Origin of the sequence: Niabella soli DSM 19437, from assembly GCF_000243115.2 — a bacterium.
Lineage (GTDB): Bacteria > Bacteroidota > Bacteroidia > Chitinophagales > Chitinophagaceae > Niabella > Niabella soli.
On sequence record NZ_CP007035.1, the window covers coordinates 4,555,378 to 4,613,048 of the forward strand.

General features: G+C 45.6%; 52 protein-coding genes and 1 other RNA gene (2 of these 53 only partly in view). 25 read left to right on the forward strand and 28 right to left on the reverse strand.

What is annotated here, in order from left to right; all coding sequences use genetic code 11:
- The 3 genes from NIASO_RS18950 to NIASO_RS18960 form a co-directional block, all read right to left on the reverse strand.
- Positions 1 to 2,804, reverse strand: the 5' portion of a protein-coding gene (locus tag NIASO_RS18950) for a TonB-dependent receptor (RefSeq protein ID WP_008582609.1). The gene continues 709 nt to the left of window position 1, outside the view; 2,804 of the gene's 3,513 nt are visible here — the first part of the coding sequence; the start codon lies at positions 2,802 to 2,804; the stop codon falls past the left edge of the window.
- Positions 2,805 to 2,961: 157 nt separating this feature from the next.
- Positions 2,962 to 3,990, reverse strand: a complete 1,029-nt coding sequence (locus NIASO_RS18955; protein ID WP_008582608.1) for a FecR family protein — start codon at positions 3,988 to 3,990, stop codon at positions 2,962 to 2,964.
- A gap of 70 nt (positions 3,991 to 4,060) precedes the next feature.
- Positions 4,061 to 4,648: an RNA polymerase sigma-70 factor gene (locus NIASO_RS18960; RefSeq protein WP_025299152.1), complete on the reverse strand. Its 588-nt coding sequence runs from the start codon at positions 4,646 to 4,648 to the stop codon at positions 4,061 to 4,063.
- 320 nt (positions 4,649 to 4,968) lie between these two features.
- Here NIASO_RS18960 and NIASO_RS18965 point away from each other — a divergent pair, with 320 nt between their 5' ends.
- Genes NIASO_RS18965 through NIASO_RS18985 form a run of 5 tightly spaced genes read left to right on the forward strand, consistent with a single transcriptional unit; the run spans position 4,969 to position 10,995 of the window.
- The gene (locus tag NIASO_RS18965; RefSeq protein ID WP_008582606.1) at positions 4,969 to 6,780 is read left to right on the forward strand and encodes an ABC transporter ATP-binding protein; all 1,812 of its coding nucleotides are present in this window, start codon (positions 4,969 to 4,971) and stop codon (positions 6,778 to 6,780) included.
- The gene (locus NIASO_RS18970) at positions 6,777 to 7,955 is read left to right on the forward strand and encodes a glycosyltransferase family 4 protein (protein ID WP_008582605.1); all 1,179 of its coding nucleotides are present in this window, start codon (positions 6,777 to 6,779) and stop codon (positions 7,953 to 7,955) included. The genes NIASO_RS18965 and NIASO_RS18970 overlap by 4 nt, the downstream gene beginning before the upstream one ends.
- A complete protein-coding gene (locus tag NIASO_RS19830) occupies positions 7,945 to 8,925 on the forward strand; it encodes a glycosyltransferase family 2 protein (protein ID WP_008582604.1) in 981 nt (326 codons plus the stop codon). The genes NIASO_RS18970 and NIASO_RS19830 overlap by 11 nt, the downstream gene beginning before the upstream one ends.
- 8 nt (positions 8,926 to 8,933) lie before the next feature.
- A complete protein-coding gene (locus NIASO_RS18980; RefSeq protein WP_025299153.1) occupies positions 8,934 to 10,013 on the forward strand; it encodes a hypothetical protein in 1,080 nt (359 codons plus the stop codon).
- Positions 10,000 to 10,995, forward strand: a complete 996-nt coding sequence (locus NIASO_RS18985) for a UbiA family prenyltransferase (protein WP_008582592.1) — start codon at positions 10,000 to 10,002, stop codon at positions 10,993 to 10,995. Before NIASO_RS18980 ends, NIASO_RS18985 begins: the two co-directional genes overlap by 14 nt.
- Positions 10,996 to 11,005: 10 nt before the next feature.
- Here NIASO_RS18985 and NIASO_RS18990 read toward each other — a convergent pair whose 3' ends face one another.
- The 3 genes from NIASO_RS18990 to murB all read right to left on the reverse strand — a co-directional run bounded on the left by NIASO_RS18990 (position 11,006) and on the right by murB (position 13,442).
- Positions 11,006 to 11,392: a DUF3037 domain-containing protein gene (locus tag NIASO_RS18990; protein WP_008582591.1), complete on the reverse strand. Its 387-nt coding sequence runs from the start codon at positions 11,390 to 11,392 to the stop codon at positions 11,006 to 11,008.
- A complete protein-coding gene (locus tag NIASO_RS18995; protein WP_008582589.1) occupies positions 11,370 to 12,155 on the reverse strand; it encodes a HipA family kinase in 786 nt (261 codons plus the stop codon). Before NIASO_RS18995 ends, NIASO_RS18990 begins: the two co-directional genes overlap by 23 nt.
- A gap of 270 nt (positions 12,156 to 12,425) precedes the next feature.
- Entirely contained in the window at positions 12,426 to 13,442 is a 1,017-nt protein-coding gene (murB, locus tag NIASO_RS19000; protein WP_008582588.1) for a UDP-N-acetylmuramate dehydrogenase, read from the reverse strand.
- 33 nt (positions 13,443 to 13,475) lie between these two features.
- Here murB and NIASO_RS19005 point away from each other — a divergent pair, with 33 nt between their 5' ends.
- Complete coding sequence (locus NIASO_RS19005; RefSeq protein WP_008582587.1) at positions 13,476 to 14,162, forward strand: NAD(P)H-binding protein; 687 nt, start codon at positions 13,476 to 13,478, stop codon at positions 14,160 to 14,162.
- A 175-nt stretch (positions 14,163 to 14,337) separates the two neighbouring features.
- Positions 14,338 to 14,925 carry a DUF4126 domain-containing protein gene (locus NIASO_RS19010; protein ID WP_008582586.1) on the forward strand — a complete coding sequence of 196 codons (588 nt, stop codon included), beginning with the start codon at positions 14,338 to 14,340 and terminating at the stop codon, positions 14,923 to 14,925.
- A gap of 796 nt (positions 14,926 to 15,721) precedes the next feature.
- Here the strand turns inward: NIASO_RS19010 and NIASO_RS19015 are convergent.
- Positions 15,722 to 17,572, reverse strand: a complete 1,851-nt coding sequence (locus NIASO_RS19015) for an outer membrane protein assembly factor BamB family protein (RefSeq protein ID WP_008582585.1) — start codon at positions 17,570 to 17,572, stop codon at positions 15,722 to 15,724.
- 96 nt (positions 17,573 to 17,668) lie between these two features.
- Here NIASO_RS19015 and NIASO_RS19020 point away from each other — a divergent pair, with 96 nt between their 5' ends.
- On the forward strand, positions 17,669 to 18,040 hold the full coding sequence (locus NIASO_RS19020) for a hypothetical protein (protein ID WP_008582584.1): 372 nt from the start codon (positions 17,669 to 17,671) through the stop codon (positions 18,038 to 18,040).
- A gap of 52 nt (positions 18,041 to 18,092) precedes the next feature.
- On the opposite strand, the gene ssrA is transcribed toward NIASO_RS19020, so the two are convergent.
- Together ssrA and NIASO_RS19025 are read right to left on the reverse strand one after the other, a co-directional pair.
- Positions 18,093 to 18,470, reverse strand: a transfer-messenger RNA (tmRNA) gene (gene ssrA / locus NIASO_RS19990).
- Positions 18,471 to 18,580: 110 nt separating this feature from the next.
- Positions 18,581 to 19,009 carry a hotdog fold thioesterase gene (locus NIASO_RS19025; RefSeq protein WP_008582583.1) on the reverse strand — a complete coding sequence of 143 codons (429 nt, stop codon included), beginning with the start codon at positions 19,007 to 19,009 and terminating at the stop codon, positions 18,581 to 18,583.
- Between the two features lie 168 nt (positions 19,010 to 19,177).
- Here NIASO_RS19025 and mqo point away from each other — a divergent pair, with 168 nt between their 5' ends.
- From mqo to NIASO_RS19070, 9 genes are all read left to right on the forward strand, one after another.
- On the forward strand, positions 19,178 to 20,665 hold the full coding sequence (mqo, locus tag NIASO_RS19030; protein ID WP_008582582.1) for a malate dehydrogenase (quinone): 1,488 nt from the start codon (positions 19,178 to 19,180) through the stop codon (positions 20,663 to 20,665).
- Positions 20,666 to 21,231: 566 nt separating this feature from the next.
- Positions 21,232 to 21,621 carry a BlaI/MecI/CopY family transcriptional regulator gene (locus NIASO_RS19035; protein WP_008582580.1) on the forward strand — a complete coding sequence of 130 codons (390 nt, stop codon included), beginning with the start codon at positions 21,232 to 21,234 and terminating at the stop codon, positions 21,619 to 21,621.
- The gene (locus NIASO_RS19040) at positions 21,618 to 23,243 is read left to right on the forward strand and encodes a M56 family metallopeptidase (protein WP_008582579.1); all 1,626 of its coding nucleotides are present in this window, start codon (positions 21,618 to 21,620) and stop codon (positions 23,241 to 23,243) included. Before NIASO_RS19035 ends, NIASO_RS19040 begins: the two co-directional genes overlap by 4 nt.
- Positions 23,244 to 23,290: 47 nt before the next feature.
- Entirely contained in the window at positions 23,291 to 24,787 is a 1,497-nt protein-coding gene (locus NIASO_RS19045) for a M56 family metallopeptidase (RefSeq protein ID WP_008582577.1), read from the forward strand.
- A gap of 341 nt (positions 24,788 to 25,128) precedes the next feature.
- A complete protein-coding gene (locus tag NIASO_RS19050; protein ID WP_008582576.1) occupies positions 25,129 to 25,848 on the forward strand; it encodes a porin family protein in 720 nt (239 codons plus the stop codon).
- Positions 25,849 to 26,063: 215 nt separating this feature from the next.
- The gene (gene rhaT / locus NIASO_RS19055) at positions 26,064 to 27,146 is read left to right on the forward strand and encodes an L-rhamnose/proton symporter RhaT (protein WP_008582573.1); all 1,083 of its coding nucleotides are present in this window, start codon (positions 26,064 to 26,066) and stop codon (positions 27,144 to 27,146) included.
- Between the two features lie 29 nt (positions 27,147 to 27,175).
- Positions 27,176 to 29,296 carry a bifunctional rhamnulose-1-phosphate aldolase/short-chain dehydrogenase gene (locus NIASO_RS19060; RefSeq protein WP_008582571.1) on the forward strand — a complete coding sequence of 707 codons (2,121 nt, stop codon included), beginning with the start codon at positions 27,176 to 27,178 and terminating at the stop codon, positions 29,294 to 29,296.
- Positions 29,297 to 29,430: 134 nt separating this feature from the next.
- Entirely contained in the window at positions 29,431 to 30,705 is a 1,275-nt protein-coding gene (locus NIASO_RS19065; protein WP_008582563.1) for a TIM barrel protein, read from the forward strand.
- Positions 30,706 to 30,754: 49 nt separating this feature from the next.
- The gene (locus NIASO_RS19070; protein ID WP_008582561.1) at positions 30,755 to 32,089 is read left to right on the forward strand and encodes an FGGY-family carbohydrate kinase; all 1,335 of its coding nucleotides are present in this window, start codon (positions 30,755 to 30,757) and stop codon (positions 32,087 to 32,089) included.
- Between the two features lie 60 nt (positions 32,090 to 32,149).
- Here the strand turns inward: NIASO_RS19070 and NIASO_RS19075 are convergent, their stop codons facing one another.
- From NIASO_RS19075 to NIASO_RS19140, 14 genes are all read right to left on the reverse strand, one after another.
- Positions 32,150 to 32,629: a DUF6691 family protein gene (locus tag NIASO_RS19075; protein ID WP_008582559.1), complete on the reverse strand. Its 480-nt coding sequence runs from the start codon at positions 32,627 to 32,629 to the stop codon at positions 32,150 to 32,152.
- A 114-nt stretch (positions 32,630 to 32,743) separates the two neighbouring features.
- Positions 32,744 to 33,307, reverse strand: a complete 564-nt coding sequence (locus NIASO_RS19080; RefSeq protein ID WP_008582557.1) for a YeeE/YedE family protein — start codon at positions 33,305 to 33,307, stop codon at positions 32,744 to 32,746.
- Between the two features lie 30 nt (positions 33,308 to 33,337).
- On the reverse strand, positions 33,338 to 33,925 hold the full coding sequence (locus tag NIASO_RS19085; RefSeq protein WP_008582555.1) for a methyltransferase domain-containing protein: 588 nt from the start codon (positions 33,923 to 33,925) through the stop codon (positions 33,338 to 33,340).
- A 92-nt stretch (positions 33,926 to 34,017) separates the two neighbouring features.
- On the reverse strand, positions 34,018 to 34,491 hold the full coding sequence (locus NIASO_RS19090) for a hemerythrin domain-containing protein (protein ID WP_008582553.1): 474 nt from the start codon (positions 34,489 to 34,491) through the stop codon (positions 34,018 to 34,020).
- Positions 34,492 to 34,714: 223 nt separating this feature from the next.
- Positions 34,715 to 35,434: an iron-sulfur cluster repair di-iron protein gene (gene ric, locus NIASO_RS19095; protein ID WP_008582551.1), complete on the reverse strand. Its 720-nt coding sequence runs from the start codon at positions 35,432 to 35,434 to the stop codon at positions 34,715 to 34,717.
- Positions 35,435 to 35,493: 59 nt separating this feature from the next.
- Entirely contained in the window at positions 35,494 to 35,673 is a 180-nt protein-coding gene (locus NIASO_RS19100; protein WP_008582546.1) for a hypothetical protein, read from the reverse strand.
- 1 nt (position 35,674) lies between these two features.
- On the reverse strand, positions 35,675 to 36,118 hold the full coding sequence (locus NIASO_RS19105) for a hypothetical protein (protein WP_008582545.1): 444 nt from the start codon (positions 36,116 to 36,118) through the stop codon (positions 35,675 to 35,677).
- 36 nt (positions 36,119 to 36,154) lie between these two features.
- Positions 36,155 to 36,550, reverse strand: coding sequence for a group III truncated hemoglobin (locus tag NIASO_RS19110; RefSeq protein WP_008582543.1), 396 nt, complete (start codon positions 36,548 to 36,550; stop codon positions 36,155 to 36,157).
- An 11-nt stretch (positions 36,551 to 36,561) separates the two neighbouring features.
- Positions 36,562 to 36,966: a hypothetical protein gene (locus tag NIASO_RS19115; protein ID WP_008582541.1), complete on the reverse strand. Its 405-nt coding sequence runs from the start codon at positions 36,964 to 36,966 to the stop codon at positions 36,562 to 36,564.
- A 1-nt stretch (position 36,967) separates the two neighbouring features.
- Complete coding sequence (locus tag NIASO_RS19120; RefSeq protein WP_008582540.1) at positions 36,968 to 37,231, reverse strand: hypothetical protein; 264 nt, start codon at positions 37,229 to 37,231, stop codon at positions 36,968 to 36,970.
- Positions 37,228 to 38,238: a cytochrome c gene (locus tag NIASO_RS19125; RefSeq protein WP_008582538.1), complete on the reverse strand. Its 1,011-nt coding sequence runs from the start codon at positions 38,236 to 38,238 to the stop codon at positions 37,228 to 37,230. Before NIASO_RS19125 ends, NIASO_RS19120 begins: the two co-directional genes overlap by 4 nt.
- A gap of 18 nt (positions 38,239 to 38,256) precedes the next feature.
- The gene (locus tag NIASO_RS19130; RefSeq protein WP_008582537.1) at positions 38,257 to 40,392 is read right to left on the reverse strand and encodes a cbb3-type cytochrome c oxidase subunit I; all 2,136 of its coding nucleotides are present in this window, start codon (positions 40,390 to 40,392) and stop codon (positions 38,257 to 38,259) included.
- 45 nt (positions 40,393 to 40,437) lie between these two features.
- On the reverse strand, positions 40,438 to 40,872 hold the full coding sequence (locus NIASO_RS19135) for an RrF2 family transcriptional regulator (protein ID WP_008582535.1): 435 nt from the start codon (positions 40,870 to 40,872) through the stop codon (positions 40,438 to 40,440).
- A 94-nt stretch (positions 40,873 to 40,966) separates the two neighbouring features.
- On the reverse strand, positions 40,967 to 42,472 hold the full coding sequence (locus NIASO_RS19140; RefSeq protein ID WP_008582533.1) for a glycoside hydrolase family 32 protein: 1,506 nt from the start codon (positions 42,470 to 42,472) through the stop codon (positions 40,967 to 40,969).
- Between the two features lie 277 nt (positions 42,473 to 42,749).
- On the opposite strand from NIASO_RS19140, the gene NIASO_RS20270 reads away from it, so the two are divergent.
- From NIASO_RS20270 to NIASO_RS19160, 4 genes are all read left to right on the forward strand, one after another.
- The gene (locus tag NIASO_RS20270) at positions 42,750 to 42,920 is read left to right on the forward strand and encodes a lmo0937 family membrane protein (RefSeq protein ID WP_008582531.1); all 171 of its coding nucleotides are present in this window, start codon (positions 42,750 to 42,752) and stop codon (positions 42,918 to 42,920) included.
- 135 nt (positions 42,921 to 43,055) lie between these two features.
- Positions 43,056 to 44,303 (forward strand): TolC family protein, encoded by a 1,248-nt coding sequence (locus tag NIASO_RS19150; protein WP_008582530.1) that lies wholly within the window; start codon positions 43,056 to 43,058, stop codon positions 44,301 to 44,303.
- Position 44,304: 1 nt separating this feature from the next.
- Positions 44,305 to 45,243, forward strand: coding sequence for an efflux RND transporter periplasmic adaptor subunit (locus NIASO_RS19155; protein ID WP_008582528.1), 939 nt, complete (start codon positions 44,305 to 44,307; stop codon positions 45,241 to 45,243).
- Complete coding sequence (locus NIASO_RS19160) at positions 45,243 to 48,260, forward strand: efflux RND transporter permease subunit (RefSeq protein WP_008582526.1); 3,018 nt, start codon at positions 45,243 to 45,245, stop codon at positions 48,258 to 48,260. Before NIASO_RS19155 ends, NIASO_RS19160 begins: the two co-directional genes overlap by 1 nt.
- A 21-nt stretch (positions 48,261 to 48,281) precedes the next feature.
- On the opposite strand, the gene NIASO_RS19165 is transcribed toward NIASO_RS19160, so the two are convergent.
- On the reverse strand, positions 48,282 to 49,205 hold the full coding sequence (locus NIASO_RS19165; RefSeq protein WP_008582524.1) for a Dyp-type peroxidase: 924 nt from the start codon (positions 49,203 to 49,205) through the stop codon (positions 48,282 to 48,284).
- Positions 49,206 to 49,411: 206 nt separating this feature from the next.
- Between NIASO_RS19165 and NIASO_RS19170 the strand changes: the two genes are divergently transcribed.
- On the forward strand, positions 49,412 to 49,792 hold the full coding sequence (locus NIASO_RS19170) for a hypothetical protein (RefSeq protein ID WP_008582522.1): 381 nt from the start codon (positions 49,412 to 49,414) through the stop codon (positions 49,790 to 49,792).
- Between the two features lie 193 nt (positions 49,793 to 49,985).
- Here NIASO_RS19170 and NIASO_RS19175 read toward each other — a convergent pair whose 3' ends face one another.
- Complete coding sequence (locus tag NIASO_RS19175) at positions 49,986 to 50,168, reverse strand: helix-turn-helix transcriptional regulator (protein ID WP_211139873.1); 183 nt, start codon at positions 50,166 to 50,168, stop codon at positions 49,986 to 49,988.
- An 888-nt stretch (positions 50,169 to 51,056) separates the two neighbouring features.
- Between NIASO_RS19175 and NIASO_RS20275 the strand changes: the two genes are divergently transcribed.
- The 3 genes from NIASO_RS20275 (at position 51,057) to NIASO_RS19190 (ending at position 56,044) form a co-directional block, all read left to right on the forward strand.
- Positions 51,057 to 51,428 (forward strand): hypothetical protein, encoded by a 372-nt coding sequence (locus NIASO_RS20275; RefSeq protein WP_157547271.1) that lies wholly within the window; start codon positions 51,057 to 51,059, stop codon positions 51,426 to 51,428.
- A gap of 79 nt (positions 51,429 to 51,507) precedes the next feature.
- Positions 51,508 to 54,675, forward strand: coding sequence for a SusC/RagA family TonB-linked outer membrane protein (locus NIASO_RS19185; RefSeq protein ID WP_008582514.1), 3,168 nt, complete (start codon positions 51,508 to 51,510; stop codon positions 54,673 to 54,675).
- Positions 54,676 to 54,688: 13 nt separating this feature from the next.
- Positions 54,689 to 56,044: a RagB/SusD family nutrient uptake outer membrane protein gene (locus NIASO_RS19190; RefSeq protein ID WP_008582511.1), complete on the forward strand. Its 1,356-nt coding sequence runs from the start codon at positions 54,689 to 54,691 to the stop codon at positions 56,042 to 56,044.
- Positions 56,045 to 56,169: 125 nt separating this feature from the next.
- Here NIASO_RS19190 and NIASO_RS19195 read toward each other — a convergent pair whose 3' ends face one another.
- The 3 genes from NIASO_RS19195 to NIASO_RS19205 all read right to left on the reverse strand — a co-directional run.
- Positions 56,170 to 56,490, reverse strand: a complete 321-nt coding sequence (locus tag NIASO_RS19195) for a DUF6520 family protein (protein WP_008582509.1) — start codon at positions 56,488 to 56,490, stop codon at positions 56,170 to 56,172.
- 266 nt (positions 56,491 to 56,756) lie between these two features.
- The gene (locus NIASO_RS19200) at positions 56,757 to 57,422 is read right to left on the reverse strand and encodes a response regulator transcription factor (protein ID WP_008582508.1); all 666 of its coding nucleotides are present in this window, start codon (positions 57,420 to 57,422) and stop codon (positions 56,757 to 56,759) included.
- A 17-nt stretch (positions 57,423 to 57,439) separates the two neighbouring features.
- A protein-coding gene (locus tag NIASO_RS19205; RefSeq protein WP_008582506.1) for a sensor histidine kinase crosses the window boundary here: on the reverse strand, positions 57,440 to 57,671 show its end. 500 nt of this gene lie beyond the right edge of the window; only the last 232 of its 732 coding nucleotides appear in the window; its start codon lies off the right edge, out of view; the stop codon is at positions 57,440 to 57,442.

Consider the following 57,671-nt stretch of genomic DNA (forward strand, 5'->3'; position numbering starts at 1 on the left):
TCGGTCTTAAAGAACCCGCCAATTTTATAGCCCCAGATCTCCCCCAGTTCCTGTCCAACATAATAGTTGCTTAAAAGGTTTTGCGGGTTATCGAACCGGGTGATCTTTGCCTTATAATCACCCACGCCCACACTTACATTATAGCTAAGGGGTTTTCCGGCCACTAACTTATGATCGCTCCAGGCTACCATTACTTCCCAGCCTCTTGTCTGCATATCGCCGGCATTGGTTTTGGGGGATGCCTCTCCAAAAACGGAAGGCAATGTTTTACCCGCAATCAGCATGCCCAGCGTATTGCGCACATACCAGTCGCAGGTGATGCTAAGACGATTGTTGAGCAACCCCATATCCACCCCAAAGTCAACCGACTTGGAGCGCTCCCAGGTGAGATCCTGCGAAATGGGGACCGGTACCGCCAGCGACTGCGCGCGCGCGCCATTAAAAATATAGCTCAAAGTTGACCGGCGCAATGTTTGAATATAGCCGTAGGTAGCAGCTTCCTGCTGGTTACCCAGCGAACCATAGGATCCCCTCAACTTAAATTCGTTGATACCTCCTTTTAGTGCCTGCCAGAAGGGTTCCTGGCTCACCCGCCAGCCTCCGGATACGGATGGGAAAAAACCATAGCGCTTGCCGTCAGGAAAGCGGGAAGACCCATCATACCGCCCGTTGAACTCGAGTAAGTATTTTCCTCTGTAATCGTAGTTCAGCCTGGAGAAATAACCCTGTAAGGCCCATTCTTCCGCCTGCCCATCAAGCGTAGCCTGGCCCGTAGCCAGCCGGAAAGCATTCAGATCTTCGGAAAGCAAGTCCGTATTGCGTGCGCTGATCTGCTTATACGTGCGTAACTCCCGGTTGTATCCGGCCATTAATTTAAAATCATGATCTCCCAGCTTTTTGGTATAGCTGCCGTAAAGATTGGTAGCCTGATATTGTATCAAATTAACCTCTTCCGCAAGATAATCGTTCCCTACATAGCTGATCACGCCCGGATTGATAGACCAGGGCGCCCTGGTACGGCGCTGCATGGTGGAATACGGATTGAACGTGTAGGAATAGTTACCTGTGATCTCCAATCCTTTAACGGGCTTAAAAGTGGCTCCTACCAGGTTGATCAGCTCTAACCGCTTTTCATCCCCTTTTGATTTGCCGTGCAACAGGTCGGCATAGATACCATCACCGATTGAATAACTATTCAAACCGGAACTATAGGTGGCCGTTCCGTCCGGATTTACGGGAACATAGGAAGGCAACGCATGCACGGTAATAGAAACAAAGTTGGAGTTATAGCCCCAACCCGGGTAGGTATATTTGCTCGTATTAAAATAGGTGTTGGTGAATAGCTCCAGTTTAGAGGTTAAACGCGCGGTTATTTTAGCCCTGAAGTTATAGGAACTATAATTATCCTGGTTGATACGCATCATACCGTCCTTGCCATAAGCCCGGCCGGATACCAGGAAATCGATCTTTTCTGATCCTCCGGTGATCGTTAAGGAATGTTCTCTTGATGGCTGCCAGTCTCTGAACATGGTGTGCCACCAATCCGTATTGCCATAATACATATACTGATCTTTTCCGCTACGGTTGGTGATCACCACACTGGGCAATGATTTATCGGTCTGCCGTTTTTTCAGTTCTTCATAATCCTCTTCCGTATAGCGGGTGTAAGTGTTACCCGTTGCCCGTAAGAAGGCCTCATCATTTAATTTTGCGGAAGTATAACCATCTGTTATAAAATCAGTGCGCGTGGTTAACCCGGCCCAACCAAAGTTATTGCCGTAGTTCACGTTCATTTTCCCGCGTTTGGCTTTCTTGGTGGTTACCAGGATCACACCAAAGGATCCCCGCGCACCATAGATCGCTGCTGATGCGGCGTCTTTCAATACGCTGATATTCTCTACATCTCTCGGATTGATATTATTAAGGTTTCCAGGAACCCCGTCGATCAGCACCAGGGGAGCGCCTCCTCCGTTTATGGACGTGTTTCCCCTGATGTTAAAACTACCTTCAGCGCCTGGTCTGCCGCTGTTAAAATTGATATTCACGTTGGGGATCGCGCCCTGTAATGCCTGCGAAATATTGGCCACCGGCCGGTTGTCCAGCACTTCCGATCCCACCTGGGCTACCGCACCGGTAAGGTTCACTTTTTTCTGCGTTCCATAACCCACTACAATTACTTCATCCAGTTTGTTCTCTTCCTTTTTAAGAACGATGCGCTCATAGTTGTGATTTTTGACCGCAACCTCTAACGGAACGTATCCCACATTGGAAACGATCAACACCGCATTTTCTCCGGATACCTTCAGTGAAAAGTTGCCGTCCTCGCCGGTTGAAGTTCCGTTTACCGTGCCCTTTTCAACAATGCTCACACCGGCGAGCGGGGCGCCGGTTTCGTCTACTATTTTTCCTTTTATATCCATGATGGCGATGGCATCCGGCTGCCCGATGATCACTACCAGACCATCATTTATTTTTTTATAGGAATAGCCCGTTAAGCTCAACAGTTGATGCATTACAGAATCAATCGTTGCATTCTTTGCCATCAGGTCGATTTTCCGGCTACCCAACCCTAATTCATCTGTATAAAAGAAACGATACTCATACCGCGCCTGTATTTTGCTTAAAACAGACGATATGGAAGCGTTTTTAACCTCCATGGTGATCCGGCTCTGACCGGTACTATTTATGGAGAAGGCCTGGAAGGAAGTAATAAGAAGAATAAAAATACTAAGCTTCATCAGCAATAGATATTTGATAATCAAATGCCCTGGCATAAGCGTTCCAGGGCAATCATTTTTTTTCATAATTTTGTTTTTTACGATGAGATAGAAAAATGATTGCAGGTACTGCAATTATGTACTGTCTTATTATGGGGAATGTTCCAGCATTTCCCATTTTTATTATATATGTGCTATTTTATTTATTCATTTCATATGATTTAATTTTTGGTTTAAGCAATTGTTAGTAAATAATTACGATCCCTTTTTCTATTTTATATTTTATTCCGGCAGAGAGTTTTAACGATTGTAATACATCTTCAAGGGCATCATTGTCAAATGTGCCGCTAAATGTTCTTGTATTGTTCTTATTCCTGAGCACAATTTTTACGTTATACCAACGCTCCAGTTCAGGAATAATATTTTCCAGGTATTCTTTTTTAAATACGAGCTTATTATTGACCCATTGGGTTTCCGCAACCGATGAGTCGGCAGCACTGAACGGGGCCGTCAGTAATTCGATCTGGGGCTGATCCGGCAGGCCGGAGTCTTTGCCCTGTTGCGAATACGTATTTTGCACCACCAGTTTTTCATTAGGCTCCAGCATGATCTTTTTATCTTTTGCATGCTTCAGGCATACCTGTACGGAGCCTCTTATTAATGTTGTTTGGGCGCTGGAATCATCAGCATAACAGCGTACATTAAAGGCTGTTCCAAAAACCCTTACATCAATATTTCTTGTGTGCACGATAAACGGGCGGTCCGGATCATGAGTTACATCAAAAAAAGCCTCACCTGATAATTCCACTTCCCTTGTTTTCTTGCCAAATGACTGTTCGTATGTCAACCGGCTGTCGGCGTTGATCCAGACTTTTGTTCCGTCAGGCAGTACAATATTTGTTTTGTTACCTTTTTTGGTGGCCACAATATTCGGAGCAATATTTCGCACGGGCCTGTTTGAGAAATATAAAAGGCTTGCGGCAATCATTAATAACGACGCAGCAACGGCGCTTGCTATCTTCCAGTTAACCGATACGAGCCGGCTCCTTTTTTTGTTTATTTTTTTATGTACCTCCCGGATAAAACTATCTGTTTCAGTATCTGAAACAGATGCGTAGTGGGTAGTGGTGGCTATTAAATCATTAAAAAAAGCAGCATAAGCCTGTGCGGCATCCTGCTGCTGAATGAGCTGATGCAGTTCCAACTGCTCCTGCAGGGTAAGCTCCCCTGCACTTTTTTTCGTTAATAGCTCCCAAATCCGGTTGTTGTCCATTTTAATATCACGATCTGATACTAAAGTGTGTTTTTGGAACAAAGACCCCTAAATGAAAAGTCTCTTTTTTTTAAGATGACCTGGATTTTTTTATAAAGAAGTTGTTTTTATATTCCGGGAAAGCAGCTTCCAGGGTTTTGGCAAGGCTTTTTAATGCAATGGTCATTTGGGCTTCTACTGTTTTTATCGAGAGATCTAAAATACCGGCCACCTCATTGTATTTCAGTCCCTCATCTTTGATCAGCCGGAAGATCAGCCTGCATTTCGGAGGTAATTTATTTACGGCATCAGCAATGAACTTCAGGTTTTCATTGCTCAACATTTTTGAGTCGGAGTGGGTGTACGCCACCGCAAATGATTCTCCAAATTCATTATAACATACCCGCTTCTTTTTTTTCAGGTGCCCGAAACAGGCATATTTAACCGCTATATATAAATAATTAGAGAGACTATTAATGGCGGGCAATGTTTTTTTATTTTCCCATAGTTGTACAAATATATCCTGGATCACTTCTTCTGCCAGCGAACGATCGTTAAGGATAGAGTTTGCAAAGGACAATAACCCCGGGTAATAGTATCTAAGCAGTTCATTAAAAGCATTTTCATCGCTCTGTTCTGCAACCAGCCTCGTCAAATAGGGTAAATCCAATCGTTTCATGAGGCCGCTAAAGTAGAAAATGTATTTTAAATATTTGTAAATGCCTGAAAAAGGCATAAGGCATCCGGCGTAAATAAAATAGAATCCATCCCAGATAAATCCGTTTTAAACCGGTTGAACATTTTTGACAGAAGCATTTCTATAGAAATCTTATATTCGCTTTTGGATGAAACGGTAACGCCAATGAACTAACTTATTTTTACTGTTATTAAATAATGCTCCAAAATATTAAGAACGAACGCTATGAAAGTGCGTAAAAGTATATTTACAAAGCTTGAAAGATACTTGAACCGGATCAATAACCCGAAAACCAAGAGCTCTTGATTCAAATTAGCGAAAAAGTCCGCCAGCTAAGGAACAACATCAGCCTTTCTAAAATCATTTCCCTTGTAAAAAAATCATCGGGGAACAGGCTTTATGTAACCTTTCTTTTTATCCTACTGGAATCGGTGGTGTTTTTTGCTTCGCTCTACCTGCTTAAAAAACTGGTTGATGTTGTTTCCCATGCACAAAAGAGCTCGGCGGCAGCTTACCACCAGATCATTACCTATGTGGTGGCAGCCGGAGCCGTAGGAATCATCTATTTTATCATCCGCTCTTTCAGCGCTTACCTGGTAGAAGCCCAATCTACCCGGGCGGCGGAATATGTAAACGAACAGATCCACTCCAAGGCCGTTCGCATGGAGCTCGCTTTCTATGAAAGCCCTTCTTATTATGATGTGCTGAAAAGAGCCATGGACAGTGGCGGGGAACGCCCCGGCCAGGTGATAACGGCATTGATCGACATTATCAAAAATGCGGCATCCCTGGTAGCCGTGGGGTCTGTCCTCATCATCATTAACTGGATGTTGCTGCCGCTGCTGGCGCTTTTTATTTTGCCCACCTTGCTGGTTCGGCTCTATTATTCAAAAAAATTAAATAACTGGCGCATTGCGCAAACTCCGCTGGAGCGAAAATCAGCCTATTACAGCAGTCTGATCACTACTGATACGGCGGCCAAAGAAATTCGTGCATATAACCTGGGCAACTATCTGAAAGACCAGTTTAGTGTTATCCGCCGGATACTCATGAAGGAAAAACTTTCCATCAACCTCAAAAGAACAAAGCTGGAGGCGGTAACCACCGCTATGTCGAACCTGGGCGTCTTTGCCTGCATCGGCTTTATAGCGTTAAAAACCATAAGCGGCGAGGCCTCGCCTGGCGATATAACCTTATTCCTGGTTGCCTTTCCGCAGTCGTTTAGTATTCTTCAAAATATTTCGGGGGGCATTTCTATCCTGTTTCAAAACAGCATTTATGTAAACAGCGTGTTTGAATTACTGGAGCTGCCTGCGGGAGAAGCGGCGGCCGGCGTGACCAGCCCTTCTGCGCTTCAATCCGTAAAAGAATTACGTTTTCAAAATGTATCTTTTACCTATCCTTACAACACCCGGCCTACTTTAAAGAATATCAATTTGTCCATTCCCGCCGGAAAAATTATTGCCATTGCCGGGCCTAACGGCGCAGGTAAATCTACTTTAATAAAGCTGCTTTGCCGTCTGTATGATCCCACGGAAGGTTCGGTGATGTTGGATGAAACGGATTTTCGAAACTATGACCCGAAGGAATTGCGGGGGATCATGGGCGCTGTTTTTCAGGACTTTAACAAGTACAGTTTTACTGCTGCTGAAAATATTTACCTGGGCAATATTCATATACCGTTTGACGCATTGCGGGCAAAGGAAGCTGCTGAAAAATCCGGAGCGGCGCCATTTATAGACCAGTTGCCCCGGCAATATGATACGGTTATGGGGCGCCTGTTTGAGGACGGACAGGAGGTGAGCATCGGGCAATGGCAAAAGCTGGCGCTGGCGCGCTGTTTTTATTCCGATGCGCAGTTCCTGATCCTTGATGAAGCTACCAGTGCACTGGATACAGCATCCGAAGCAGCGCTCTTTAATACGCTTCGTGAAAAACTGAACAACAGAACGGCAATCATTATCAGTCACCGGCATTCTGCCCTGCAGCATGCGGACTATATCTATTTTCTTTCCAATGGCTCCATTGCAGAAGAGGGGACAGACGCGGCGTTGATACGCAATAACGGGCCTTATGCAAAACTATTTTTAAACAAAAGCAAAAAAGTAACGTGAAGCAGCATTACCACCTGTCCATTGTGTCCTGCTGCATCGATGATTGGGGCGGAAGCGAAGAGCTGTGGGCCCGGAGCATTCCCCTGTTGCAAAAAAGCAATTGCCGGTTCACGCTTTATAAGGAGAGGATCAATTCCGGTCATCCCGAAATCAAAAAGCTGGCAGCGTTGGGCGTGCACTTTACGGAACTCAATCCTCCCCGTTCTATTGTAAGCCGTGCTGCCCGCAAAATACGGGCTTCAACCGCTGCGTTGCGTAGCAGGTCCCCGGGGAATTTGATTACCAGCAGTGTGTTGCCGGTACGTTTTCGTAAACACCTTAAAGCGGAGCGCCCGGACCTCGTAATAGTGGCACAGGGCATCAACTTTGATGGACTGGAATTTGCATTTGAATGTATGCAATTAAGGATCCCTTATGTGATCATTACCCAGAAGGGCGTTGATTTTTACTGGCCTCCCCCTGCATCCCGGAGTGCCATGCGCAGCACGCTGCTGGCTGCAAAGCAATGTTATTTTGTATCCAGACATAATCAGCAACTTACAGAAGAACAGTTTAGCATAAGGCTGTCTAATGCAACGCTTGTATCTAACCCTGTAAAACTGATCAGGGAGCCGCTGCCCTTTCCTCCTGCCGATAAGACGTACCGGCTGGCTTGTGTGGGCCGCCTGTTTATAATTGACAAGGGACAGGATATCCTGTTACGGATACTGAGCAGGGAACCCTGGCGCAGCAGGAACATTGAAGTTTCTTTTATAGGAAGGGGTACAGATGAAGAAGCCATCAGGGAACTGGCTCAATTCCTCGATGTTCCGCATACTGCATTTCATGGGTATAGCGAGGACATCAGTGCCATTTGGCAAACGCATCATGCGCTTTTACTACCTTCGCGTAGTGAGGGTATGGCACTATCTGTATTGGAGGCCATGGCTGCGGGAAGAGTAGCCATTGTTACCAATGCCGGTGGGCACGGTGAAATTATTGACCACGGCACCAATGGATTTATCAGCGATGCCACGGAAACCGCCTTCGAACAGAACATGGAACAGGCCTGGCAACAACGGCACGCCTGGAAAGCTATCGGGGAAAATGCGGCTGCCTATATTCATGATCATATACCTCAATCACCAGAAACTGAATTTTCACTATCAATATTGAAACAACTCCATGACATCTAAACCTCTTGTATCGATTATAATGCCGACCTATAACAGAGCTGATTCTATTGTGCACGCGGTAAACAGTGTGTTAAAACAAACCTACCCGTCTATCGAAGTGTTGGTTGTTGACGACGGTTCCACCGACCATACCCGATCGGTTCTGGAAAATATTGAGGGCATCCGGTATATATTACAGGAACATGGCGGGCAGGCAAAAGCAAGAAATACGGGGCTGCAGCACGCTTCCGGAAAAATTATTGCCTCCCTGGACTCTGATGATATCTGGTATCCTGATTTCCTTGAAACCTGTGTTGCAAAACTGGTTGCAGGGAATTATGATTTTGTTTTTGCGAACTGGGATCAGCAATGGGAGGACGGAACCGTTACGGACTTCCTTTCCCAGGATCTTTACCTGCAGCCTTATTTTCCAAAAAACGGGGAGGATTGGGTCACATTGAATAATGAAGAAATAAGAAAGATCTATCTGCATGGCTGCCCATCGCCTTCTTCGTCACTGATCTTCAAACGCTCTTCAACAAAATCGGGGTGGAACAATGAAATCAGGGTCGGGGATGATTGGTTTATGTACCTGGATATGATCCTTACGGCGCCCCGGACTGCGGCCTTTACGCTAAAACGTTTATGGTCCAAACGGATTGATAAAAAAAATATCTACGACGGGCGCAAAAGAAACGAGGTGCTGGAAAATCTTTACGTTGCTGATTTGCATAAAATGATACAGGCTTTCAAAAGCAGGCTCTCGAAAAATGAAATAAAAGCGCTTGAGAATAAGCATATTTACAGCCTGGTGGAACTGGCAAAGCACCATTTGATCCGGGAATTTAATGTCAGAGAAACAGGGAAACTGTTGGGCCGCTCTTTTAGCATCAATGCCCTGCGCACATTTAAATCAATTCCAGAAGTGATCAGTTTCGGTTTCAACAGAAAGACGGGCCGGCATAAGACCAGCCGTAACCGCCCCCATTAACATAGTAAATGACAGAGGAAGCCATGCCTGCCGCAATAATACAGCTCGATCGCAGCATTGACAAAGGGCTCTGCTTTTTAACAGACCACCAGTTACAGAATGGGGAATTCGTCTGTTATTTCTCTGCCGATCCGCTTATGAAAGAATGGTGCGTTCCTGATTCCGTAACCTTTATAACGGCACTGGTCTGCAATTGCCTGCTTCCTTTCTCGGAACGCCCGGATGTAAAAACCGCACTGACCCGTTCCTCCAATTTTATCGAATACCAGCGTATGCGGGGCGGTGTTTGGTCCTTTTACACAAAATGGCATCCCTCTTTTCCTTATCTGCCCCCCGATATTGATGATACCTGTATGGCTTTGGAGTTCCTCAAAGGCATGGGCAACGACACCCGGCAGCATTTGCCCGTATTGTATGCAAATCGCAATTCAAAAGGATTGTTTTATACCTGGTTTACGCTGCATCCTACGTTCCCGCTGCATCGCGACAGTTGGCTGGTGCGTTTGCGCTTTTTGAAACGCCCCTTTAAAAGCTTTTTTTATTTTTTAAGAAATGAGTTCTCCGTTAACGACACCGACGCATTAGTGAACGCAAATGTTCTGTATTATCTTGGAGCATCAGACAACACCAAAGATGTGATCGCTTATTTGATCAGCTTGTTTGAAAAAGGACAGGAACTGCAAAAGGATAACTGGTATCAGAATCCCTTTATTGCCTATTATCTTTATGCCCGTTTGTTTACAAAACCGGTCCCCGGCCTCGCGCCCATCCGTGAAGTGCTACGCGACCGGTTGCTACGGCTTATTTCCACACAGGAGCAGTGGCAGGATATAGAACTTGCGGTAACGGTAGCCTCGCTGGTTTACCTGGGGTTTGCAGGCCGGCAGTTGGACGAATTGACAGCGTTGCTCCTGGAGCGACAACAGTCCAATGGTTCCTGGAGGCGTCATTTCTTTTATGTGGTGCCTTCGGGAAGTTATGGTTGGGGAAGCGAGGAGACGACAACTGCCTTTGCTGTGGAAGCGTTGAACGCTTACCGGAACTTTCTGCTTATAAAAAATGATTTGATATCGAATGAAAATCGCTGAGATCACCCGTTCTTCTGAATGGTGGGAGTATAAGCTTTCACCGTTGCTGGCCATTGGTTATGCAACGATTTTGAGCGCGGGGAAGGAGATTGGTGATTATTGGACAAGACTATTGCTCATCTTACTTTCGCTGGCCGCCGGGGCTGCTTACGTTAGCATCATAAATGATATAACAGATCTGAAAGACGATCGGATGGCGGGGAAAAAGAACCGCATGCAGAACCTGCCGGCTTATTATCGGTGGTTGCTTCCGGTTGCAGGTCTCTTATCGGGCCTTTTCTTCGAATATGTACTTTATTATCCTGATACCCGCTCCATGATCTTCTATGCCGTTCCATGGGTCTTATTCAGCCTGTATTCTTTTCCCCCCTTCCGGTTCAAGAAGCGGGGTATCCCGGGCATCCTCTGCGATGCGGGAGGTTCCCATGTTTTCACGGGTTTATTAATGATCAGCAGTACCTGCTTCGCCATGCACGAGAGGGTGCCTCCGTTGTGGATGTTTGCCATAGGCGTCTGGTCATTTTGCTATGGACTTCGGGGCATTTTATGGCATCAATATACCGACCGCGTGAACGATCAGCGTGCCGGTTTGCAAACCGTTGCGGTGCGGATCCCGCCACATAAATTCAAACGAATAGAAGCGGGCCTGTTTGTAACAGAGCTTCTGGCCACATTGGGTATTTTTTTATACCTGGGCAATCCCTGGGTTATCGGGGTCTATCTATGTTATCTGTTGCTCTGTTTTTTACGTTACCGTTTTTTGAAATTGGCGCCGGTAGTGGTATTAAGTAAACCGGATACGCCCATTCAGATCCTGCAATTGGACTATTTTCAATGTCTTTTTCCGCTAACCTTGCTGGTCTGTGCCGCTGTTCAGAATATATACAACCTGTTGCCGCTGGCTTTTCATCTGCTGCTTTTTCACGGCACCCTTCGCCGCATTTTTGCTGATCTGAAACTAATCTACAAGGTGTATGCCTGAAAGGGAACGGCTATAGCACCATTTTTTCCAATAAGGTATGAACCAGTCCTTCAGTGCTTACCGCAAGACCGGGATGTACTTTTGAACATTGAATCATCGTACTTCGCGTAGCGGTCAGCCAGCGGAACCGGGATGCGGCGTCCAGCAAGGCAATGCCCGATCCGGACTGTCGGTCGCCTGCCGCAATGGCCTGAAAGGCGCACAGGTTCTCCTCTATTCCATTCATATCTACCTCGGCGTAAAGACTAAAAATTTTTTCTTTTTTCAGTGAAACCGCACACTCAATCATTTTCCTGCTTTTGCAAAAAACGATTACGCCCACATTAACGAATTCCTCTCTTTCCACACGGGGCACTACGCGCAGCACCGCGTACTCATATACCAGCAGCTCTTGCATCTAATGCGGTTTTTAGAAAAGTAAAGGAATTTTTTAAACGCCACGACAAAAATTGAAGATACACTTCTCTTGCGGCTTCCGGGTCGCCCTGCGCTTCTTCATATTGCAACCACTCCATCGGCAACAGGTTTACGATCTCATGTAGCTTTTGCTGGGTTAACAGGCTTTTGCAAAATTCGTCTGCTTCTTTCAACAGGGAGGCTTCCTGAAGCAACACATGATCTTTTATTAAAGGGAACGCGCTTTTCATTTGCACAGGCCAGCTTTCCCAGTTATGATGAAAATATAAACAGGCCCCATGATCAATCAGCCAAAGTTCATTGTGCCACATAAGCATATTGGTGTTGCGCGCGGTGCGGTCCATATTGGTAAGAAAGGCATCCATCCATACGATTATTGATGCCATCATAGGCTCCACTTTTGTAACGGCCGGATCAAAGGTTATGGCGCCGCTTAAATAATGCAAGGCCAGGTTCAGCCCCCTGCTTGCTTTCAACAGATCCTGGATCTCTTCATCCCCTTCGGTTCTTCCAAAAGCTTCATCCAAATGGGCATACACCAATTCCGGAACTTTTAATTTCAATTCCCGGGCCACCTCACCGCCGATGAATTCGGCCACCAGGGCTTTTACCCCCTGGCCGGCCCCACGGAATTTCAAGGCGTATAAAAAGCCGTCGTCGGCTTCTGCAATAGCCGGAAGGGACCCTCCTTCCCGTAGCGGTGTTACATATCTTGTTACCTGAACTGACCGGATCTCCTGCATCGGATTAATAATAATTTGATCAAACCTACATAAATTTTTTGTCTCTTGCTAAAGTAGGGGTTTCATGCAAAGACGCCAGTGTTTCTCGCAGTGGTGCAGCGGGGCGGCGGCACAAGGGCGTGAGGTGTTTCTCGCAAAGGCGTTAAAGGTTCTCACAGATGCCACAGATTTACACAGATGCGGAGAGATTTTTGAGACCTTCTGTGATAATCCGTGTAATCTGTGAGCCATCCCTCATACGCCATTCGTTGCTTCCTCGCGTCTTCGTTGTTAAATCAGATTTACTTCCGGATGCAATGGTACCCCGTATTTATCAGACACCGTCTGCATAACAAGATCACACAATTTCAGAATATCATTTCCGGTTGCGTTGCCATAATTTACCAATACCAGGGCCTGCTTTTCATGTACCCCGGCATCGCCTTGGCGGTAACCCTTCAAACCTGCCTGTTCAATCAGCCAGCCAGCCGCCAGTTTCATGGAACCATCGGCGTTTTCATACGCAACAATGCCCGGGAAATTTGCTTTCAGCGACAGGTAGGCGTCTATTGGTACGGAAGGATTCTTGAAGAAACTGCCGGCATTGCCGATTTTCGCCGGATCCGGAAGCTTGGACGAACGGATGGCAATTACTGCCGCCGCTATCTCCCGGATAGAGAGCTCAGTAATATGCCGCTTTTCCAGCTCCTGGCGGATGGCGCCGTATGCTATATGATATACCGGTTTCTTGCGCAGGCGATAGGTTACGTCTGTAATGACGAACTGGTCTTTATAAATATTTTTAAAGACGCTTTCCCGGTAGCCAAAATTGCACTCCTTCAGACTGAATGTTCTTTTGGTGAGTTCTGTTTTGTGTAAGGCGGTGAGCTCGTGAAAAACATCTTTTATTTCTACCCCATAGGCGCCGATATTCTGCATGGGCGAAGCACCCACACAGCCGGGTATTAACGCCAGGTTTTCCACGCCGGCGTAATGATGTTCCAGGCAGTATAAAACAAAGGAATGCCATTGTTCACCTGCCTGTACTTTTATATAAATAAAATCTTCATCTTCCTTTATTTTTTCATAGCCCGATAACTCATTTTTTATAACCAGACCATCGTAATCTTTTGTCAATAAAATATTACTTCCGCCACCGATGATCAGGGGCCGCTGGTTGTTTTTTTTTGCCCAGGACAAAGCCTCCTTCAGTGCATCCGTGGAAGCAACTTTTGCAAAATGACGCGCCCGTTGTTCAATGCCAAAAGTATTAAATGACCGCAGGGAGCTATTATTCAGAATTTCCATAGCTTTAATCTATTGTTGCAAAATAACGTTTAAATGGCTACAGAGAAAAAAACAGCAGCGATAATTGGCGCTACAGGTCTTACAGGTTCCTGCGTTCAGCGGTTTCTTTTTGACGATCCGGATTACGGCTGTGTTCGCTCATTAGTGCGCTGGCCCGCAGAGCCCATCCATGCAAAGCATGAAGTAAAACTGGTCGATTTCAATGATCCGGAGTCCATTCTATTGGCGTTAACAGGCGTATCGGTTGTATTTTGTGCAATCGGCACTACCAATAAAAAAGTAAAAGGCGACCGTAATTTATACTGGCAAATAGATCACGACATCCCCGTACGCGCATGTAAAATGGCGCTGGAAGCCGGATGCCGCACATTTGTATTTGTATCCTCCGCGGGCGCTAATCCCAAAAGCAGCGCCTTTTATTTGCGATTAAAAGGTAAGGCGGAGGATGCTATTATTGCAACAGGCATGCCCGCCGTACACCTTATGCGCCCCGGCCAGCTATTGGGAAAGAGAACTGAGCATCGCCGGCTGGAATCATGGATCCAGGGGATCATGAAACCTTTGTCCGGATTGTTTTTTGGCTCATGGGCCCAATACAAGGCCATTGATGCTACGATCGTTGCAAAAGCCATGGTGGTAGCGGCTGCGAAACAGGAAACCGGGGTTTTTCGGTATACTTATAAAGAAATGATACAGATGGCAAAGGGGGAGGGGTATTGACACCTGGTTTCTGCACAGAATACCGGGATTGATGTTCAAAGTTTAAGGTTCAAGGTTTGGTCCGCATTCAGCATTGAGCGTTTGGCGTTCTGCCTTCTTTTCACCATTTTCCCTATACCAATAAGTTTATTTCAAACGCCAAATAATTTCCCGGTTTTAATTTGTAACTTACAGCATGAACTGGGAGTTTCAGGCAATTACTGCCACGGCATTAGGCATTGCATTAGCCGCCTGTTGCGGTTTCCGGGTTTTTGTGCCGCTGCTTGTTGCGGGCCTCGCCAGCCGGTTCCATTTTTTTCATTTCTCTGAAAGCTTTCTCTGGCTTTCCTCCACACCGGCACTCATCGCATTGGGTGCCGCAACCATTATTGAAATTGCAGGCTATTACATTCCTTTTGTTGACAATATCCTGGATACCATTGCCGCGCCCATGGCCACAATTGCCGGAACGGTTCTGGCCACTTCCGTAATTCCAATAGACAACGAATGGGTAAAATGGATCGCGGGCATTATTACCGGTGGCGGCAGTGCTGGTTTGATCGCATCCGGCACGGGCATTTTACGGCTTTTCAGTACAAAAACTACCTTAGGTACGGGAAATAATTTTGTGGCAACGGGTGAAAACACTGCGGCTGTTGCAGGCTCGATACTCAGCTTCATTATTCCTGTTGTGATGGCGGTAATTTTTCTTTTTTTTATTGTATGGGTGCTTAGAAAGGTTTGGAAGAAGATGAGGGGTCGCCGGCAGGTAAGGACTGTTTGACTACGCCGGTGTTATCACTCACAGGAGATCTCAAAGATTTTTACAGAAAAAGTTTGCCAATTGGTACTGGCCGGATGCGAGCCTCTTTTTGTACGTAAAATAATAAGGTAGTCAGCTTTTGCGCTACTGGCAGCCCGGTTGCGTCGCACTCTGGGGCTGCAGCACTGCTATCAGCAGTTTAAAGATGGGTCGTACGTTTGTTTTTGCTCACAGATGCCACGGATTTTCACAGAAGCCAACTATCTTTTGCGTTCATTTATAATGAACTGGTATCAAAATTATCATAATGGGTTTATCTGCTTCCCTCTCATTGCCATCAATGTGAACACAACTACAAGCAATTAAAAAAAAGTCCGGAGTTCCTGAACCAGGCGCTACTTTTAAGTTCAAATGGGTCGTGCCTATGGCACTCCATTTTCTACCTGACTCTTTAATTCGGAATAAATTCCGGATTTACCTGATGAACAAGCCGCTGGCTTTCTGTGAAATAAGGAATATTATTGTACGGAGCCGAACGCCCCACTCGTGAATTTGAAAGAGGCGTAGCCTCGGCTTAATGGGTTAACAAGGAGCTTCAGCTCCTTGTTAACCCGAGCTAAGTAATCAGAGAGCCATAGGCTCGACCTATAAATCGGCCGGACAAATAGTATTCTTTTCAATCAACAAGACAGTGGTATTTTAATAAAGTTGATACCGGATTATTACTAATCTTTTCTATCCTGTGAGAATCTGGGAATCTGTGAGAGCTCTGATATCCAGTTCTTAAAATTTCCCACTTGTCCGGAGGTACTTTTCATCATCCTTTAATCCGGAGCACAATAATCTTTCCGTCCATGGTGGTAACCACAATTTTGCGATCGTCCATAAATTGCAGATCATGTATCAGGCAATTGGCCACTTTATGTATCCATTTGGTACGGCCCGTTGCGCGGTCAAACGCGGCAATGACGCCTTTGTCGCTAAACGCATACACCACACCTTTGCGCTCTGTAATTACGGAGGGGTTCAGTTCATAATTAAATACATTATCGGTCTTCCAAACAATCGTTGCCGTATCTGCCCTGGTGGCTACCCCAATTAGTTGCCCCTGCATCGTTTTCGCAAAAACAATAGCACTGTCGTTGGATAGTCCCATTGATTCGCGTACCCAGTATTCATTCCATCTTTTTTTCCAGATCAGCTTTCCTGTTGCCGCGTCAAGAGCCGTCATATACCGGTCCGGCGCCACAATAAACACCCGGCCGTTCGTTGCAACGGGCAAACAGGAGGCGGGGGAGAACATGCGGTTGGTGTATCCATCGTTATAGACCCAATCGGCAGTTCCTGTTTTCATATTAAGCGCATACAATTCATTGCCCCAGCTTCCAAAAATCAGTTTGCCATCGTAAACCAGCGGCATTGCTTTTACAAAATTCTTCACCCGGTCATAGGTCCAGATGATCTTACCCGTGTTTAGATCCAGCGCGCGGAACAGGCCTTCCGACGAACCTGCAAATACTTTTCCCTCCCTGATGACCGGCGTTGCAACAATAGACTTTGGGGTAGCGGTGGTCCAATAGGGTTTACCTGTTGCGGCATCCAGGCAATAGATCGTGCCGTCTGTTGAGGGAACTACGAAACGATTACCTGCTATTGCCGGCGATGCATATATCTTTCCATTTGTCGCAAACCGCCATACCACTTTGTTTTTTATGGGATCCACAGCCAGAACGCGGCCGCGGCTGTCCGGCGTAATGATCAGCCCCTTATACAAGGCAAACCCGTTTCCGATATCAGAAGAATCCTGGAACCGCCCGATTTCCCGCACCTGCGGGTACTGGTCATTTATCGCATAAGAGGGCCGGGGATATTTTTTCAGTTCTTTGTCAAAATGATGATCTTGTAAGGCTACAGCCGCCCAGGGCGCTTTCGTGATGCTGCCGGGAATTCTTGTGCTGTAGGAGATGCTTCCCTTTTCGATCGTTACAATATTATACCCGCCAATACTGTCTTTTGCGCGCAGGTTCGACCGGCCCATAATACCCGGAATGCCTTCGAAATCAAAGCGCCGGTTTTGGTGCCCATGACCGCAAAGCCATGCCTCGATATTATGTTTTTTTAAACGATCTGCCACCTCGTACCAATTATTCAGGGAGGAATCCAGGGGGTAATGATCTACGAAAATGACCGGCTCCCTGCCGGGAATGGTTGCCAAAACGGAATCCAGCCAAACAATATTACCATACGGTACCTGGCCGGGGCTCATTTTCATATTAGGGCCACAGTTCGCCCCCAGGAAATGGATCCCTTCATATTCAAAAGCAAATACTTCGTTGCCAAACACCCGGTTAAAAGTATTGGTACCGCTTTCCGACCAGTTGTCATCATGATTGCCGGGAATAATATACAGTGGTTTATTGAGGGAATCCAGGATTTGTTTGGCCAGTTTTATTTCTGTATCGGCGCCAAATTCGGTAATGTCGCCGGAAGCGATCACAAACTTAAGATCGGGATTGGCGTTTATATCCCGGACGGTTCTTCTCAGATCTTCGTCGGCATTATTGGAGCCGATATGCAGATCGGAAATATGGGCAAATTGAAAACGGGCTTGTGCGCGGATCGCCTGGCAAAATAAACAAAGCAACAGCGCGGCAACTATTTTTTTCACTTGTACGTTTTTATGATCAGCTAAGATATAAAAACGGCGGGGATTTCCTGCCCGGTATAGATTTTGCTGATTATTTTATTATAAAATCGACAATAAATGAAAAGAGTATTTTTCGCCCTAATAGCGGGCCTTTTGGTAAGCAGCGCTGTTGCTGCTCAAACAGCGCCGGCAAAGCAAAAACAAAGTACAGACAAATATCAAAAAGTAGCGGGGCTTACCGCTGCCCAGCAGCAACAGTTGCAAAAAATAAAGACCGATGCCAAAATCAAAAGAGATGCCATTCAGAATAACACGGCGCTCAGCAAGGCGGATAGAAACAAACAAATACAGCAATTGAATGAACAGGAGCACCAGCAACGATTGGCGGTGCTAACGCCCGATCAGCAGCAGCAGTTAAAACAAACCCATAAAATCAAAGCGGCGAAACCGGTTGCCAAACCAGCGCCTACGCCTGCAGCGAAGCAATAGCTGTTTTTCATATAACAAAAAAGGTGATGCCGGATTATAGCATCACCTTTTTTTGTGGAGGCGACCGGACTCGAACCGGTGTCCAAACACATTCCCCAAAAGCCTTCTACATGCTTATTTCTTGTATTGATTGTCGGCGAAAAACAGGGAAAGAACAAACCGATTTTTCACTTAGCTGTATGGGTCTTTTGTTACAGGCACAGCCTAATGCAACAGCATCCTGTTTTTGTTTTATAAGTCGGCGGCGGAGCGTGGTAACAGAACAACCGGCTCAACGCGGCCCTAATGACTACTTAATCACTGATTAGGCAGCCATGGCATACTGAGTATTGCCATTTATGATTTGAGTATTCAGATTTACAGGCTAATTACACAACGCCTGACATGCTTCTGCTTTCAAAGATCTATGCTGTCAAAACCAAGCGCCCCCCGGTTCTGGAATAAAAAGCCAGCATACAAAGGTACGAAAAAAAACCTGTGAGGTTTCAAAAACCTCACAGGTTTATCGCTCTAAAAAAGTCGCTCACCGGGTTGCCGGGTCTATTCAAATGGCTGCTTCGGAATAATCGCAACCGTTAGCCGGCTGATGCAGGTAAGCTGTTCCTGTTCGTTATAGATCCTGATATCCCATACATGCGTTTTCCTGCCAAGATGCAGCGGGCTGCACACCGCTTTTACGGCGCCGGAGGTTACCGGCTTCAGATGATTGGCATTTACCTCCAGTCCTACAGCCATTGATACAGCCGGGTCCATAACCAGGGCGCTCGCATAAGATCCCACCGTTTCCGCCAGCACAACAGAAGCGCCGCCATGCAATATGCCATAGGGTTGCTTTACCTTTTGAGTGACGGGCATGGTAGCGGTGAGCGTGTTGCCCGTAACACCGGTAAATTGTATGTTGAGGAAAGTGCCCATGTACTCAGGCGCATTATTCAGACTTTCCAGGTTGACCGGTTGCCTCCAGATCATGTTTTTTGGACTAAAGTTAGCGTATTGTTACGAGGCAGTAAAAACGACTGTTCGTGTATTTCGAAAGTCATGGTTTTGCTAAAATAATATAAAAGGAATAGGATTGAGTGTGGAACTTTATTTGAATCGTTATAATTTTGCGCATCCTGAAATATAAAATAGTAAAGCGTGGCAAAGAGAAAAGAAATAAAGACAGACGTGGTATTGATCGGCGCTGGTATAATGAGCGCTACCTTAGGTGCTTTTATTAATGAGCTGGAGCCCGGGAATTCAATCCACATTTTTGAGCGGCTGGGGCGGGTAGCCGGCGAAAGCTCCGACGCCTGGAATAATGCCGGAACAGGGCATTCCGCACTTTGCGAGCTCAATTATACGCCCGAGAAAGGAGACGGTACCATCGATACACATAAAGCATTGGATATTATCGAGCAGTTTGAAGTATCCAAACAGTTCTGGTCGTACCTCGTAAAAGATCAACAGATCAATGACCCTGCAGATTTTATCCGTACCGTACCACATATGAGTTTTGTGCGTGGAAGTAAGGATGTTAAATACCTTAAAAAACGCTACACGGCCCTGCAAAAATATAAACTGTTCCAGGGGATGGAATATTCCGAAGATCCGGCGGTTATCAAAAAATGGATCCCGCTGGTAGTGGAAGGGCGCGATCCGAAAGAAAAAGTGGCTACCACTTATGCTGCGTGGGGTACGGATGTTGATTATGGGGCATTAACAAGAATTTTGATTGATAATATGGTTGCCCGGGGCAATGCCCATTTACATCTCTTGCATGAAGTGTATGACCTCATCAGGCAGGACGACGGAAGATGGAAAGTGAAAGTGAAGAATATGGCAACGGGCGAGAAAACCATCATTTACAGCCGTTTTGTTTTTATTGGCGCCGGGGGCGGATCCTTAGCGTTATTACAGGATAGTGATATTCCCGAAAGCAAGCTGTATGGCGGGTTTCCCGTAGGCGGACAATGGCTGGTGTGCAACAACCCGGCAGTGGTAAAAAAGCATGAAGCCAAGGTTTACGGGCAGGCCTCGGTAGGGGCGCCACCTATGAGCGTACCGCACCTGGATACCCGGGTGATGGGGGATGAGAAATCTATCCTGTTTGGTCCCTTTGCATCCTTTTCCACAAAATTTTTGAAGGAAGGATCCTATTGGGATCTTTTTGAATCGATCAAATACTGGAATATTTTTTCGATGATGAAAGTAGGATTGAAAAATTATGACCTGGAAAAATACCTGGTACAGCAACTGAGCCTTTCTTTTGAGGATCGGATTGAAGCATTGAAAGTGTTTTACCCCAACGCAAAAGCAAAAGACTGGAAGCTGGAAGATGCAGGGCAACGGGTGCAGATTATTTTTAAAGACCCTGAAAAAGGAGCGAGCCTGCAATTCGGGACAGAGATAGTAGCCAGCGAGGACGGAACTATTGGCGCTTTATTAGGCGCTTCTCCCGGCGCGTCCACCGCTGTTTCGATCATGCTGACGTTATTGGAAAAATGTTTTCCTGACCGTTTCCAGGGCAAGTGGAAGAAAAAATTAAGAATGATGATCCCTTCCCTGGGGCAGCGCCTGGAAGAAAATGAAGAATTGTGCAATAAAATAAGGACCGAGACCACCGCGTTGTTGCGACTGCAGTAATGTGAATCAATTTAAAAGCTGCCACGAATCCTCCAGAAGCGGACACTGTTCCATCATTCTGTGTTGCAGTATGATTTAAGGATACAACGAAACTGATCCCTGCAGATCAGCGGGTCAAAAGGCCTCCCGCATTCCGATTTATCGGAAGCAGACTATCTCAGATGAATGAAGTGTAATCCGCGCCGTTGGCGCTCCCGATAGCCATCGGGATGCGTAAATCTGCGGGCCAAAAAAATTAGCTTGAACGGTTTTGTTGTACAGAATGCACGAATGAGTTGTCTGGTGTTTCAACTTCAAAAAAATAGACAGGAACCTAAATGCGTCAACAACGTATATGGATTCGTGCATTCATGGCATTCGGGATTAGCATAAAAAGCCTTTTGTTTAAATAATTACTCCCTTAATGTGGGCAATGGAGTGTCCTTACCAACCCATTACACCAGCATTTTGATAAAACTAATTTCAGCTCATTAATTAGGGCCTCCATAAACGGAGGCTTTTTTATAAAAAATTTTTTGGTTTCAATTTTATCTCTACATTTGTAGAAACAAATCTATAATTGTAGAATGGTTAAGTTGTCAAAATCAGAGGAACAGTTGATGGAATATATCTGGAAAGCCGGGCGCGCCTTTATGAAGGACCTGATCGATAGCTTTCCCGACCCGAAACCCGCAAACACAACGGTGGCAACACTTTTAAAGCGGATGACAGAAAAAGGGGTGATCAGTTATACCCAATACGGGAACTCCCGCGAATATTACCCGCTGATCAAAAAGGCCGATTATTTTTCAAAACACGTCAACAGTATGATCCGAAATTATTTTGATGACTCTGTTTTGCAGTTTGCTTCTTTTTTTACCAAAGAGACCAATTTAAGCAAAGAGCAGTTGGAAGAACTGAAGCAAATCGTAGACCACCAGATAGAATCCCTTGGGAAACGAAAAAAGAAAAAATGATTATCTATCTTTTAAAAATGATCGCCTGCAGCGGCTTGTTGTACGCCTTTTATTTCTTTTTTCTCCGGAAAGAAAAGATGCTGGTGTTTAACCGGTTTTATTTGCTGGGGAGCATTATTCTCTCTTTTTTAATCCCGTTGTGTCGTTTTGAAACGAAGATGTCCGATAAGATCGGGTTGCCCGATAAGCCGTTTATTGAAATGTATTCAGTGACTAAGGAACCGTTGTTCTCTGAAAAGGCCGTTATTAACCTATTGCCAAAAAAGACAACAGTTGCCGCCGGCACCATTGTATATATTGTTTTTATCAGCGTTTCGCTGCTGTTGTTTTTTCGCTTTGTTATAAATCTGTTCCATTACCGGAGGTTGATAAAAAATAATCCGAAAATTAAAAAGGGACGCTTTTCAATCATCCTGTTAGAACAGGATATATTGCCCCATTCCTTTATAAACAGTATATTTTTGAGCCGCAGTACTTATGAAGGAGGGCTTATTGACCAGGAGATTCTGCTCCATGAAGAGGCCCATATAACACAGCGCCATTCTTTTGACATACTGTTTGTGGAGGCGGTAATGATTGTGTTCTGGTTTAATCCTTTTTTACTGCTGTTCAGAAAGTATATCAGGATCAATCACGAGTTTCTGGCGGATACTTGTGTCGTTCAAAATACCGGGGATAGAAGCCGTTATGCCGAAGCAATGCTTAAAATGGCTTGCCCCGTTTGTAAAAATTCACTTGCCAGTAATTTCTATTTTATTACAAAAAAACGATTAATGATGCTTTACAAAGAAACTTCAGTAAAAGTTAAACTGACACGAGGCCTGATCACCCTGTTTGTTTTTGTGTCCCTGATACTTATTTTTTCAGACAGGCTGAATGGAACGGGTCAGAAAATGAATCTTCCGGGCGACGCCGGAAAGGATGCATCTGGTTTAATAAATCCAGGCAATCGGCATGTGGGGTATACTGCAATTCAGAAGGATGTTCCGGAAGAAGGTAATAGGGAAAAAGCCGGGATCGAACAAGGAGCCGCAATTTTGAAAGCGGACGGGATAAAAGACCTGCCGGTTAATAATGAAGGTGCTCCCGTTGCAAAACCGGAAGGGACAACTATCCCCGGGGCTGCATTATCGATAGAAAAAGATTCTTTGGATATTCCCTATAAATCATACCCCGTTAATAAGGGATTGTCAGAAGAAAAAATGACTGAGTTTAATAAGTTTATTGAAAAATATGTAATGGAGGTGAATGGTGAAAAAGTTTTTTGGTATAAACAAATGTTGCGGCCTGCCCTCGATCTGTATTTTGGCATGACCGATCAGCAACGTTCCGGTGTAAATAAAAACCTTCCCCAACTATTTCTTGCAGCCGGTAATAATGAGTTAGTACGGCTAAATGGAGCCTATAGAAATAATAGGGGCAAGCTATTCGCAGTTTACCCGGATGGAAAAACCGTGAGTGCAACCATAACCAACAGTGAGGAGAAAAAGCATTTTATAGAGAATTTTACATTGGACATAAACAGGTATCCCAATCAGGATTGTGCCTTTAGAACGTATTTATATAAGGGGAAAAGTGTAGCTATGTTCGTAATGTTTTATTCAGTAAAGAAAGAGGGCTGAAATGATTCGATAAGGTAAAAATATTTTTATTACCAAAATCAGGAAAAATGTTTGTCTATCTTTTAAAAATGATCGCCTGCAGCGGCTTGTTGTACGCCTTTTATTTCTTTTTGCTTCAGAAAGAAAAGATGCTGGTATTTAACCGGTTTTATCTGTTGGGAGCAGTGGCAGTTTCTTTCCTTATCCCGTTGACCCTGTTCCGGATAACCATTGAAACGACAGTTTTGCAACAGCCAGCTTTTGTTCCGTCGGGCACAGCTTCATCGCCGGTAACGGCAAAACATTTGCCTTTTATCGATTGGTTAGCTGTGTTGGTTTATGGCATGATACTGCTGGTAAGCCTGGTATTGCTCCTTCGGTTTGCTTATCGCCTCTGGACGGTAAAACGCATCATCCGGAAGCAGGTATGTCAATCTTTTTATGAGGCCCGTATTGTATTATCAGTTGAAGACTGCCTGCCCCATTCGTTTTTGAAATATATTTTTTTAAACAGGGCGCAATTTGAACGGGGCGATATTGATACCGCTATTTTACAACATGAGCTGGCGCATGTGCGGCAAAAACATTCTTTGGATATCCTGCTTATTGAATTAATACAGATCATGTGCTGGTTTAATCCCTTTATCTGGTTTTATAAAAAATCCATTCAGTTGAATCATGAATTCCTCGCAGATCATGCAGTCGTTAAAAGAACCGGCAACACGCAGGGCTATCAACGGCTGTTGCTAAAAAATGTTTACGTAAACAATTCCATACCACTTGCAAGCAGCTTTTATTTTTTCACCACAAAAAAACGTTTACTTATGCTACAACTTCATCAATCAAAGTTTGCGGTTTTAAAAGGGCTGCTGCTGCTCCCTTTGCTGGGAGCGCTTATCGGCATTTTTTCAGAGAAAGTCTATTCGCAACAGGAAGTAAAACGGTTCAGCCCACCCAGGATTGTGAAGGACTTGTCCGAAAATGATATTCTTGAGTATAAAACAATTATGGCGCGTGATTACAGTAAGACCGCTAAGGGCTATAAGATGGATAAGGATGATTATAATCGCGCAAAATATTTGTATGATCATATGACTGCAGAAGACGCTAAAACTGTTGTTAATTTTAAAAAGGCAAAAATTTTTGTACGTCCAACCGTTATCAGGGATGCCCGGGTTGAACAGCCGGAGCACCCGGGAGCAACAGCAGAAGAAATGGTGGAATACAAAAAAGTTGAAAACAGCTTAAGAGTTCCCGGCAAACCAGGAAGCTATCGGGGAGCAGATTGGGCCGCCTCTGAACGGGCCGCCGATCTTTATTCCAATAAAATGACAGAAGAGCAACGGGCTACTGTGCGCAAAATGCCTCCTCCTCCGCCTCTGCCCGGCAGGGATCAATCAGCACCAGTGCCACCACCACCGGCAGCGCCCAAAAATGGAAAGCAGCTTGCCCCGCCCAGGATTGTAAGGGACAAAAAGAACCGTGCATTTACGCCACCGAAAATTATAAACGATGAAAGAACCAGGTTCACCCCGCCGAAGATTGTAAAAGATACGGCGAAGTGATGAACGCGATGAACCGATTGAGGAATTTAGTAATGGCAGGCAATTAATGGCTGCCATTTTTTTTACATTTATTTAACACTGGAAATACGATCCGCTTTATTGCAAAAAATAGCCTCAACCAATTGCAAAAAAAATGATAAAATCGATCCAAACGGATTACCTAGTAAACTTTTTGCAGTCTAATAATCGTCTGAGTTATATAGAGAAATGGGAATGATCCTATTTAACCCAAATCTTTATTTTAGCAAAGGAGCCATAGGAGTCCAGCATACAGCAATGCAATGATTATTTTGGCGATTCCGGTAGCTATCTGATAAATTAAAAACAAAAAAATCAAACAGATGAAACAAAACAAATCCTATCTGAAACTATTAATTTTAGCGGTAACCGTAACTATTGCAGGTACTGCCATGGCGCAGGTAGACCTGGGTATTAAAGCCGGTTTGAATCTTTCCAGTTTGCATATCCAGGATCAGAACGGAAACCGGATCACCGGCGCCCAACTGACACCCGGGGCCAACTTGGGCCTTACTTTTGATATTCCTGTGGGCTATGAGTTTTTTATACAGCCAGCAGCCTTGTTTAGCATGAAAGGCGCTAAAATGACTTACGATGCCAACGATTATATGTGGCAGGACGGCAGTACTTCTCAAAATGGGGACTACACCCGTATCAATACATATAACGTGGAAGTTCCGATCAATTTCCTTTATAAGCCGCAGGCAGGTAGTGGCCACTTCATGATCGGTGTAGGCCCTTATTTTGCCTATGCCGCCGGAGGTAATTATAGAAGTGTACTTAACGGAAATACAACAACCGGTAAAATGGAATTCATTAATGACTACGCTAAAGAAGATGGAAATAATAACACATTAGTGTTGGGAAAACCTTTTGATGTGGGTGGTAATATCCTGATCGGCTATGAATTTTATAACCGCGTTTCGGTGCAATTGAACGGGCAAACCAGTTTTTCCAACCTGGAGCCGAAAGATCATGGCAACCGGAATGGGGCCGTGCTCCGGAACGGAGGCCTGGGGATTTCAGTGGGATACCGGTTTTAAGAGTGAATAGTCAATAGTTAGAAGTGAAGGGACGTTTTCCTGATCACTATCATCAAAAAATAATAAAAGCCGCTTTCTGTTCAGGAAGGCGGCTTTTTTTATTTAAACGTATAAGATGGGGCCCGGAGCATGACAGTGCATGACAGTTAGCTTTTTTTTATTGAATATTTTTGATCGGTAACAGATTGCTTAATGATATTGAATAAATAGAGTTCATGAATGCATTATTAGGGGTTATTTTCCATTTTATTGGCGGTTTTGCTTCCGGAAGTTTTTACATTCCCTATAAGAAAGTAAAGGGGTGGTCCTGGGAATCTTACTGGCTGGTGGGCGGCATTTTTTCGTGGTTAATTGTTCCACCACTGGCGGCATGGTTGACCATTCCCAATTTTTGGGAGATCATTAAAACGAGCGGAGCCGGTACGCTGGGCTATGCTTATTTATTTGGTTTATTGTGGGGGATCGGCGGACTTACCTATGGATTAGGCGTTCGCTATCTGGGGGTATCATTGGGCAGCAGCATTATCCTCGGACTTTGCATGGTTTTTGGCGCATTGATACCAGCGTTGTATTACCAGGTAAATCCTGCGGAAGGAAAAGATACCATCGGTATGTTGTTTGGTACCGGCTGGGGCAAGGTCATCATGCTGGGTTTATTGGTTTGTATTATTGGTATTATCATTTCCGGCAGGGCCGGCGTGCGCAAAGAAAAAGAACTGGCGGGCCAGGAACATGATCATTTATCAGGAAAAGATGAATATAAGTTTGGATTGGGATTGCTGGTAGCCATTATTTCCGGCGTATTAAGCGCCTGTTTTAATTTTGGGATTGAAGCGGGAAAGCCGATGGCCGATACGGCAAACGCCTTATGGAAAGCTGCACACCCGGGGCAGGGAGAGTTTCTCTTCCAGAATAATGTGTCGTATGTTGTGATCCTTTGGGGCGGACTGACGACTAACCTGATCTGGTGCTTGATCTTAAATGCGCGCAACAAAACCTTTGGCGATTATACCAATGCAAAAACACCCCGGTTATCCAATATTATTTTTTGTGCCCTAGCGGGAACCACTTGGTTCTTACAGTTCTTCTTTTATGGCATGGGAGAAAGCAAGCTGGGGAATGGTCCCAGTTCCTGGATTCTGCATATGGCGTTTATTATTCTTATTGCCAATGTATGGGGATTAGTGTTAAAAGAATGGAAAGGTGTTAGCAAGAAAACACTGACCACCGTGGTGTTAGGGATCATCATAATATTAGTGTCCGTATTGCTGGTGGGATACGGCAATTCATTAAGATAGTTCATTAAAATAATTAAGAATAAAGAAATATGAGTGCTCAAGCAAAAACGTTTCAATACGTAAGTTATTTGTGGGATGATGCTAAAGCTGCTGAACTGGCAGGAGATGAAGTGGCATTACTGATCTACCGTTCCAACTTATTGGGAGCCGACCTGCGGCTGACCAATTATGGCGGCGGCAATACTTCCTGTAAAGTAATGGCTAAGGATCCGCTGACCAATGAAGAAAAAGAGATCATGTACGTAAAAGGCAGTGGAGGAGACCTGGGTACCCTGAAAAAGAGTGGCCTTGCAGCTTTATATGTAGACCGCCTGCGCAGCCTGAAAGCGATTTATCGCGGAATCGAACATGAAGATGAAATGGTAGAACTGTTCAATCATTGTATTTATGACCTGAACTCAAAAGCGCCTTCTATCGACACCCCGTTGCACGGATTTCTCCCTTTTAAACATATAGACCATTTGCATCCAGATGCGGCCATCGCAATAGCGGCGGCAAAAGATGGTAAAAAAATTACCGAAGAACTTTTTGGAGGAACGATCGGTTGGGTACCCTGGCAGAAACCGGGATTTGACCTGGGCCTGCAGCTAAAGCAATGCCTGGATGAAAACCCGGGAATCCGCGGTATTATGCTGGGTTCGCACGGATTATTTACCTGGGGCGATACGGCCTATGACAGCTATATCAATACGCTGGAGGTGATTGAAAAATGCGCGGCGTATATTGAAGAACATACCGGCAAGAACGGCCCTGTTTTCGGTGGCGAAAAAGTAAAGGCCCTCCCGGCAGCAGCGCGGCAGCAAAGAGCCGCAGCCCTGGCCCCGGTATTAAGAGGGTTCTGTTCTTCGAATATAAAGATGGTAGGTCATTTTACCGATAATGAAAAAGTATTAGAATTTATTGATTCAAATGACCTGGACCGTTTGGCGCCATTGGGTACTTCCTGTCCGGATCACTTTTTGCGTACCAAGATCAGCCCGCTGGTATTAAATCTGTCTACAGACGAGAACCTGGAGGACGTAAAAGTGGTAAAAGAAAAGATAGCGCCGCTGTTTGAAGCGTACCGGAAAATGTATGCAGAGTATTATGATACCTGCAAACATCCCAACAGTCCGGCTATGCGTGATCCGAACCCGGTTGTGATCATTTATCCCGGTGTGGGGATGTTTACCTTTTCAAAGGATAAACAGACCGCCAGAGTTGCGGCGGAATTTTACACCAATGCCATCAACGTGATGCGTGGCGCGGAAGCTATTTCATCCTACACTTCACTGCCCCGGCAGGAAGCGTTCAATATTGAATACTGGTTGCTGGAAGAGGCAAAGCTGCAACGGATGCCCAAACCCAAGCCGTTGAGCGGCCGTGTAGCGCTGATTACCGGAAGCGGTGGCGGCATCGGCAAAGCCATTGCCAAAAAATTTGCCCGCGAAGGCGCCTGCGTGATCATTAACGATATTAACCAGGAGCGTATTGATGAAACAACAGCCGAATTTCAAAAGGAATTTGGTAAGGATGCAGCGGCCCCGGTTGTATTGGACGTAACCAATGAGGAGTCTATAAAAGTGGCCATAGATAAAGCAGTACTGTCTTTTGGCGGGCTGGATATCATTGTGAACAATGCGGGGATCAGTATTTCAAAGTCGATCACAGATCACTCCATTGAAGAGTGGGACCGGTTGTATGATATTTTGGTGAAAGGACAGTTCATGGTCTCCAAACAAGGCGTAGCGGTGATGCGGAAACAGGAAATGGGAGGCGATATTATTAACATCGTGTCTAAAAACTCTGTCGTTTCAGGCCCCAATAATGCGGGCTACGGTTCCGCAAAAGCGGCACAGGCCCACCTTTCGCGCCTGCTGGCAGCGGAGCTGGGCGGGGATAAGATCCGCGTGAACAGCGTGAACCCGGATGCGGTGATTGCCAATTCCAATATCTGGGCAGGCGGCTGGGCCGAAGGACGTGCAAAGGCTTACGGCATTACCGTGGAGGAATTGCCGGCTTATTATGCCAAACGCACCCTGATGAATGAAATGATCCTTCCGGAAGATATTGCCGATGCCTGTTTTGTATTTGTAAGCGGCTTGCTAAACAAATCCACCGGAAATGTGCTCAATGTAGATGGAGGAGTGGCTGCGGCTTTTTTAAGATAAGAATGTCTTCATATAACAAGCAATACAAGAGTTGATGATTTTCTAATCGGTCAACTCGTTTTTTTAAATTGCGCAAAACTGGTTTTAGTATATTTATCAAAACCTTTTTAATCACTCGTTGCTAAAATAATTTTATGCTACTGACAAAATCACAAATAGATCAACATAATGACGCCTTGCTGCAACAGCATCAGCGGGGACTGGAATATGTATCCGGCAACGTTCCGGATGCTGCTGCTATTATAAATAAACTGGCCGCTTTCCAGGTAGCGATCCCTTCCTGGGCCCTGGGAAACGGCGGCACGCGCTTTGGCCGCTTTGCCGGAAAAGGAGAGCCGTCCACGCTGGAGCAAAAACTGGAGGATGTAGGCTTATTACATCAGCTTAACCGGTCCAGCGGAGCCATCTCCCTGCATATTCCCTGGGATATTCCAAAAAATGTGAGTGCCTTAAAGCAACTGGCGACACAGTTGGATCTGAAATTTGATGCGATGAATTCCAATACCTTCCAGGATCAGCCGGATCAGCAACACAGTTACAAATACGGCTCGCTGCAGCATGTTGATAAAGCGGTGCGTCAGCAGGCGATCGATCACAACATCGAAGTAATTAAATATGGGCAGGAACTGGGATCACAATCGCTGACCGTTTGGTTGGCCGACGGATCCTGTTTCCCCGGGCAATTGAATTTCCGCGGTGCTTTTAATAATACGCTGGAAAGCCTGGGCGAGATCTACAACGCCTTACCTGACGACTGGAAAGTATTTGTGGAGTATAAGGCTTTTGAACCTAATTTTTATTCAACTACGGTTGGCGACTGGGGACAGTCTTATTTATATGCAAGTAAACTGGGCGCGAAAGCCTATACCCTGGTAGACCTGGGGCATCATCTGCCCAATGCCAATATTGAGCAGATCGTGGCGCTGTTATTGAACGAGAAAAAACTCGGGGGCTTTCATTTTAACGACAGCAAATACGGTGATGATGATCTTACGGTAGGAAGTATCAAACCCTATCAGTTGTTTCTTATTTTTAAAGAACTGGTGGAAGGGATGGATGCCCGCGGAATGGATCATACAAAAGACCTGGGCTGGATGATTGATGCCAGTCATAACGTTAAGGATTCCCTGGAAGATTTATTACAAAGTGTAGAGGCAATTAATATTGCCTATGCACAGGCCTTATTGGTAGATAACACGAAACTGTTGGCCGCGCAGCAAAATAATGATGTGGCGCAGGCCCAGGAAATTTTGCAGGACGCCTATCGTACTGATGTGCGTCCACTGGTTGCCGAGGCAAGGCTGAAAGCCGGGGCAGCACTGGATCCTATAGGATTGTTCCGCCAGTTAAAAGTGCGCGACCAGTTGGTAAAAGAGCGTGGTGCAAACACAGTTGCAACCGGATTGTAGTTTTGTCCTGTTTTACATTTACTATTCGATATTTTAAATTTCATCTTCCGTGTCTGCAATTCCCGGGATAGCTGTTTTTGATATAGGGAAAACCAATAAAAAGTTTTTCTTCTTCGATGAGGATTACCAGATCGTGGAAGAGACCTCTCAGGCTTTTGACGAAACGGTTGATGAGGACGGTTTTCCCTGTGATGATATCCGCCGGCTGACCGAATGGATGAAAGATACGCTGGATGTCAAATTAAAAGATCCTCGATTCCTGGTAAAGGCGATCAATTTCTCTACCTACGGTGCCAGTTTTGTTCATTTAAATGGATCCGGCGCAGTTCTTACTCCTTTATACAACTATTTGAAACCTTTTCCAAAAGAACTGGCAGCCAATTTTTATCCGAAGTATGGAGGGGCAGAATTGTTTGCGACAGAGACGGCTTCACCGGTTTTGGGTAACCTGAATTCGGGGTTGCAGCTCTACCGGATAAAGGAACAACAGCCGGAGTTATTTGACCAGATAAAGACCTCACTGCATCTGCCGCAGTACATGGGCTATTTGGTTCATGGCGAATTGTTTTCGGATATTACGAGTATTGGCTGTCATACGGCGCTTTGGAATTTTAATAATAACCACTATCACCGCTGGGTGGCAGCAGAAGGCATTGGCCGGAAGCTGGCTCCGGTTTTCTCGTCAAAAGATACGATTACCGCAACCGTTAATGGCGTACAATTGAGGTGTGGCGTGGGTTTGCACGATAGTTCCGCTGCGTTCATCCCTTATATGCAGGTGATCAAAGAATCCTTTATTTTATTGTCGACCGGTACCTGGTGCATTTCCATGAACCCGTTTAACCGGCATTCCCTAACGGCGAGGGAATTGGCACAGGACTGTTTGGCTTATCTTACTTATAACGGAAGCGCTGTAAAGTCGTCAAGATTGTTTTCGGGGAACGAGCATGAGCAGGAGGTGAAAAAGCTGGCGGAACATTTTAATGTTGCGCCCCGCTATTTTCATAGTATCCCATATGACCCGCAGTTGGTGGATGGCAACCCGGATGATGCGATCGTTGAGGTTTTTCAGTTTTCAGGATCGGGGACGGCTGAAAAAGCTTACCATGATCTAATGCTGCACCTGATTAAAAAACAAAAACGATCCACACAATTGGTGTTGGAGGATGCCCCGGTAAAACAGCTATATGTGGATGGAGGCTTTGCGCGTAATGCTATCTTTATGAACCTGCTGGCGAAAGCCTTCCCGCAACTGGAAGTGTACGCAGCTTCTGTGTCTCAGGCCACTGCTGTGGGAGCGGCACTTGCTATTCATTCCTCCTGGAATGCGAAAGATAAGATCGATCATTTGGTGGAAGTGAAACGGTACCGGGCTGGGGCTTGATACTGGATTCTGGATACGCGTTGCATCGAGTATCCAGTGACTAGCAACCAGCATCCGTTATCAATGGGGCAACCGTTCCCTTAACAGTCCGTACACCCAGGTTCCGGCAATAGCGCTTAGTAAAGTAACGCTTACAACAGTAGCCCCGGTGCCGATCTGGGCAAATAAGGGGCCGGGGCAGGCGCCGGTTAGGGCCCATCCCGCACCAAAGATCAGACCGCCGATGATCTGTCCCTTATCGAATTTTTTAGAAGGTATTTTGATGGGCTCGCCAGAGAGGGTTTTAATATTAAAACGTTTAATCAGCGCTACCGATATAGCTCCGACCAGCACGGCACTGCCGATGACGCCATACATATGGAACGATTGCAAACGAAACATTTCCTGGATGCGAAACCAACTGATCACCTCTGCCTTGGTCAGTACGATGCCAAAAATAATACCTGCCACCAGGAATTTAATATTGGCACCCCATTGCACCGATGTTTCGGGACTATCTGATTCGATAAATTCATCTTGTGTATCTGTTGTATGCTTCATTTTTTCTTTGATTATTGTGTTTTGTTTTCGAACGGTATGCTACGCGCTGTGGAAAGCTACAGCGGCACTGAAGCACAGCTATTTTTCAGTGTCTCTGTGCTTCAGTGGCAAGGGCTATAACGAAAGCACCCAGGGTAACACAAGATTGGCCACCACAAAGCCTCCGGCCATGAAACAGATCGTAGCTATTAAAGAGGGGATCTGAAGGTTAGAAAGGCCCATGATGGAATGCCCGCTGGTACAGCCACCGGCGTACCGGGTACCAAAGCCCACCAGAAACCCTCCAACAACCGTTAGGATGAATCCCCGGGGAGTGAGCAGTGCCGGCCAATTGATAAGGTCTTTGGGGACAAGACTGCTATAATCGTGTACGCCATATTTAGCCAGGTCGGTAGCCAACTGTGGCGCTACTTTTACCGGTTCCGGCCCGGTAAGGAAATGTGCTGTCAACGCACCACCAGCCAGGACCCCGAGCACAAAAAACAGGTTCCATATTTCTTTCTTCCAGTTGTACCTGAAAAAAGAAATATTGGAAGGAACACATGCGGCACAGATATGTCTTAAGGACGAGCTGATGCCCAACGCTTTGTTGTCCAGGAGCAGGAGCGCAGGCACCATAAGCCCTATGAGCGGCCCGGCTATATACCAGGGCCAGGGTTGTTGTAAAAGAGCGGTCATTATAATTGTTTGAGCTACTAAGCTATTAAATTATTTTCTGATGCATTCAATAAATAATTCATTGCCGGTGCGCTGCGGGATACTATTATAACAGACCTCCAAATGCTGTATTTTAAAACCAGGTTGAAACAATTGCCGGTATTCCTGCGCTGTTCCGCCAAAGGGTGGCCCGGGATTGGGGAATTCATTCGCAAATAACAATCCTGCCAGGATCCCCCCGGGATTTAAAAGGGCATGCATCTTTTCTACATACTTTTTTCTTAGCGACGGATCCAATGCGCAGAAGAATGTTTGCTCCAGGATGATCTCATAATGTCCGTTATGTTCAAAAAAATCAGCGCATACGCAATTGATCGTGTTGGTAAACTTTACGGCAAGACGCTCTACGGCAACAGGGGAAATGTCTACCAGCGTAATATGGTGAAACCCCAGTTCCAGAAGCATTTCCGCTTCGTAGGCATTTCCACAGCCGGGAATAAGGATAGCTGCGTCCCTGTTCCGGGTTTCCATGTATGCCCTGATCGCAGGGGCCGCATACCCAATATCCCAGCGGGTTTCATTGTTTTGCCAGCGACTATCCCAGTATTCTTTGTTAAGTGCAGGTGCGGAAGTGCTCATGTTTCAGCTATTTTGATAAACAAGATAGCAACAAAAAATAAAATACTATGCGGGTAGCAGGGAACATTTATCGGGCTGATGCTGATAGTAAACTAGCTTTTCCCCACGGCTATCCAGAAGGTATCGGCGTGTGTATCGGCGGGTGTGTTTGCATGTAATTGTTGCAAGGTGTCGCCAATGCCGGCCAGTTGTGTTGCTGTTAATGTTTCTTCCAGGTGGGGGAAAAGAACGCGTTCTTCAAAGCGGATGTGCGCGTCTGTAAGATCGGCTAATGATAACAGTGCGGGGGCGTCTGCGTCCCCTTCTGTAATTTCCCGGATGCGCCCGGCTATTTCCCGGTGCTCATTGATCGCCCTTTGGCACAAGGGGTCGGCACTGGCAACAAAAAGGATGGTTTCCTCCTCCTGGAAATGAGGCTGCAAATGCGTTTCATAAAAATAACGGATGTACGCTAGAATCCGCTCAGCGGCAATATTCAATGCGATCCCCTGCCGTATCTTCCAGCAAAATAACAGTCCGTGATGATGGTCGCGCGATAGCGCTACCAGGTGGATATTTCTTTTCATATTTTTTATACGCTCACAGATTGCGCAGATTTACACAGATTTTGGAAACTTTCTGAGACAATCCGTGAAATTTCCTGTAAGCAAATTTTTCAGTGGCTTACGGAAATGATATCAACTCTTTTTGGTCTCACCGATACCATATATTTTAAAAAAACTTCTGCGATAATCCGTGAACCCTTTGTTGCTTTGAAAGCGATCGCTGCGAGAAATTTTTAAATCTTCTTCAGGAAAGTGATGCTTCTATTGTGATCGCTTTTGGAAAAAGAATGTTGTTTTCCAGGTGAATATGCAGGTGGAGGTCTTCCTGGAACTCCTTCAATGCCTGGTAGGCCGCCTTATAGGTATTGCAGCCATCATCCGGAACGGTATAACGATTTGTGAGCGATTCTATGGTACCAAAACGATCTCCTTCTATGCTATGCTCCTGCAGCATGGCGTGGATCGGATGCTCGACCGAGTCGAAAGGGCCCGAAGGTTTCCTGGTTCCGGATAATTGTGCAGTCACCAGTTTTTTTATGAAAGGAAATAACATTAATTCTTCCTTCTTCATATGCATCGTCAACTCCCCGGCGCATTCATAAAAGAGTTCCTTTACGCCCAATAGTTCCGGGTGTTTTGCGCCGTGCACATTCGCTATCTTATGGAGCAGGCCCTGTAGTACCGGTATTTGGGCGGATACATACCGGTGATGTTTTTTTTCGATATAATCGGCCAGGAGGTCCACCGGCCAGGCATTGTAGTCCAGGGAAGCTTTGACGCTATTGTCGATTTCATTTAATGCGGTTAACACTTTATTGATGTCGACGGCCGCAACGGTGCAGGCCTCCTCCAGGCTGCGATCGCCGTTACAACAAAAGTCCAGTCCAAACTTTTCAAATACACTTCCGCTGCGCAGATCTTCGGCAACAATTTTTCCGATGTTATCTTCTTTTGAAATATTCATGATTTTGATTTTATTTTTTACAAATGAGCAGGTTCGCGTTCATATGCCTGTTGTATTTTTTAAAGACAGCGCGCATTTGCATGACCCGGTGCAGATTCCGTGATGTGATCCTCCTCCGTTATATTCAGGGTTGCTGTCAGTGTCTGCGTAAGCTTTCTTCTTCCGGAGCGCAATACTCTTTTTCCCATCTTTGCCAGTCCCCGGTGCCCGGAAACTTTAGAAATATTGTTTGTATTCATATCAGGAATGTATTTGTTTGAATAATGAAATTCCAAAGGCCGAAAGGCTGATCACTTTTATGACTTCCGCGGCGACAAAATAAAAATGGAGGTTAGAAGAGGGCGCGGGGATGTCCTGTAGCAGCAGGTTGGCCCGTGCATCCAACGCCGGCAGGAGCCAGATGGTTTGCAGTAAAAGAATGATAAAGGGCAAAACAAAAAGCAGATGGCTCCTGCTCCCTACCGCAGCACCGTCTACTATCAAATGCAACCCGATGGCGATGGCAAATACCCATTCTGCTTTATTCAGCGCGCCAAATACGAGCTTGCCGATGCCTAATCCTACGGGCACCGTTACACCCGGGGCTTTGAACTTTAGCCAGGCTTCCATAAAGCTGATGGCACATACAAACCCGACCCAGAGAAAGACCAGTATAACGATAAGCGGATATTTGACAGTGATCATTGTAATATACTGTTACTTTTAAAAAAGATGAGGAACCTACACCAGCGGCGTAGTGGCGCTGCCGCGGTAATATTCTATTTTTGACAGGAACATGGCGGCCATTTTATTACTGCGCCATTTGGCTTCGTCTGCTATATCCCCGCTAAAGAACTCATCGATAGTTTCGTGCCATAGCCGTAGCCAAATGGTAAAATGCTCCTGATCTATGGGAAGCCGGGCGTGCGGTGGAAAAGGGCTGCCGAAATAAGTGTGTGTTTCCAGCAATACCGTTTGCCAGAACCGGTACATTTTTTCCAGGTGCTCCGGCCAACGGTCTTTAATAACCCCATCAAAAATGGGACCTATCAATTCGTTGACTCTTACTTTTGCGTAAAAATTATCTACCAACTGGCGGATATCTTCTATTGTGGTAATGTCTTTTTTCTCTTTCATAATTAAAGGGATCAGGTCATTGAAAAATACCTTGCCAGGTAAAACAGCGCCCAGCCGGTAAAGCTGATGATGAGGATCCAGACCCAGGAGGGAATGCTTTGCGGGGTTTCACTGCCTTCTATTAAAAAGGATTTCTGATCGCCCTTGCCATAAGCATTTACCATTAAGGGAATGATCCCATCAACAATGGCATTTTCTCTAATGCCCTCAACAGCAATAGCGGGGCCATTGCGAACGATGAAGGGGATCTTCCGGATGCCTTCTTTCCCCGTGGGGTCCTTGCTTACAATTTTTAATACATGCTCGCCATCGGTCAGTTTGCGGGTGTCCAGCTCAAAACTTACGGGCGTTGCTACGGCTGCTATGGGCTGCAGTTCCTCATCAATAAAAATGTAAACCGTACTTTTTTCTTGCATCTTATGGATTATTTAAAATGGATCTTTTAATATGGTTGCCGGATTGCTCACCGGGGCGGATCAGCCATTTTATGGAAAGGAACAGCGTAGCCAGTACTATGACAACGGCTGTCCATACAATCAGGTAATCCCACCGGCTATTGGGGCCGGCGCCATGCGTGATCCCTTTCAGCACCCGGGGCTGATTGCGCTCGCATACCGCACAGGCAATAGCAGCCATGTGCAGCAAGAGGAGCAGGAGTAAGGATGTTATTTTTCTTTTCATTGTTGTGGTACTTTGGATTTTACCAGGTCTATAATTTTTTTTATTTCTTCGGGGGTTACTTTTTTAGCATTGTTTCCCCAACTGGTGCGCTCATGGTTTATGATGGCGGCTACTTCGTTCTCTGTAAAGTTCATATTCTTTCCTACAGAGGGCATAACGCCATAACCCGGCAGTCCGTCATAGCCGTTCATAATGATGCCTACATATTTCTCCAGGTCATCACCCAATACCGTCTGGCTGCCTTTAAGTGGTGGAAAGGCTCCGGGAAGTCCTTCTCCGTTTTCCTGGTGGCAAGCCTGGCAATTAGCGGCAAACAAGGCTTTCCCATCCAGCTCCGGCGCAGCAGCGGCACCGCCCGCAGCAGCTTTTTTTTCTGATTTATATAAGAACGCGGGAGCGACACTACCCTCAGGAAGCGGTGTTTGTTTTAAAGACTGTAAATAGGCAATGAGGTAAAGCGCATCTTTGGTTGCTATGATTTTTCCATCAATTCCTTTGGTGAAAGCTGCGGGTACATTCACTACCACCTCATTTTTTGCCGGTTCTTTTTTGACCGTAAACAGCCAGGGGTAAGCGGGCATCACGGATTCTTTTACAACCGCCCTGGGATTATACAGGTGTACCAGATTCCAGTCCTTGCTGGGCTGGCGGTTACCCACATCGGTAAGGTCGGGGCCGGTACGTTCGGTGCCCATCAGGGTTGCCGTGTTGCGCCAGAAATCCGTACGGTGAATGGCAGCATAGTCTGCTGCCATGCTGGGCCGTTTTCCCCAAACTTTGTCCATATCCACATTCCGCACCTGTTGGGTATGACAGGCCACGCAGCCGTTTGATATAAAGAGTGCCTTTCCTTTTTTGGCGTCCGCACTCAGGGCAATCGCGTTGGGTAACGGTGCATTGTTTTGCTGATTGTTGATCGCCGGTATTACTGCAACCAGAATGGTCAGGCCTATAAAAAACAGGGCCGCGGTTCCAAAAAGTTTTTTATGATTATTAAAGAAATCCATTGTAACGATTGATGAAGATTAAGCGATTGGTTTCAAAATAGTGGGATTGTCCTTGTCGAGCTTATCAACAGCCGCTTCATTTACGTCCACTATATAATTCGGGGAAAGCATCTTATACATATTGTAGGCGAAGAACAGGTGCGATAACCACATCAGGCTGCCGCCGATCGCCCGCCACAGCCAATAAGGTGCCATCAGTACAACGCCGTCGATAAAAGGCTTCCCTTCCTTCCATAGCAATCCTTTTAAAGTACTGCCATACATCAAAGGAATCGTATAAAACAGCATCCCGATCAGCGCCATCCAGAAATGGGCCCCAATGGTTATTTGCGGTGCTTCCTTACCGGTAAGCCGGGGTATCACTGCATAGATAGCCGCCCACAGGAAAAAGCAAATAATGCCATACATGGTCAGGTGCGAGTGCGCTACGGTAAAATCGGTAAAGTGCCAGATCAGGTTGGTTTCACGAAAGGCTTCTGCCGTTCCCTGCATGGAACCGGTGAAATAAAATATGATGCCCACCAGGAAGAAAGGAAGGGTATAACTGTCCTTTATCTTATACATGGAGCCTTTAAACGTCATCAGGAAATTGGTAGTGCCCGCAATAACCGGTATTGCCATGCCTGCGCTGCCTACAATGGCAATGGTTTGCAGCCACCAGGGAATGGCGCTGAATACAAAATGGTGGGTACCGATCAGTGTATAAAATAAGATCTGCGTCCAGAAGGCGAGGATTCCCAGGCTGTAGGAATAGATGGGCTTATTCAGTTGTTGCGGCAGAAAATAATACACGATGCCCAATGTGAACAGCATAAACCACATACCTACCCCTTGGTGCATGTAGTAACCCTGCGCTATTGTTTCACCCAACCCGTTCTGCCAGTAAGGGATGTAGGCAACCAATGCAATAACAATGGTGAAAATAATGGAGGAAACAATGTACCAGTTGGAGATATAGATCTCTTTGGTGGTGCGCCGGGCGATCGTATTCAGGAAATTGATCAGCGTTGCTACCAGCCCTATCGCAAATAACAGCATCACCGGCCAGATGTATTCGCGGTATTCACCGCCGCCGTTATTAATACCCGCCATCAGGCAGATCGTGCCCAGTATTACGGAGGCATTGATCAGGTACAGGGTGTACCAGCCCCATTTCATGCTGGCTAACTTTGTGTTGCATACCCGCGGCACAATATAGTAGGCCAGTCCAATCATCCCCAGCGATGCCCAGCCCCAAAAAACCGAGTTAGTATGCACCGGCCGCAGCCTGCCGAAGCTCAGCCAACTGATATGATCCGCATCGGGAGCCACGAATTTAATACCAATATATTCGCCAACCGTGGTGCCAAACAATAACCAGAAAGTAGCACAGCCCAGGTACCAGAGCACCAGCTTTGATAATTCCGGATCAATATTGGGACGCTGCTGCGCTTTTTTCTTAACGGCCACTATCGGCAGCCCGGGCGCACCGTTTATTTGCAACAATCCTTTTTTGTCCTCGGCCAATTGATCACCGGAAAGTTCCTGGTGCGACAGCCGGTAATCCAAAGCTTTTTGTCTTTTGGTGAGCGCCGCCGCTTCGTCTTCCGGCAAATTGCTGAGGTAGTTTGCCAGTTGATCCGCTTTTTCTGTATTCAGTTTGTTTTGAAGCTGGGTGAACACTTTCTTTAACTTTACGATCAGCAACAGAACGGCCAGCAGGATGGGAACCAGCAGCAGTACAATGGTGATGATAATACCCGCCTGACTTAATAAAGGCCCGGGCGCGCCTCCCTGTTCCTGGGCCAATAGTTTCGACGATGGCAAAAGCATTCCTGCTAGCAACAGGCTTAACGCCGCTTTTTTTGAACGCCGGCCCCGCAATACCTTTTTTATTTGCGGACTATTCAAACTGCCGGCATGTTCCTTTAAAAAAGAAGGATTTTCTTTTTTTGTTTCCCGGAAATTGTTCCGGATCCTGCGCGCCTTCGACAGCAAAATCAATGCAACCAACAGCAGGAGGAATGCCAGAATGAACAGGAAGTACAGCGGGCCATACCCCGAATCGAATGAAAAAGAATAAGGGGTCATTGTTTGTGCCTGCAAAACCGTGGCGCCCGCAAAAAGGGCGCTGATAATAGCAATTGTTTTTTTTAAAATGCCTGAAATATACATATATGAGATATTAATACCTTTTTGTCCTTTATTTATCCAAAAAAACTATTTCCGCTTAAGGAAGGTTATATTTTTTTCCAGTTCCTCGCTAAACGTGCCTACTTTGGCTTTCTCCAAAAGGGTGATCAATTTTTTCCTGACTTCTTTATATTCATGATGAATAGGACAGGGACGCAGCTCTGAGCATTGCTTAAGCCCCAGTCCGCAACCGGAAAAGATCTTGTCTCCGTCTACCGCCTTTACGATATCTGCCAAAGAATGTTTTCTGCAGGAGTCATCGAGGTAAAATCCACCGGAAGGCCCTTTTTGTGATTGCACCAGGCCCTGTTTGCCAAGGTTTTGGAGGATCTTGGCCACGAAATATTCAGGAGAATCGATCCCCCTGGCAATATCTTTAATGCCTACTTTATCCCCATTTTCTGATTTATGGGCGATGAATAAAATAGCTCTTATCGCGTACTCACAAGTTTTTGAAAACATTTACTTCTTTTACGGCACAAAGATAAATGGGAATTTAATAAAAGACAAAAATATCTTTTATTTTATAAAAAGGAATGCACCGGATTCATGGTGGCTAATGAATAGCGCTAAGCTTCAGTTGTTTAATTAATAATGCGTTTTCCGATTGAATGCGGATGTTCCGGAGGGGCTCCCTTGGGAAGAAGATACTGGTCATTACCGTAAGCCCGTTATCTGCAAAAAGCTCTGCTGAGGCTACATCAACCGCCAATTTCAGGTTAACAGACCGGCTGGTGGAAAGACGGGGTGCCACATGTTTTCCGGCAAATACCTGGCTGAAATCCGTGGCGCCCGCATGGGTCCGGTCAATAAAATATCGGTTGGCTTTTTTATCAAACCCTATTTCCAGTTTATCGCCTTTGGTGTTGGATAATTCAATGGTGAAATCAACCGGAGGCAATCCTCCCAGGTCCAATTGGAAAGTGCCCTTAGCCACTTGCGCCAGGTCCAGGTTATTCTTAATCATTACGTTTGACAGTTGTTGGATGGGCTGGAGGGTTTTCTCAAATTCTTTTACCGGTAAAGAAGTTATGCGGTACTGATCCTTTATCTTTTTTATTGAGAGCTCCCTGGGCAGGGTCATGGCGCTGCGCCAGTTTTTGGTAGGAACGCTGTTGGCATATTGCCAGTTGCTCATCCAGCCTAAAAATATTTTCCGGTCGCTCGTACCAGACCAGGTAATGCCGGCATATTCATCGGGCCCATAATCCAGCCATTTAATGTGGGTGTCGTCGGGGGTAAAGTGGTGCCCGTCAAAGCTACCGGTGAAGTACTGCGTAGCGGAGCCCCCGTTCGGCCCGCCCGGGTTAAGGTTTACGATCAATACCCATACTTCCTCCCCATTATCTTTCAATGGGAAAAGATCGGGGCATTCCCAAACCCCGCCATGCGCGCCAAGATTTTTGCCAAACCGGCTTTCTTCTTTCCAATGCTTCAGATCCGGCGAAGCATAAAAAGTGATATGATCCAATGTGGCCAATGTCAGGATCCATTTTTTACCGGGTTGGTACCAAAATACTTTGGGGTCGCGGTAATCGCGGATACCTGGGTTTAGCAGTATCGGGTTGTCCTTATATTTGGTCCAAGAGCTCCCTGCATCCAAACTATAAGCAATGCTTTGATTCTGGAATTTATCGGAGCCGGTTTTTTCAAGCGCTGTATTGTGATTGGTATAAATAGCTACCATCGCGTTTTTCCCGAACCCTGCAGTATTAGCGCTATCCACAACGGCGCTGCCGGAAAAAATAGTGCCCAATGAATCGGGGTATAGTGCAATGGGAAGTTCCTTCCACCGCACCAGGTCTTTGCTCACTGCATGGCCCCAGTGCATTGGCCCCCACACGGTACTATCCGGATTATGCTGGAAAAACAGGTGGTAGCTGCCGTTGAAATATACCATCCCGTTAGGGTCATTCATCCACCCCTTGTGCGGGGTGAAATGAAACTGAGGGCGGTACGCTTCCGTGTGGGCAGGCAATTCCTGCGCATTTGGCAGCAAAGGCAGGAATAGCAATGCTGCAATAACAGGCCTCAGACTTTTAAAGAAAGCGCGCTTGTTCATAACGCTGATAAATTTGCGCAAAACAGGGTTGAAAAAAAGCGATCGTTTTACAAAAACTAAGATAAAATAAAATTACAACAGACTTCAGCCTTGCCTCAATTAGTTTTTTGGGCCATGGCTATTCACTTCAGGAAAAAATTACACAGGTTGTACAATAAAAGGCTGCAAAACAGGAAAAAGCGGGTGGTTGATATTTGGCATGATTCTTTTGCCTGTAATAATAGATTTTCTTCCGGAGCTTTTTGTAAGTCAATTTTTAACCAATAAATCATTTAGCATGAGAAATTTATTATGGCTGATAGCCGTTATATGCATCATTGTATGGGTTTTAGGATTGATTGGGATTGGAGGAGGCATGGGGCTGGGCCACTTAATACATATACTGCTGGTGCTGGCAATTATTATTGTATTGTACAATATCATTTCCGGGCGTAAGCCGGTTGATTAGTTACCTGCTGCCCTTTAGCTGTTCAGCTATTGAAAAGCGCTTAAAAAAATCAATAGACTGCCTTTTTAATCCGGGAACCAGTAAAATTCAGTTTTTCTACAAAAGTTCTTTTTACTTTGTGCAAAACAATACTTTATGAACGGTTATTTCAAAACCGTCCTTTTTATCGTTTTGCTGATTCCCCTGGCTTCGCAGGCCCAGGACGCGAAAACACTGGGGTATTACCTGGAAACTGCAACGGTCAATAGCCCGGTGTTGCATGATTACCAAAACCAGCGGGATGCGGTGCGTATTGATAGTTTAAAGTTCCGGGCAGATTATGGAGTGAAGGTAAACGGGCAGGGTGATGCGCTATATGCGCCGGTATTCAGAGGCTGGGGATATGATGCCGCCATCTCTAACGGGCAAAGCGTTGATTTGCTGATCCGCGCCAGTCGCGATTTTTTAAGCCGGAAAAACAAGGACACCCGGTTGGCCGGTTATTCGCTCAGCATTGACCAACTGCAAAACCAAAGTAGCATTACCCGGCTCACCCTGGAGCGCGCCATTACCGAGCAATATATTATTACTTATGGCAGCCAACGGCAATACGAAGTGGTGGAGGAAGTGCTTCGCTTATTGAACGAAGAAGATATTATTTTAAAGAAGCTGACGCAAAACGCCGTATTTAAACAAACAGACTATTTAAGCTTTAAAGTAACCCTGCAGCAAAATCTGCTTTCCCTGCAACAGCACAAAACGGACTGGCGTAATGATTATGCTGTATTAAATTATTTGTCGGGGGTGGTAGATACTTCATTGCAAAAACTGGCGCCCCCGGATATACCGGACACCGTACCGCAGGGTTTTGAAGAGAGCATTTACGCCGAAAGCTATCGCACGGACAGTCTTAAACTGGACAATGAGGCGCGGGTCATTCATTATGATTACCGGCCCAAAATTTCCGCTTTTGCCGACGGGGGCTATTCCTCTTCACTGACTACTACGCCGTATAAAAATTTTGGAACCAGCGCCGGTGTTGCCGTTACGCTGCCTATTTACGATGGGCATAAACGTAATCTGTCCTTACGGCAAAACCAACTCTCCATGGAGACCCGTGCTACTTACAATGCGTTTGCAAAAAAGCAGTACCAGCAGCAATTGCAGCAACTGACCGCCCAGATCCAACAATACCGCCAGTTGACCGTTACGGCTACGGAACAAATGAAGTATGCGCAAACGCTTATAGAGGCCAATATGAAGCAACTGCCCACGGGCGATGTACGGGTGGCCGATTTTATTTTGTCGATCAGCAATTATATCAACCTTAAGTCTGGCCTGGTGCAATATGAAACCACTTTGTATAATCTCTATAATCATCTTCATCATTTAATTCTTCAATGAAATGAATTCTTGCCGCTATACGTTCTTTCTTTGTTTGCTTTTGCTGGCACTGGCTGCCTGTCATAATAAGACGGAAGAGCCGGCGGAGGACGCTGCCGTTCGGGATCTTCATATACCGGTAACGGTGGCCCATCCCACCGATACGGTGCATCTTACAGACGCCATTACTTTAAATGCCATTTCCACCTACCTGTTACGGTCCGATGTAAAAGCGAATACCACTGGTTATGTAACAAAAGTGCGCGTCAAACTTTCAGACTTTGTACACCGGGGACAGGCGCTTTTTGGGCTGGAAACAAAAGAAGCACGGGCATTAGGCAATACGATCAATCACCTGGATCCTTCTTTCCGGTTTTCAGGAACTACAACAGTGGTAAGCCCCGCAACGGGATATATTGCCATGCTTAATCACCAGGCGGGCGACTATGTGCAGGATGGCGAGGTGCTGGCAACTGTTACTGATGCCGGTAGTTTTGGGTTTGTAATGAATGTACCTTACGAATACAACCAGTTGGTGCATACCGGCGGTAGTTTCCTGGTCAATCTTCCCGACGGGCGTATGCTTAACGGGCAGGTTGCTAAAATTATGCCTTCGGTTGATTCGCTGACCCAAACACAAAAAGTGCTGATAAAAGTAAAGGAGGGGGGAGGTATTCCGGAAAACCTGATTGCCACGGTAAAGCTGGAACGTAAAAAAGCGGCCGGTATGTATGTGCCCAAACCGGCTGTGCTGACGGATGATGCGCAAACGGCATTTTGGGTAATGAAACTGATCAATGATTCTACCGCGGTAAAAACCGATATTAAAAAAGGAACAGAAAATGATAAATGGGTAGAAGTGCTTTCTGGTGGCATTACGCCGGAGGACCGTATCATTACGGTAGGCAATTATGGAATGGGTGATACCGCAACGATAAAGATCCAAAAAACGGAGCGCTAATGAAACAGTCCTTCTTCCTGAAATATAAGAATCCGCTTATTATTATCGTATTGCTGGTATTAATAGGCGGCGTCTTTTCCTATACCAGGATCAAATCGGCCCTGTTTCCCCAGATAACGTTTCCCAAGATCAAGGTGATCGCCGATGCCGGTCAGCAGCCCATCGACCAGATGACCGTAGCCATTACGCGCCCGCTGGAAACAGCCATTAAGCAGGTGCCGGGGCTGGAGATCATCAAAAGTACCACCAGTCGCGGAAGCTGTGAGATCTCCGCCTTTATGTCCTGGAGCTCGGATATTGATCTGAGCCAGCAACAGGTGCAGGCCCGTATCAGCCAGATACGCAACCAACTGCCGGCGGATGTGAATATTACGGTGGAAAAGATGAACCCCTCTATTTTACCCGTAATGGGGTATGCGCTTACCGCACGATCTATGACGGCTCTTGAATTAAAACAACTGGCGCTTTATACCATCCGGCCTTTTCTTTCGCAGGTGCCGGGGGTGAGTGATATTCGCGTTATTGGTGGCCAGGACAAGGAGTACTGGGTGGTATTGAATCCGGAAATGATGACCCGCCTGAGCCTGACGCCCTCGTTGATCGCACAAAAATTAAGCGAAACCAATTTTATAAAATCAAACGGCTATTCGTCGGATTACCGCTATCTCTATCTTACCGTTACGGATGCGCAATTGTACAATATTGAACAACTCAAAAATATTGTGATCCGGAGCGATGGCAACCGGGTGGTGTATTTTAAGGATATCGCGCAGATCAACCTGCATCCTGCCAAGCAATACATTAAGGTAAACGCGAATGGGACCGAAAGTATCCTGGTTGCGGTGGTGGAGCAACCGGACGCCAATGTGCTGGACGTAAGCAGTGCCATGGAGCAAAAGATCGCCGACCTCAAGAAAACGCTTCCTGCGGATGTGCAACTGAAGCCTTATTACCTGCAGGCCGACTTTGTGAGCGATGCCATCAGAAGCGTTACCGACGCCCTTTGGATCGGGCTATTGCTGGCCATTGTGGTGGCGATCATTTTTCTTCGTTCGCTGAAAGCAAGCCTTGTCATTTTACTGACCATACCCGTTACGTTAAGTCTGACGATGCTGGTGCTTTATGCCATAGGTCAAACCTTTAATATTATGACGCTTGGCGCTATTGCTGCTGCCATAGGGTTAATTATTGACGATGCTATCGTAGTAGCCGAGCAGATCCACCGCACGCACGAAGAACACCCGGAGGAGGGAAGCAATACCCTGGTGCAAAAAGCCATCAATTATTTATTAAAAGCGATGGTAGGCTCTTCCTTAAGCACCATTGTTATTTTTGTGCCCTTTATGCTGATGAGCGGGGTGGCCGGCGCTTATTTTAAAGTGATGACCGACACCATGATCATTACGCTGGTCTGTTCTTTTTTTACCACCTGGCTGCTGCTGCCGGTTATTTATCTTTTTCTTTCGCAATTCATCAAAACCAAACACCTGCAGCCGCATGATGTAAAAGAACGAATATGGGTGGGCTTCTTTATTAAACGCCCGGTGTTCTCCTATGTTTTTATAATAATATTGATTGTTACCGCCGCATTGATCATTCCCAATATCAGCACCGGTTTTTTACCGGAGATGGACGAGGGCAGCATTGTGCTGGATTATAACTCACCACCGGGTACTTCGCTTGAAGAAACGGACCGCGAGTTACGCGAAGTGGAAAAGATCATCAAAGCCAATCCCGATGTAGAAGCCTATAGCCGGCGCACGGGAACGCAGATGGGCTTTTTTATTACCGAGCCCAACAGGGGCGATTATTTGATCCAGCTTAAAAAGAGCAGGAAGAAAACCACTACTGAGGTTACGGATGAATTACGGGGGAAAATAGCCGCAACGGGCCTGCCATTGGTGGTTGACTTTGGACAGGTAATTGGGGATATGCTGGGCGATTTGATGACCAGCGTACAGCCTATTGAAATTAAAATTTTTGGGACTGATCAAAATACTATTCAACAGTATTCAAAACAGGTGGCCGATGTAGTGCGCACCATCAAAGGAACCGCAGATGTATTTGACGGCATCGTCATAGCAGGGCCCTCCATCGAGGTGGTGCCCGATCTGCCGGCATTGGGGCGCTATAATATAACGGCGCAAGATTTTCAGTACCAGGTGCAAACCCTGCTGGAGGGCAATATTGTAGGGAACCTTTTTGACAAAGAACAGTTTACTCCTATCCGGATCTTGTATAGCAATAACAGTAATGCTTCTCTTTACCAGATCCAGAACAGCATGATCGCGTTGCCCAACGGCCAAATGAAACCGCTTAAAGAATTTGCAACCGTGAAAGTGGCGCCGGGCACGGCGGAGATCAACCGGGAAGACCTGCAAACGCTGGGCATTGTTACTGCGCGGCTTGATAATGGCGACCTGGGCGGCACCATAAAAGAAATTCAAAAGCAACTGGACCGGAAAATAAAGCTCCCGGCCGGTTATGCCATTGTATACGCCGGGGCCTATGCAGAGCAGCAACAGTCCTTCCGCGAATTGCTGATTATCCTTATTGTATCGAGCCTGCTGGTATTTGCCGTGATCCTCTTCCTGTTCAGGGATATTAAAGTAGCGTCGCTGATATTATTAATTTCAGTACTGGGCATTTCCGGAAGCTACCTGTTGTTGTATTTGACGGGTATTCCCTTAAATGTGGGAAGCTATACGGGGCTGATCATGATCGTAGGCATTATTGGCGAAAACGCGGTGTTCACCTACCTGCAGTTCCAGGAAAGCATTGCGGAAAAAGGAAAAGAAGGGGCCATCATACATGCCATCAGTACGCGGTTGCGGCCCAAACTGATGACGGCGGTTGGCGCCATCATTGCCCTGATGCCCCTGGCGATGGGGATGGGCACAGGTGCGCAAATGCACCAGCCGCTGGCCATTGCGGTGATCGGAGGGTTTGTTGTAGCGTTACCCTTATTGTTGATTGTATTTCCTACTTTACTAAACCGGATCTATAAGGAAAAATAATTCTTCCGGATGCGCGTTTCCTTACGACGAAAAATCATCCAGCATATCCAGCGTCGGTACAAAAAACAGGCTCCCGGTTTTGGCCGTACTAAAATCCAAAAGCCGGTCGTAGTTGCCTTCAGGCGAACCGATGAACATATTGTTCAGCATTTTTTTTATGGTACTAAAAGTGCTGGCATAGGCAATAAAATAAGTGCCCATTTCATTGGTGGCCATATTGCCAAAGGGCATATTATCCCGGATGATCTTAAAATCGTCGCCCACATTGGCTACTGCTGAATGAGCGTTTTTAGGTTTTACCTCATCCGTCATTTCTATATCATCGCGTTTGGAGCGGCCAAATACTTTTTCCTGCTCTTCCAGGGGCAAGGCTTTAAACGCTTCCAGGTTGTGAATGTATTTTTGAACAAAGAGGTAGCTGCCGCCTTTGTAGGCCGGGTCGGCATCGCCCACCAGGCCAAAGAAGGCCCGCTCTGCACCTTCGGGGTTTTCCGTGCCATCCACAAAGCCCAGTATAGAGCGTCCGTCCCAGTACCGGAAGCCGTGCACTTCTTCTGCACATTCCGCCACGGGCGCTAAAAACTCCGATAGATCAGCCGCCATATCGTAGCAGATACTGCTGTTGTTGCCCCGGAGATGGAAATGCAGGTCGCCCGGGGTGGCCACCGCCACATGTTTTTGGCCGGCAATAGGGGCAAAATTTTCTAATTCTTTGGGAAGCGGACGGGGAAGACTAAGTTGTTGCCAGGCATCATATCCAATGCCCAGTATGCAGCTTACGCCGGCATCAGGAAAGCGGGTATAGGCGGAGTGGTTCAGGTTAATTACCAAAGCGCAGATCCTTTTGAAGGCTGCCGCTGCATCAACCCCTGTTTTAAAATTCCAAACCATAAAAAGCGTGTTGGTACCGGGAGTGCCCAGTACATTTTGTGGTTGTGCGTCCATATCAGTTTTATTCGGTACTATAATTGTTTATCTAAAAAAACTGCGTGAATTTAAGAAAAATTACGAGCTCCCTGCCAAATTTCCGGGCTTCTGTTTCTGCTTTTCAGTGCTTCTGTGGCCATTCTTGCGCCGTTATGAAAACGCCTGTCTGTTTAGGACTATTAATTTATCTTTATAGATGCAGTTGCAGTACAAAAAAATAAACAATGATCGACGACCTCAACCTGGACCAGCTAAGAAAAACAGGCCGCATCGGGTATTATTTTCGTTACCCGTTACATCGGAATAACTTTCATGAGCTCAAGATCGGAGACCGGCTTTACGGCCATTATACGGCAAAGCCCCTATACGGGCGGCTTACACCGGAAGGGCGTGTTGACAAATCAGCCGGTTTTAACGGGGAAGTGGCCGTGCTGTATATACCGTTGGAAGCTAAAAATACCGAAGCAACGGAACTGCTTGTTGCACATACAACTCCAGGAAACCTGCAATTGCCCAACGGTAAACGGAATTGGAAAATCATCAACGAAGTAGCGGCAAAAGCGCTAATTAAAAGGATAATGGGAAACGAGTCCCTGGCTCAGTAGGAATAAGAATTTTCATTCTTTAATATCTGCAACAGTGAAAAGCAGGTAAGTGGCCTGGTGTGACTTGTGCAAGTGGTATGACCCGCACGAGAGCTGTACTGGTCTACGTCCCTTTTGTCTCCCTGTCCTCCGAGAGCCGGCATTTACACTATTTTTAGCTTTTGCAGGAATGAGTATTAAAAATTTTATTCAGTTATTTTCCCTCGAAAAATTCTTCCCAGGAAATATTCAACGCTTCAAGCAATTTAAATAAACTGCTCAGCCGCATATCCTCCGTTCCCCTTTCATATTTTCCATATTGCGCACGGCCAATATTTTTATCATAGGCAAAATGTTCGTAACTGGTATAACCTGCGGCTTCTCTATACGATTTCAATTTTTTTCCAACTTCTGTTAGAAATAAATCAAATGCTTCTCCCGAGGACTTATTCTTTTTCTTAGAAATCATACGGAAAATAAAATAAAATCCATTATTTTAATTACTCTTATATAGAACCACATTAATTAATTCGTACTAATTAATAACATTCGTATATTTGAATAGAATTATTTTTGCGATCACTTCATAAAATATTTGAAGCTTTTCGCTTTGAGTCTTGCACAGAAACCTCGGAAATTTCTAAGCCACAAGACAATAAGCAAAGGCTCACGCTAAAACCGTGGGCCTCCTTATTCGTGGCTGGTTCTCCGAGGACCTCTGTGCGGTAAGTGAGGTTCCACGGTTTTGGCCTTTACCAAAGCTTATCGTTCAGCAGGACTCATCCAACCCAAAACGGATGAGCGCTAAAACATCATATGAAACCATTGTTGCCAAAGCCATAGCATTTATGGTATTGTTTGCCTGCAAACCCAAAATTCCCGTTTAAGATATTGCCGGGGGTGTGGGCGGGCTGTTTCTCATGCGGCTTTGCCCACTAATCCGGCAGCTCCAGGGTACGAAACACCATTTGTAAAGCTATACCTGACTCTATGCCCTGCATTTTCTCAAAAATTATTGCTTCATTTTAATGCTTAAAGTATGAAAAAAATAACGCTGGCATGCGTGCTGGCTGGCCTATGTCTTTTTGTAAATGCGCAAAATATTCCCTTACCAGGAGCTCCAAAAGAAAAATTATTTGCCGTAGGTGATACGTTACCAAATATACGATTTTACTCAATATCAGGTTCAGCGGACTCCTTTGCATTATCAGAGATATCTGCCAGGTTGATTATACTGGATATTTGGGGTGCTTATTGCATTCCCTGCCTGCGCAATTTTCCAAAAATGAATAACCTGCAAGGCCTGTTTAAGAATGACCTGAAAATATTATTACTTACAGGAAACCCGGTGCCGCCAATGGTGCAGGCCGCCGATCGTACCTTAAAAAAATTTGAGAAAGAAACGGCCATGAATTTCCAGTTATCTGCAGTATATACAGATACACTAACAACTAACCGCCTTATTTATAATACAGCAGTGCCGCATTATGTATGGTTAAATAACAAAGGTCGCATTATTGCCACAACGGATGCTGCTACTATTTCTGCTGATAATATAAGGCGCCTGCTGGCCGGGGAGGAGTTGCTATTGCCGGTATTGCCTGCCCATACGGGGAAGTTGATGCCGGATGCAATTATCACAAAAGTTGCTTTGTAAAACCTGCCTTATTTCAAAACAATCATGAAAGCTGCCGGGTCGTTATTACGAGTTTCCTGGTTTCAACTATTATAAAAAAATGAAAAAAACATACTTTTTAATTACGTTGTTGTTCACTGCATTCTATTATGCTAATGCACAGGACACGCTTTATATGTTGCGGGGAAGAGTTGCTAACCCGGAAGGTTATGCACTGGCGGGAGCTAATGTAGGCACCTTACGCAACCGGGCTACAACGGCTACAGATGCAGAAGGCAATTTTGCCCTGCAAATAGTGTTTAAAGCTGATAGCATTATCGTATCTCATACAGGCTATAACCGAGTCGTATTGCCAGTAGCACAAATGCCTGTTGAGCTGGTATTACATCCGGTTTCAGCAACAATGCAGGAAGTAGTGGTGAGCACGGGCTACCAGATAATACCTAAAGAAAGGGCTACCGGTTCATTTGAACAAATAGGGACCGGCAGGTTACAATTGCAACCGACGCCAGATATCTTAAGCCGGCTAAACGGTCTTAGCAGCATTGCTTTTGATGAAGGTGTAAACCGGCCGCCACTAACAATACGTGGTCTTAGTAGCATTAACTCCGATAAAAATCCGCTGATTGTGGTTGATCATTTTCCTTACACTGGAAATATTGCAGATATTAATCCTAACGACGTAGAATCGGTGACAATCCTGAAAGATGCGGCAGCAGCATCAATATGGGGTGTAAGAGCCGGTAATGGAGTTATTGTAATTACCACAAAAAAAGCAAAAAAAACGGGGCATTTTCAGTTATCACTGAACAGCAATCTTAGTTTTTTTGATAAACCCAACCCCCGCTTATATCGTCAATTAAGTTCATCTGATTTTATTTCGGTTGAGCAGTATTTGTTTAAAAATGGGTATCGGTTTTCAGATACTGCCAATGCAATGCGGCCCTCTTTTACCCCGATGTATGAACTGCTTTTTAAACAACGCAACGGTGCACTTACCGCAACGCAATTTCAACAACAATTGGATGCGTTAAAGAGCAAGGATGTGATGCGTGATTTCGAAAATCTTATTTACAGAAGTGCTTTTTTTCAACAATATGGTTTAAGCCTGGGTGGCGGCACCGAAAAGCTGGCCTATCATTTTGCAGGAAGTTACGATAAAAACCGCACGGAAGTGGACGGTAAGTATAGCCGCTTAAGCTTTCGGGCCGACAACACTTTTTCACCACTAAAAAATATACAATTTAATACGGGTGTTACATTTACGCAAACCAATACTGTTTCTGGAATGCCGGGCTACCAGGAGTTACGGCAGGGATTGTACCCTTATGCGCAACTGGCAGATGAGGGAGGAAATGCATTACCACTTTACAAATATTACAGGCAGCCCTATATCGACACTTTTGGCGCCGGCAAGCTGCTTGATTGGAAATACTACCCACTGGATGAAGCCCGGTACAACACTAGTAAAGTAAAACGCCAACATTTGATTGCCAATATTGGCGCCAATATATTTTTGACGCATGATTTAAGTGCTCAGGTGCAATACCAGTATGAACAACAGGATGAAGTTGGCGTTAACCTGAAAGAAGCGGAAAGTTTTTTTTCGAGAGATTTGATAAACAAGTTTTCCCGGCTGAACCGGCAAACCGGGCAGGTGACTTATATTGTACCTAATGGGGCTATAAAAGACGAATCGACAACAAAGTTAAATACACATAATCTGCGCGGGCAGTTCCTGTACAACAAAGCATGGGGCAACCACAGCTTGAATGGGCTCGTGGGCGGAGAATTACGCCAGTTGCAAACAAACGGAAATAGCTCCAGAGTATATGGCTTCGATCCTGCTACTTTGACGTTTGCGGAGGTCGATTTCGCAAATTCATATCCAACACTGATACCGGGATCTAACAGCTTTATCCCCGATAATACCGGGTTTAAAGAGATGACAAACCGGTTTGTATCCATTTATGCAAATGGCGCTTATACTTATAAACAACGCTACCAGTTGTCTGCAAGTGCACGGCGTGATGCCTCGAACCTTTTTGGTGTTGTTACGAATGATAAATGGACCCCTTTGTGGTCTACAGGGGCTTCATGGCATATCAGTGAAGAACCCTTTTGGAATAAAGAATTGGTTCCTCTTTTAAAATTGCGTGTTACCTATGGTATCAGCGGCAATGCTGACCTCAATCGTTCGGCGGTAACGACCCTCCGTTACTTTGCTAATGGGCGCTATACTAATTTTCCTTCAGCAATCATAAACCAGTTTCCCAATCCCCAATTACGGTGGGAGAAAATAAAAATGTTTAATGTGGGGCTCGACTTTGCATTCGCAGGCAGCCGGTTCAGCGGCAGTATAGACCATTATAGAAAAAAAGGTAGCGACCTCCTGGGAGCAGCGGCTGTAGACTGGACGTCTACCGGGCAAAATCAACTTACGTACAATATTGCTAATATGAAGGGTAGCGGGTGGGATCTGGTTTTAAAAGGCATACCGGTGCAAAGGGAATTTACCTGGCAAACCGATTTTCTTTTAAGCCTTGTAAAAACGAAGGTTACCAAATACTTTACTTCTATGGGAGCTGCATCAAGTTATACAAACGATGGAAATAAAATTAGCCCATTAGAGGGGCACCCCGTTTACGGACTGGTGAGCTTTAAATGGGCTGGCCTTGATCCAGAAACCGGGAGCCCAATGGGGTTTGAAGGTACTACTGTCAGCAAAAATTATGCAGCCATTATGGCGCAACCCTATTCCAGCCTTGTTTTTAGTGGCAGCGCCACACCTACCTGTTTTGGAAACCTGTTGAACACATTTAGCTATAAAAACTTAAGTATTACGGCAAATATTCAATTTAGGTTTGGCTATTTCTATCGCAAACCCTCTATAAACTATACCCAATTATTTCAGAACGCGATCGGAGATATAGATTATACCCGTCGTTGGCAAAAGCCAGGGGATGAGCAATATACAAATGTACCGTCATTAGTTTATCCAATACCCTCAGGGAGAGATCAGTTTTATAGTTTTTCTGAAGTACTGGTGGAAAAGGCAGATAACATCCGGCTGCAGTTGGTTCAATTGGGCTATGACGTAATATCGCATGGTTTGAAACGGCAGGGCATTTCAAAACTGAAATTATTTGCCGGAATGAACAATATCGGAATACTCTGGCGCGCCGGTGACCGTACCATTGACCCCGATTATCCGGGCGTTCTTTCGCCGGTAAGAACTACAACAGTTGGTTTTCAACTTAATTTTTAAAACAACTAAGAATATGAACTATCATAAACTTTTTTTGATCGTCACCAGTATCGTTTTATTTACTTCGATTACTGGTTGCAAAAAATACCTCGATTATAAACCTGATAAGCGGTTGGCTACCCCCCAAACCGGCAAAGATTTGCAGGCGTTATTAGATAATGACAATATAATGAATAATTACAGCTCGGGTGTGGGAGAAGCCAGTGCCGATGATTATTTTTTGTTGCCGGCTGACTGGAAGTCTTTGGGAACCGAAGGGGAGCGCAACAGCTATATTTGGGGAGATGAATTGTTTTACAATAATGCCTCAAACCAATGGTCCTCGATATACCAGGGTGTATATACAGCAAATGTTGTATTGGAGAATGTGCCATCCGTTGCTGTTTTGAATGAAACAGAACGCAATGCGATTATGGCGAGTGCGCTGTTTTACAGGGGAAATGCCTTTTTCAAAGTTGCCGCTGCTTGGGCGCCGGCTTACGATGCCGCAACGGCTAACCGGGATATGGGTATTCCGTTACGTTTGAACGCGGATTTCAATCAACCCTCTGTAAGAAGCACAGTAGAGGAAACCTATCAACAAATAACCGGAGATCTGAAAAAAGCCGTGCCGGGTTTACCAGGTAATGCCTTGCATCCTATGCGTCCGTCTAAAGCAGCCGCTTATGGTTTGCTGGCACGGGTATACCTTGCGATGCGTAATTATGAAGCCGCCGGTCGTTACGCCGATTCCTGCCTGCAGTTGAATAGCCGGCTAATGGATTTCAATAAACTGAATGCCGCCATTCCTTATCCTATCAGTATGTTCAATGAGGAAACCATTTTCTATATGGGCAACGGATATTTGCCGGTAGCTAATTTTATTGCAAAAATAGATTCAACATTATATAATTCCTACGAATTAAATGATTTAAGAAAAACGATTTATTATAAAATGAATAAGGATGGGTCTCATGGTTTTTACGGTACTTATACAAGCAGCGTGCAATTGTTCACAGGCATTGCTACAGATGAGCAATATCTTATAAAAGCAGAATGCCTTGTAAGAGGGGGCAAAATACCGGAAGGCCTGGCTGTATTGAATGACCTTTTAAAAACCAGGTACCAAACCGGTAGTTTCATGTTATATACAAATATGAATGGGCCCGCCGCATTGCAGCTTATTCTGAAAGAGCGGCGCAAGGAGCTTGTAATGCGTGATCTGCGCTGGCAGGATATAAAGCGATTAAATAAGGAAGGCGCATCGATTTCAATAAAGCGGGTATTGGATGATGCTACTTATTTTCTTGAAGCGAATTCTCCCAGATTTGCATTGCCATTGCCAGCTTATGTCATAAAAATGACCGGTATGCAACAAAACCCCAGGTGAGTAGATGATAAGGAGCGTGTCTCAAAAAGGTTTTAGGAGGCGTTGATAATCGCATAGTTGATTTTGCTTTCCATCTCCCCGAATAAAAAGAGGCTGTCTCGGACTTTTGAGACAGCCTCTTTATTTTAATTGCTGCCTCTCTTGATGGTCGAAAATTCAACTTCGTCAACCATCGGGTCTTTGCCGTCTAAGTTTGGCTGAGAAGTGTTGGCCGGATCTGCTTCCGCTTGAATTTGACAAACGGTAGTGCTACTAAGACCACAGGAAAGATGGGTGGGAGTAGCAGTGCCTAAGGAGTAATTGGACGCTACAGTTTCCTGCCCGGCGGGGCCATTATAATCCCAGTATACTGTGTTAATTTTTTTGTTTCTTGTATTCGTTGCAAACACTCCCACCGCAACCAATAGGATTGCTACTAAAGGCAGGAACCATTTTAATTTAGTCATGTGCTTCGTTTTAAAATTTGTTTGTAAAAAGATTTGAACAAGCTCGTTTTACTGCGCAGTAAGTAAAAGCCGGTTGCCGCGGCATTTATTTTTATGCCATGGCAGGTTTAGGAAAGGATGCCTACTTTTTTATACAGGTTTTCAGCGATGCCTGATGGTTAATAAACTCATCACAAAGATGTACTGTAGAAGTCCCGGAAACAATATCAGATATAGTATATCTAAACCAGTATTGTTTGGTAACGATCTGTTCCGTACAGTTGCTGTTATGGGGTATAAATTCCATGCAGCACAGCAAACATGCTTAGCGAAACATTGTTGTTAGTACCGGTTTTATCCATGAGGTTTTGGCGGTACTTTTGTATAGTGTTGCAGGAAAGGCCCAGTTCTGCTGCAATTTGCGGGCTCTTTTTCCCCTGGCAGACACCCAGCAGCACTTCCTTTTCATGAGCGGCAAAAAAGCCGGGCGACAAAACCGGTAACCTGTTTTTAATAACGCCATTCCGCACCATTTCCTGCAGTTTAATAGTAATGGCGCTACAGAAGAAAGAAGAATTGGTCATTATGGTGTTAATGGCCAGCTCAAGGTTGTCGCCCGATTCGTCTTTTAAAATATAGCCGCTAGCGCCCGCGCTTACCATATCCATAATAAGCCCGTAATCCTGGTATTGACTTAAGGCCAGTACTTTTATATGCGGGTATATTTCTTTGATGATGCGGGTAGCCTCAATACCATCCATTTCCGGCATGCGGATATCTGTAATAATTACATCAGGTTCCAGTTTGCCGGTTAGCTCTACCAGCTCACGGCCGTTTTGGGCATTGCCGCAAATGGTAAGCGCCGGGCGGCCCTGTAAGCCAACAAAAAGGGCTTCGCGGCAGTGTGGCTGATCATCGGCTATCAGGATCCTGTAGGGTTTTGCTGGGGGCATTGTATAAGATTTTAAGGTTAACGAAAGGGTACTTGCAATTGAAAATGGATCCCTTTTTCTTTTACCAGTTCCAGGCAGCCGCCCATTAGCAAAGCGCGATGTTGCAGGCTTTTCATACCCAGGCCCTGGCCGTTATCAACAAACAAGGAACCTGGGCTTTTCTGCCCGTAAGTAAAATACAACATCGCTCCCTGCTGCTTTAGGCTGACGTGCACTTCATCTGCTTCCCCATGTTTAATGGTGTTTTGC

Excerpts from the sequence above, each read along its gene's own strand:
- NIASO_RS18955 (WP_008582608.1), bottom strand. The coding sequence starts at position 3,990 with ATGGACAACAACCGGATTTGGGAGCTATTAACGAAAAAAAGTGCAGGG.
- NIASO_RS18960 (WP_025299152.1), bottom strand. The coding sequence starts at position 4,648 with ATGAAACGATTGGATTTACCCTATTTGACGAGGCTGGTTGCAGAACAG.
- NIASO_RS19830 (WP_008582604.1), top strand. The coding sequence starts at position 7,945 with ATGACATCTAAACCTCTTGTATCGATTATAATGCCGACCTATAACAGA.
- NIASO_RS18980 (WP_025299153.1), top strand. The coding sequence starts at position 8,934 with ATGACAGAGGAAGCCATGCCTGCCGCAATAATACAGCTCGATCGCAGC.
- NIASO_RS18985 (WP_008582592.1), top strand. The coding sequence starts at position 10,000 with ATGAAAATCGCTGAGATCACCCGTTCTTCTGAATGGTGGGAGTATAAG.
- NIASO_RS18990 (WP_008582591.1), bottom strand. The coding sequence starts at position 11,392 with ATGCAAGAGCTGCTGGTATATGAGTACGCGGTGCTGCGCGTAGTGCCC.
- NIASO_RS18995 (WP_008582589.1), bottom strand. The coding sequence starts at position 12,155 with ATGCAGGAGATCCGGTCAGTTCAGGTAACAAGATATGTAACACCGCTA.
- murB (WP_008582588.1), bottom strand. The coding sequence starts at position 13,442 with ATGGAAATTCTGAATAATAGCTCCCTGCGGTCATTTAATACTTTTGGC.
- NIASO_RS19005 (WP_008582587.1), top strand. The coding sequence starts at position 13,476 with ATGGCTACAGAGAAAAAAACAGCAGCGATAATTGGCGCTACAGGTCTT.
- NIASO_RS19010 (WP_008582586.1), top strand. The coding sequence starts at position 14,338 with ATGAACTGGGAGTTTCAGGCAATTACTGCCACGGCATTAGGCATTGCA.
- NIASO_RS19020 (WP_008582584.1), top strand. The coding sequence starts at position 17,669 with ATGAAAAGAGTATTTTTCGCCCTAATAGCGGGCCTTTTGGTAAGCAGC.
- NIASO_RS19025 (WP_008582583.1), bottom strand. The coding sequence starts at position 19,009 with ATGATCTGGAGGCAACCGGTCAACCTGGAAAGTCTGAATAATGCGCCT.
- NIASO_RS19035 (WP_008582580.1), top strand. The coding sequence starts at position 21,232 with ATGGTTAAGTTGTCAAAATCAGAGGAACAGTTGATGGAATATATCTGG.
- NIASO_RS19040 (WP_008582579.1), top strand. The coding sequence starts at position 21,618 with ATGATTATCTATCTTTTAAAAATGATCGCCTGCAGCGGCTTGTTGTAC.
- NIASO_RS19045 (WP_008582577.1), top strand. The coding sequence starts at position 23,291 with ATGTTTGTCTATCTTTTAAAAATGATCGCCTGCAGCGGCTTGTTGTAC.
- NIASO_RS19050 (WP_008582576.1), top strand. The coding sequence starts at position 25,129 with ATGAAACAAAACAAATCCTATCTGAAACTATTAATTTTAGCGGTAACC.
- rhaT (WP_008582573.1), top strand. The coding sequence starts at position 26,064 with ATGAATGCATTATTAGGGGTTATTTTCCATTTTATTGGCGGTTTTGCT.
- NIASO_RS19060 (WP_008582571.1), top strand. The coding sequence starts at position 27,176 with ATGAGTGCTCAAGCAAAAACGTTTCAATACGTAAGTTATTTGTGGGAT.
- NIASO_RS19065 (WP_008582563.1), top strand. The coding sequence starts at position 29,431 with ATGCTACTGACAAAATCACAAATAGATCAACATAATGACGCCTTGCTG.
- NIASO_RS19075 (WP_008582559.1), bottom strand. The coding sequence starts at position 32,629 with ATGAAGCATACAACAGATACACAAGATGAATTTATCGAATCAGATAGT.
- NIASO_RS19080 (WP_008582557.1), bottom strand. The coding sequence starts at position 33,307 with ATGACCGCTCTTTTACAACAACCCTGGCCCTGGTATATAGCCGGGCCG.
- NIASO_RS19085 (WP_008582555.1), bottom strand. The coding sequence starts at position 33,925 with ATGAGCACTTCCGCACCTGCACTTAACAAAGAATACTGGGATAGTCGC.
- NIASO_RS19090 (WP_008582553.1), bottom strand. The coding sequence starts at position 34,491 with ATGAAAAGAAATATCCACCTGGTAGCGCTATCGCGCGACCATCATCAC.
- ric (WP_008582551.1), bottom strand. The coding sequence starts at position 35,434 with ATGAATATTTCAAAAGAAGATAACATCGGAAAAATTGTTGCCGAAGAT.
- NIASO_RS19100 (WP_008582546.1), bottom strand. The coding sequence starts at position 35,673 with ATGAATACAAACAATATTTCTAAAGTTTCCGGGCACCGGGGACTGGCA.
- NIASO_RS19105 (WP_008582545.1), bottom strand. The coding sequence starts at position 36,118 with ATGATCACTGTCAAATATCCGCTTATCGTTATACTGGTCTTTCTCTGG.
- NIASO_RS19110 (WP_008582543.1), bottom strand. The coding sequence starts at position 36,550 with ATGAAAGAGAAAAAAGACATTACCACAATAGAAGATATCCGCCAGTTG.
- NIASO_RS19115 (WP_008582541.1), bottom strand. The coding sequence starts at position 36,966 with ATGCAAGAAAAAAGTACGGTTTACATTTTTATTGATGAGGAACTGCAG.
- NIASO_RS19120 (WP_008582540.1), bottom strand. The coding sequence starts at position 37,231 with ATGAAAAGAAAAATAACATCCTTACTCCTGCTCCTCTTGCTGCACATG.
- NIASO_RS19125 (WP_008582538.1), bottom strand. The coding sequence starts at position 38,238 with ATGGATTTCTTTAATAATCATAAAAAACTTTTTGGAACCGCGGCCCTG.
- NIASO_RS19130 (WP_008582537.1), bottom strand. The coding sequence starts at position 40,392 with ATGTATATTTCAGGCATTTTAAAAAAAACAATTGCTATTATCAGCGCC.
- NIASO_RS19135 (WP_008582535.1), bottom strand. The coding sequence starts at position 40,872 with ATGTTTTCAAAAACTTGTGAGTACGCGATAAGAGCTATTTTATTCATC.
- NIASO_RS19140 (WP_008582533.1), bottom strand. The coding sequence starts at position 42,472 with ATGAACAAGCGCGCTTTCTTTAAAAGTCTGAGGCCTGTTATTGCAGCA.
- NIASO_RS20270 (WP_008582531.1), top strand. The coding sequence starts at position 42,750 with ATGAGAAATTTATTATGGCTGATAGCCGTTATATGCATCATTGTATGG.
- NIASO_RS19150 (WP_008582530.1), top strand. The coding sequence starts at position 43,056 with ATGAACGGTTATTTCAAAACCGTCCTTTTTATCGTTTTGCTGATTCCC.
- NIASO_RS19155 (WP_008582528.1), top strand. The coding sequence starts at position 44,305 with ATGAATTCTTGCCGCTATACGTTCTTTCTTTGTTTGCTTTTGCTGGCA.
- NIASO_RS19160 (WP_008582526.1), top strand. The coding sequence starts at position 45,243 with ATGAAACAGTCCTTCTTCCTGAAATATAAGAATCCGCTTATTATTATC.
- NIASO_RS19165 (WP_008582524.1), bottom strand. The coding sequence starts at position 49,205 with ATGGACGCACAACCACAAAATGTACTGGGCACTCCCGGTACCAACACG.
- NIASO_RS19170 (WP_008582522.1), top strand. The coding sequence starts at position 49,412 with ATGATCGACGACCTCAACCTGGACCAGCTAAGAAAAACAGGCCGCATC.
- NIASO_RS20275 (WP_157547271.1), top strand. The coding sequence starts at position 51,057 with ATGAATAACCTGCAAGGCCTGTTTAAGAATGACCTGAAAATATTATTA.
- NIASO_RS19185 (WP_008582514.1), top strand. The coding sequence starts at position 51,508 with ATGAAAAAAACATACTTTTTAATTACGTTGTTGTTCACTGCATTCTAT.
- NIASO_RS19190 (WP_008582511.1), top strand. The coding sequence starts at position 54,689 with ATGAACTATCATAAACTTTTTTTGATCGTCACCAGTATCGTTTTATTT.
- NIASO_RS19195 (WP_008582509.1), bottom strand. The coding sequence starts at position 56,490 with ATGACTAAATTAAAATGGTTCCTGCCTTTAGTAGCAATCCTATTGGTT.
- NIASO_RS19200 (WP_008582508.1), bottom strand. The coding sequence starts at position 57,422 with ATGCCCCCAGCAAAACCCTACAGGATCCTGATAGCCGATGATCAGCCA.